The organism is Streptomyces uncialis (genome assembly GCF_036250755.1).
In the GTDB taxonomy this organism is placed as follows: Bacteria; Actinomycetota; Actinomycetes; order Streptomycetales; family Streptomycetaceae; genus Streptomyces; species Streptomyces uncialis.
Genome location: NZ_CP109583.1, coordinates 4,426,209 through 4,483,619 on the forward strand (window position 1 = coordinate 4,426,209; position 57,411 = coordinate 4,483,619).

The window sequence follows — 57,411 nt, forward strand, 5'->3', positions numbered from 1 at the left end:
ACGCAGGCGGGTGCGGCCGTAGCGCTTGCCCAGGCCGGCCGCCTCGATGGCGGTGTCGGTCATGCGGTGTCCCCCTTGAGAAGCCGTCCCTCGTCGGACGGATCGGTCGGTCGTGATGCCGTCGGCCCGGGGCCGGCGGGGTTCCAGTGCTCGTCCAGGACCGAGGTGAGGAGCGCGGCGGCGTCCTCGCGGTCGAGTCCGGCGGCGCGGGCGCGGTCCGCCCAGGCGGAGAGTTCGGCCCGCAGCGGTGAGTCGGCGGCCGTGGCGCCGAGGGTGCGCTGGACGAAGGTGCCGAGGCCCCGGCGGGCCTCGACCAGTCCCTCGCGCTCCAGTTCCCGGTACGCCTTGAGCACGGTGTTCGGGTTGACGGCCGTGACCTGGACAACCTCGCGGGCGGTGGGCAGCCGGTCGCCCGGTTCGAGCAGTCCGAGCCGCAGGGCCTGTTTGGTCTGCTGGACGATCTGGAGGTAGGTGGCGACGCCGCTGCGCCGGTCGATCCGGTACTCGACCACTTCGGACAACCACCCTTTCACTAATTGAGTAGTGAAAGGGTGGTGCAAGGCGGCCCGGTTCGTCAAGCCGAATCCAGGAACACCCACCTGACCTGCGCGAACACCGACCGCCCCGCCCTGCCGACCCACCCCTGCGCCGCGCCCTTATATCGGGCATACGAGGTTCTGTCGGGCTTCTCAGCTCCTCCTCAGCCCGCTCTCATCCGGGCCGGACACGCTCATGGACATGACGGAGAGCCCCCGCCGCGACGGCGGTCACCCCGAGCGCGACGACATCCAGCGGGACGATCTCCCGCGCGACGACTTCTCCCGCGACGACTTCCCCCGGTACGCCGCACCGGCGGGCCACGCCCCGACCGAAGACACCCCGGTGAGCGGCACCCCAGCAGACGGGGTCGCGGCGGGCGGGGTCCCGGCGGGCGAGTTCGCGGCAGGCGGCACCCCAGCAGGCGGGGTCATGGCGGGCGAGTTCGCGGACCCGGGCGGGCAGCCCCCGGCGGCGCACACGCCGGGCGCGCACCACCCGCCGCCCCCGTACGCGCCGCCCGCGCATCCCGCGCCCCCCGTGATCCCTCCGACGGCACACCGCAGGCGCACCAGGCGCCCCGTCGCGCTGCTGGCGGCGGTGGCGATCGTCGCCGCCGCCGTGGGCGGCGGCACCGCGTACGGCATCCAGGAACTGACGACGGAGGCGTCCGCGAGCGCGCCCGCCGCGGTGAGCCCGGTGTCGGCGGGCAACCGGGGCACGGTCGCCGGGGTCGCCGAGGCGGTCACCCCCAGCACCGTCGAGATCAAGGCGGCGACCGGCGCGGGCGCCTCCACCGGCTCGGGGGTGATCCTCACGTCCGACGGCGAGGTCGTCACCAACAGCCATGTGCTCGGCGGCGCGGACACGGTCCAGGTCACGACCAGCGACCGCAAGAAGTACACCGCCGATGTGATCGGCACCGACAGCAAGAAGGACCTCGCGCTGATCAAGCTGCGCGACGCGTCCGGGCTGAAGGCGGCGACGCTCGGCGACTCGGAGCGGGTCCGGGTCGGCCAGGAGGTCGTCGCGATCGGCTCGCCCGGCGGGCTGACCGGCACGGTGACCAGCGGGATCGTCTCCGCGCTCGACCGCGACGTCACGGTCGCCGCCGAACAGGACCAGCAGGGACAGCAGGGCCGCCAGGGCCAGCAGGGGCAGCCCGGTGACTGGCCCTTCGAGTTCGGGGGCCGTGAGTTCAACGGCGACACCGGCCCGTCCACCACCACGTACCAGGCGATCCAGACCGACGCCTCGCTGAACCCGGGCAACTCCGGCGGCGCGCTCATCGATATGAACGGCGCCGTCATCGGCATCAACTCGGCCATGTACAGCGCGAGTTCCGCCGAGGCGGGCAGTGTGGGCCTCGGCTTCGCCATCCCGGTGAACACCCTGAAGGCGGACCTTTCCGCGCTGCGCGCCGGGGCGGACGGCTGACCGGGCCCGTACGGTACCCCCGAAGCCACCCGTCCTCATCCCGGGAGACCCGCCGATGACCACCGCCCCCGACGGCGACCAGCAGCGCATCCTGATCGTCGACGACGAGCCCGCGGTACGTGAGGCCCTCCGTCGCTCACTCGCCTTCGAGGGGTACGCCACCGAGGTCGCCGTCGATGGGGCGGACGCCCTGGAGAAGGCCGCGGCCACCCGCCCCGACCTGATCATCCTGGACATCCAGATGCCCCGGATGGACGGGCTGACGGCGGCCCGCCGGGTCCGCGCCTCCGGCAGCCTGGTGCCGATCCTGATGCTGACCGCCCGGGACACCGTCGGCGACCGTGTCACCGGCCTCGACGCGGGCGCCGACGACTACCTCGTCAAGCCGTTCGAACTGGACGAGCTGTTCGCGCGGCTGCGGGCCCTGCTGCGGCGCAGCTCGTACGCCGCCACCGCCGGACAGGCCGAGGAGGGCGACATCCTCGCCTTCGGGGACCTCCGGATGGACCTGGCCACCCGTGAGGTGCACCGGGGCGCGCGGCCCGTGGAGCTGACGCGCACCGAGTTCACCCTGCTGGAGATGTTCCTCGCGCACCCCCGCCAGGTCCTCACCCGCGAACAGATCCTCAAGGCGGTGTGGGGCTTCGACTTCGAACCCACCTCCAACTCCCTCGACGTGTACGTGATGTACCTGCGCCGCAAGACCGAGGCGGGCGGCGAACCGCGCCTCGTGCACACCGTGCGGGGCGTGGGCTACGTGCTGCGCCCCGGCGGACCGGACGGCACCCCGTGACCGCTCCCGGCCCGGCGGCCCGCGGCGGGCCCCTGGGCCGGCTGCGGGCCCTGCCGCTGCGCTCCCGGCTCGCGCTGCTGGTGGCCGTGGTGGTGGCGGTCGCGGTCGCGGCGGTCGCCACGGCGAGCTGGTTCGTGGTGCGGGGCGCGCTCGTGGACTCCCTGGACGAGTCGCTGAGCGCGAACCGGCTCACCTCCAACCAGGTCGTGGCGCTCCTCAACGAGAACCGGGAATGCGCACCGCGCATCCCCGCCAAGGACAATGTGTGGTTCGGCGTGACCGTACAGCTCATCGAACCCACCGGGCAGAGCTGCGTGATCATCGGCAACGCCCCGATCGCGCTGAGCGGCACCGACAAGGCGGTCGCCGACGGCACCCTGCACAGCGTGTTCCACGACGCGCGGTCCGTGGACGGCAAGGAGTTCCGGGTCCTGACCTACCGGGTCGACAATCTGCCCTGGGCGGTCTCGGTGGCGCGCCCGTTCAGCGACGTCAACAACACGCTCACGGATCTGACCGTGCTGCTGGTCCTCGCGGCCGGTCTCGGCGCGGTCGGCGCGGGGGCGGCGGGCGCGTGGGTCGCCCGTACCGGGCTGCGGCCCGTCGACCAGCTCACCCGGGCGGTGGAGCACGTGGCCCTCACCGAGGACCTGTCGGTGCGTATCCCGGTCGGCGGGGACGACGAGATCGCCCGGCTCTCCCGCTCGTTCAACGCGATGACGGCGGCCCTCGCCTCCTCCCGGGACCTCCAGCAGCAGCTCATCGCCGACGCGGGGCACGAGCTGCGCACCCCGCTGACCTCGCTGCGCACCAATGTCGAGCTGCTCGTCCGCAGCGAGGAGACCGGGCGGGCGCTGCCCGCCGACGACCGGGCGGCACTGCTCAGTTCCGTCACCGCGCAGATGACGGAGCTCGCCGCGCTCATCGGTGACCTCCAGGAGCTGTCCCGTCCCGACAGCGGCAGCCGGGTCCTGGTGCTGCCGCTGCACGAGCTGACCGAGGCGGCGCTGCGGCGGGCGCGGCTGCGGGGCCCCGAGCTGACGTTCCGCACGGACCTCACCCCCTGGTACGTACGGGGGGAGGCGCCCGCGCTGGAACGGGCGCTCGTCAACATCCTCGACAACGCGGTGAAGTTCAGCCCGCCCGGTGAGCGGGTCGAGGTGTCGCTGCGGGGCGGTGAGCTGACCGTCCGGGACCATGGGCCCGGTATCCCGTCCGAGGAACTCCCGCATGTCTTCGACCGGTTCTGGCGGTCGCCCTCCGCGCGGAGTCTGCCCGGGTCGGGGCTGGGGCTGGCGATCGTGGCCCGTACGGTGCAGCAGTCCGGCGGTACGGTTGCGCTGCGCGCGGCCCCAGGTGGCGGTACGTCCGTAACGGTACGCCTCCCCGGCGCCCCGACCCCACCCCCGGCCCCCCCGTCCGACCCCGACCCCTGACACGGCCGTGCCGGGAGGTCCGTCCGGCGGGGCGGACTTCGTTCCTGTGCCGTCGCTCGTGGGGTTCGCGCAGTTCCCCGCGGGTCGCCTTCGCTTGCGCTTCCCAGGTCTGTCCGGCTGGGCGCACTTCGTTCCTGTGCTGTCGCTCGTGGGGTGCGCAGTTCCCCGCGCCCCTTTGGGGCGCACCCGGCCGGTTCTTCGGGTCGGTGCCGGTCGGGATTCTCCGTCCTCGATCCGACACGCTCGGTACGACGTACCCGTACCCGACTGAAGAGCATCGGAGTCTGCGAGCAGAGATTCCCGCCCACCCCCTCCCGCAGCCGGGCGCCTGCGAGAGGAGGATGGTTCAACCCCAAGGACCTGCACCTGACCGACAGCCTCAAGGAGCGCCCCCAAAGGGGCGCGGGGAACTGCGCACCCACCGAACGACGGCACAGGAACAAGTGGGCTCACCCGGACAGACCTAGGAAGCGCAAGCGAAGGCGACCCGCACAGGAAACCCAGGCCCCCCGGAGGGCTCAGCGGCGCGCGGGTCCCTGACCCGCCGCAATCGCGAAGGCGAGGGCCCCGAACGCCAGGCCCACCCCGCCGGAGGCGTAGAACAACGGGTCCACCCACCACGCGTTGGCGCCCGACACCGACCCGTCCCCGGCCACGCACGACACCTCGGGCGGAAAACTCCCCCGCCGGACGTCGGAGCAGAAGCTGGGCAGATCGTCGTTCACCAGATACGCCTTGACCCAGCTCAGCGTCCACGTGACCAGGAAGACCGCGAGCGATGCCGCGCTGATGACCCACACCGGAGCGGGCCGATCGGGCGTCGGGCGCGAGTACGGCACGGGTCGGGTCATGAGGCCGTAGCGTAGCGGCGCCCCCGCCCCGCGGAACCTGCGGCACAGAGCGAAGAGGCCCGCAGATGCGACGCATATTCCTCCATTAGCTTGCACATGCGCTCCCCTCATCCATATCGTGGCGCACATGCCGTCGTACACCATCGGACAGGCCGCCCGTCTCCTCGGCGTCAGCGCGGACACCGCGCGCCGCTGGGCCGACGCCGGGCGGATCGCCACGCACCGCGACGAGGGCGGGCGCCGACTCGTCGACGGCGTGGACCTCGCCGCGTTCTCCGTCGAACTCGCCCAGGGCGAGGGCGAGAACGACGTCTCCTACACCTCCGCGCGCAACGCGTTCCCCGGCATCGTCACCGCCGTGAAGCTCGGCGACGTGGCCGCGCAGGTGGAGATCCAGGCCGGACCGCACCGGCTGGTCTCCCTGCTCACCCGGGAGGCCGTGGAGGAACTCGGCCTGGATGTGGGTGTGCAGGCCACCGCCCGGGTCAAGTCCACCAATGTGCACATCGACCGGAGCTGACGGGGCTCCCCTGTCCGTCCCGCACCCTCGAAGTCCTCCAAGGAGTCCCCGATGTCCCGCTCCCCGGCCCGCACAGCCGCCACCGCCCTCGCCGCCACCGCGCTCCTCATACCGCTGCTCGCCGCCTGCGGCGACGACGAGGAGAAGAAGGACTCCGGCGCCCAGGACTCCGCGAAGCTCACGGTCCTCGCCGCCGCGTCCCTCACCGATGTCTTCGGCACGGTGAAGGGCGCGTACGAGGACGCCCACCCGGGCACCACCCTCACGTTCTCCTTCGCGGGCTCCCAGGAACTGGCCGCCCAGGTCCGCCAGGGCGCCCCCGCCGACGCGATCGTCACCGCCGACACCAGGACCATGGACGGGCTGAAGGCCGACACGGGCACCCCGTCGGTCATCGCCAGGAACCGGCTCGTCATCGCCACCCGCGAGGGCAACCCCGACAAGGTCGACGGACTGAAGGACCTCGCCGACCCGAAGCTGAAGGTCGTGCTCGCCGCGCCCGAGGTCCCCGTCGGCCGCTACAGCCGCCAGGTGCTCGACGCGCAGAAGATCGATGTCGAGCCGGTGTCCGAGGAGCCCAACGTCCGCGCCGTCCTCAGCAAGGTCGAACTCGGCGAGGCGGACGCCGGAATCGTCTACAAGACCGACGCCGCGACCGCGACGGACAAGGTCGACGCGATCACCGTCCCCGACGACCAGAACGCCATCGCCCAGTACCCGGCGGCCGTCATCAAGGGCGGGAAGAACGTGGCGGCGGCCCAGACGTTCGTGGAATGGCTGTCCACGCCCGCCGCCCAGAAGATCCTCCAGGACGCGGGCTTCCAGAAGCCGTGACCCGCCGCACCGGCGGGGGCACCGCCGCCCCCGCCGCGCCGTCCCCGAGGATCACGCCATGAAGACCCGCCCGGCCCGCGCACCCGGCACCACCCCGCCGGCCCGCCCCCCGCTGGCCCTCGCACTGCCCGCGGCGCTCGCCGTCGCGTTCCTGATGCTGCCCCTGCTCGGCATCCTCGCCCGCACCCCGTGGGGCGACCTCGCGGAGCATCTGACCGCGCCCGGGGCGGTCACCGCGCTGCGTCTGTCGCTGGTCGTCTCCGGCTGGGCCCTCGCCCTCGCCCTGCTGCTCGGGGTGCCGCTGGCCTGGCTGCTGGCCCGCGTCCTGTTCCGCGGCAAGGCGTTCGTGCGGACCCTGGTCCTGCTGCCGATGGTCCTGCCGCCGACCGTCGGCGGCGTCGCGCTGCTCCTCGGCTTCGGACGGCGCGGACTGCTCGGCCCCTGGCTGGAGGACTGGTTCGGGATCACCCTCCCCTTCCACACCGCGGGCGCCGTCGTCGCGGCGGCCTTCGTCTCGATGCCGTTCCTGGTCATCAGCCTGGAAGGCACGCTCGCCGCGCTCAGCACCCGCTACGAGGAGGCCGCGGCGTCCCTCGGCGCGAGCCCGTTCCGGGTGTTCCGTACGGTGACGCTGCCGATGGTCGCCCCCGGACTCGCCGCGGGCGCCGCCCTGACCTGGGCCCGCGCGCTGGGTGAGTTCGGCGCGACGATCACCTTCGCGGGCAACCTCCCCGGCACCACCCAGACCCTCCCCCTGCATGTGTACCTGCTGCTCCAGGACGACCCGGAGGCGGCGACCTCGGTCTCCCTGCTGCTGCTCGCCATCGCCATGGCCGTCCTGATCGCCCTCCGCGGCCGCTGGACGACGACCCCGGCCACCGCCGCACCCCGCGCCGACCGCGACCCGGCCCCCGAACCACGAACGGCACCCGAACCCGGCCCCTCCGCACCGGACCCGGCGCAGGACCCCGCACCCCTACCCGACTCCGTACCCGCCGACCGCGCGCCCCGGGCCACCGCCCTCGACGCCCGGCTCACCGGATTCACCGAGCTCGCCCTCACCGCCGAGGGCGGCACCACCCTCGCGGTCGTCGGTCCCAACGGCGCCGGGAAGACGACCCTGCTGCGCGCCCTGCTCGGGCTGCCCACCCGTTCCCACGCCGCCCTCCGGCTCGGCGCCACCGACCTCACCGACGCGCCGCCGCACCGGCGCTCCACCGCCTGGGTCCCCCAGTCACCGGCCCTGTTCCCGCATCTCACCGCCCTCGCCAACACCGCGTACGGGCCGCGCGCCCAGGGCGTCCCGCGCGCCGAGGCGCGGGCCGCGGCCCAGCACTGGCTCGACCGGCTCGAGGTGGGCCATCTCGCCGGACGCCGCCCCGGCCAGCTCTCCGGCGGCCAGGCCGGGCGGGTGGCACTGGCCCGCGCGCTCGCCGCCCGCCCCCGGCTGCTGCTGCTCGACGAACCCCTCGCCGCCCTCGACCAGACGACCCGCGCCCGGGTCCGCACCACCCTGCGCCGCCATCTGGACGACTTCGACGGCGTCTGTCTGATCGTCACCCACGACCCGGTGGAGGCCGTGTCGCTCGCGGACCGGGTCCTCGTCCTGGAGGACGGCCGTACCGTGCAGGACGCCCCGCCCGCCGAGGTGAGCCGCCATCCGCGCTCCCCGTGGGTGGCCCGGATGCTCGGGCACAACGCCTGGGCCGGCACGGCCACCGCCGACGGGCTGCGCACCCCGGACGGCACCCTCGTCATCGCCGCCGAACCCCTGCCCCCCGGCGCCGGGGCCCTCGCGGTGATCGCCCCGGAGGCGGTGTCCCTGCACCGGGACCGCCCCACCGGCAGCCCCCGCAACGTCTGGTCCGGCACGGTCGGCGAACTCACCGCCGTGGGAAGCAGACTGCGGGTCCTCGTCACCTCCGCCACCGCCCCCGACCTGGTCGCGGAGATCACCCCCGGGGCCGCCGCCGATCTCGGGCTGCGCGAGGGCTCGGAGGTCTTCACCAGCGTCAAGGCCACCGAGGTCGTCCTCGTCCTCGTCTGACGGCCCCGCCACCCGCTCGGCGCTCTTCCCCTGCCCAAGGGCCCACAAACCGTGACCCGGGCCGCCTCCCGACGTTGAAGGGGGAGTGCGGACGCCGTCCCTCGGCGCCGCACACGAACCACAGCACAACCAACTGAAGGAGTACGTGATGTCTCGCATCGCGAAGGCAGCCGTCCTGGCCGTCGGCACGGGCGCCGTCATGCTCGGCGGCGCCGGCATGGCCGCCGCCAGCTCGGGCGCGGAGGCCGCGGCCATCGGCTCGCCGGGCGTCCTGTCCGGCAACATCGTCCAGGTCCCGGTGCACATCCCGGTCAACGTCTGCGGCAACACCATCGACGTCGTCGGCATCCTGAACCCCGCGTTCGGCAACGCCTGCGTCAACGGCAGCGCCCCCCAGGCCCAGTCCGGCTACGGCGCCTGATTCCCCCGCGTACGGCACCCCGGTCGTACGAGCGCCCCCGTCAGCGGCCTTCACCTGCTGACGGGGGTTTCGCGTACCGGCTCACCGGTACCGGTAGATGCGGCTGTGGTCATCCATGGCCGCGGGTGTCTCGTCCCACGGCGTCATCCGCTCATGCCGGGCGACCACCCGGCCCCGCTGGACCGACCCGATCCCCGGCGGCTCCGCGGGCTGGTACGCCCCGTCCGGCCGGGACGCCCGCCACCGGGACCACAGCAGATCCACGAACGAGTGGTGCAGCCAGAACACCGGGTCGTTCACCGACGCCCCGCCGAGCATCGTCCCGCCGACCCAGCGGTGCACCCGGTTGTGGTTGCGCCAGCGGTCGTCCCCGGTACGCGCCGAGGTCCAGCCCTCCAGCGTGTTGCGGAACCCGGACGTGACGGTGGAGTTCCACGGCGCCACGTCGTACGCCGACTGCTCCATGGCGTACGCGAGCTCCTCCTTCGACGGCAGCGGGAACGGCCGCGAGGGGCGGCCCAGGTCCCGGGCGAGATGGTCGTCGTCCGTGGTGTTCTCCCGCACCACCCAGCCGTTGGCCCGCGCGAACGGGCCGCTCTCCACCCGCCGGTCGGGCCCGTGCCCGGTCCCGCCGAGCAGGTCGTCGGTCCAGGGGAGCGCGCGGGGCGAACGGTCCTTCGTCCAGTCCCAGTACGGGACGGTGACCCCGGGCACCTCCCGCTGGAGCGCGCGCTCGAACTCCAGCAGGAACCGGCGGTGCCACGGCAGGAACGACGGCGCCATGTGCGCGACCCGGCGGTCGCCCTCGCCGTCGGCGACGTAGTGCTCGATGTGCAGCCGGACGAACTCGTCGTAACGGCCCCGGCGTTTCATCGCGAGGACGGCGTCCACGAAACGTTTGCGCTCCGCGCGGGTGAGCGCGGTGACGTTCTTGCGGGTGTGCGCCATGGGTCCCCTCCCCCGGCTCAGACGTTCCGCGCGCCGGTGCCGGGCGCGAGACGGGCGGGGCCCAGCTCGTCCACGGCGGCGCGGGCCGCGGCGAGGGGGGTCGGGTACGAGACGTAGTGGTCGACCACGCTCAGATAACTGCCGTCGGCCCGGCGCATCAGCGGCAGGGGCCGCCCGTCGATGGTGACCCGCGGCCCGCCGGACCCGTGGTGCCCCACCGGGCGGGTCCGGGCGGCGGTCGGTGTCCCGGGGCCCCGCCCCTCGATCCGGCGGCCCCGGTAGGTCTCCTCGAACAGGAGCTCGGCGGGGGCGCGGGGCGCGCGGGGGCGGTGGGGTTCGCGGGTCGCGGCGAGGAGGGGGGCGAGGGCGGTGGCGGTGGTGGTCGCCACGGCCGCGGTGAACAGGGTGCGCAGCAGGGTCCTGCGGGTGCGGTGTGCGGTGATCGTCCCGGGCACCGGGCACCTCCCTTCCATACGGTCGTACTTTCCCTACCTCAACGTCCGTTCCCCCCAGAGGTCACCCTCCCCCACCCACTCCCCCATCCAGCCCAAACCCCGCCTACGCCCGCGCCCCCGGGTTACCTGTACCTGGCGCTTGTCCCTGTGCGGGTCGCCTCCGCCCGCGCCCCCAAGGTTCCCCACCCGAACGCACTTGTCCCCGTGCAGGTACGTCCGGGGGTGCGCAGTTCCCCGCGCCCCTGGATGCTGCCTCTTGCGGTCGCTCTTCGGCTGCGGGCCGGCCCTCGTCTTCGCGCAGTTCCCCGCGCCCCTTTGGGGCGCCCCTTGCGGTAGCCGTTCGGCCGCGGATGGTCCGTGGTTGCTCGCGCAGTTCCCCGCGCCCCTTTGGGGGCGCCCTTCTGAGGCTGTTCTCTGTCTGCGGGGACGGGGTTGGACCATCCTCCTCGTGCAGTCGCATGGCTGCGGGAGGGGGTGGGCGGGAATCTCTGCCCGCAGACTCCGATGCTCTTCAGTCGGGCAAGAGGGACGTCCGACCGAGCGCGTTGGAGCGAGGACGGAGAATCCCGACCGGCACCGACCCGAAGAACAAGCCGGGAGCGCCCCAAAGGGGCGCGGGGAACTGCGCAAAAGACGAGGGCGGCCCCGCACCCGACGAACGACCGCAAGGGGGCAGCATCCAGGGGCGCGGGGAACTGCGCACCCACCGAGCGACGGCACAGGAACGAGTGCGCCGACCCGGACAGACCTGGGAAGCGCAAGCGAAGGCGACCCGCAGGGAAGAACCGCGCACCCGAACGGAGCTTCAGCTCCGCAGGCTCCGCGCCGGCAGCAGACAGTGCGCGGCAGTCGCCAACACCCCCTCGTCCCCCGCGAAAGCGGACAGCGTCCGCTCCGTCATCTCGACCCCGGGAGTCCCCTCGGGCCAAGGCACCGTCGCGAAGAGGAAGTACGCGTGCCCCCGCTCCTCCACCGCCGCGAGCCACTCCCGCGGCACCACGCACTGCGCGTTCAGATGAGGCATGTTGACGACGGCCTGCCCCGCCTCGACCAGCAGGGTCAGCGGAAAACTGGGCCGGGTCCGCGCGTCGATGACGGGCCCGCCGGGGGGCAGCCCGGTGTTCTCCAGCAGCCGGCGCACCGCGGCCGAGGTGCCCTCCGCGCCACCGGGCCCGTCACCGAGGGAGTAGGCGAGGAGGAAGGCGAGGTCCCCCCGTTCGTCGGGGTGCTCGCCGCTCCAGGCCATGACGGCGAGGGTGCCCAGCTCAGCGGGGTGGAGGGGGCGCTTGTCAGTGGGGGTTGAGGTCACCCCGGCACCGTAGCGACATATGAGGATGACCCGGATATTCGTGTCACTCGTCCGAGGGACACGCGTACGGGGATCACACGTTGGGGGTCGCGCGCGTGGCGTGCGACGAGCGCGGGTGGGGTCCGCGCGCCGGTCCCCTCACGCACCGCCGCGCGCGGACCGCGGTGGCTACTTGCCGACGGGGAGCCCGCCGAGCAGCGGACCGGTCTGGGCGCCGCCCGCGTTCAGCTGGTCGGTGGTCTCGTTGAGGCCGTACAGGAGGGAGCCCTTCCGCTCCGTGTCGATCGCGTTGGAGTGCAGCGGCTGCGCGTCGAGCGTCTGCTGCGTGGTGAGGGTGTCCAGCGCGCCGTTCAGGCTGGTGGGCGTGAGGTCGGAGGCGAACGCCGGTGCGGCGGCACCGGCCAGGGCGAAGGACCCGGCAACGAGAGCGGCGGCCTTGAGGGGCTTCATCGTGTTCCTTTCTTCGGCGGCCCGGGGGCCGCCAGTGGGAATGCGTCCTACCGCGTGGACTAACGACCTCCGGCCGTGCCGGAAACCGCCGGAGAGCGAATTGCACACAACCCCCACCCGAAGGTGTTTCCCCACCATTCACCCGAGGCAGGGCAGGACCCGTTCCGATGGTTTTATATGAAAAATAGAGCGAGAGAAGGACCTTTTCTCACGAATACATGAGCGCAATCCGATCACCCGTACGGAATTCCACCAGGAAGCCCGTCGAAGAGCCCGGAAATCGCCCGCACCGGCCGCCGCCGGAGGAACTCCGGAGCCCTGCAATTGCGCCGCCAGGACATCCGTACAAACGAACGAGCCGCCCGGCCCCGGAAGGGGGCGGGCGGCTCGCGGAAAGGTCGGACCTCAGTCGTTCACGCAGACGTTGCCGAACGCGGGGTTGAGGATGCCGATGACGTCGATGGTGTTGCCGCAGACGTTCACGGGGATGTGGACCGGGACCTGGACGACGTTGCCCGAGAGCACACCGGGGGAGCCCACGGCCGCGCCCTGGGCCCCGGCGTCGGCGGCGGCGACGCCCGCGGCGCCCGCGACAGCGGCGGCGGCGACGGTGGACAGGACGAGAGCCTTCGCGGTACGCGACATGGAAGTAATGCTCCTAGATCGTTGGGTGACGCACCAGGCGAGGATGCCCGGCCCATGGACCAACGTCCGACCCTCCGGCGGGTTCCGCATCCGAAAGGGTGATCTCTCGGCGCTCCCGCTCAACAACACCCGCGAGAGTGCCGAACGAAATCGCGGATACCCATTAATCCGACACACAGACTTCCGCGGTATCAGCAGCAAATAAGCTCGGCGGTTAGAGTGGCTTCCCTCCCCACGGACGGCCGAATCGGCGGTGGGGAGTCCCGCTTCGTCGATGTGTGATGGTCATACTGCCTTCCGACGGGTTCAGGATCTTTACATCCCCGAAAGGGCAATGCCGGTCATGCGCAATTCCTTCGCCCCGGTCCTCAGACGGCTGCTGCCGCCGCGTACCACGGTGTGTGTCCTTTCGCTCTGCGCGGTGGCGGCGGGCGGCTTCGTCCAGGCCCCGCCCGTCCACGGGGCGGACCCCGACGACGGCAGGCCGGGCGGCGTCGTCGCCCCCGCGCTCCCCGCCGGGGTACCCGACGCACGGCCCGCCGCTCCCCCGCGCATCGCGCCGTACGCCTCGGAGGCGGCGAGCGTGCCGTTCGCCCAGCGGTTCCACGCCGTGCAGCACGGCGGCATCACCCGGGCCGCCAACACGTCGATCACCTGCCGCGGACCCGCGCCCACCCCGTCCGCCGTGTCCTGCGCCGACGCGCGGGACGGACGCGCCGCGGCCAACGACGACTTCGACATGTTCTACACCGACGTCGACTCCGACCCGAACACCTACAACTCCAGCCGCGGCGAACTGCGCGCGCCCGCCGGGGCGAAGGTCTCGTACGCGCGGCTGTACTGGGGCGGCAATCTGCTGGTGGGTGAGCAGAAGCCGGCCCGGGACAACGGGCGGGTGCTCGTCGCCGAGCCGGGCGGCTCGTACAAGGAGGTCCTCGCGGACAGTGTCGTCGGGCACCGGATCGCGGGCGGCGCGGACGCCTTCCAGGCCTCCGCGGACGTCACCGGCCTGGTGCGCTCCGGCGGCACGGGACTGTGGACGGTCGCCCAGGTCAATGTGGCCATGGGGCACTCGCAGGCGGGCGCGTGGGGCGGCTGGACGCTGGTCGTGGCGTACGAGCGGGCGAGCGAGCCGCTGCGGCAGCTCAGCCTGTGGGACGGCTTCCAGTACCTGGGCGAGAGCCCGAACGACGCGGCGCTGCGGCTCGACGGCGCCGCCGCCCCGGCGGGGGCCCGCGGCCAGGCCGGGTTCGTCGTCTACAACGGCGACACCGGCACCAGCGGCGACGCGCTGACCCTCTCCGTCGGCAGGCGCGCCGCGGCCACCCTGTCCGGCCCCGGCAACCCGGCCGGTGACCTCTTCAACTCCACCGTCACCGAGCCCGGCACCTCGCAGCCCCGCCGCGACCCCGCCCACACCGGCACCCTCGGGTACGACTCCGACGTGCTGGAGCTCGGCGAGGCGGTCGCCGACGGCGGCGGGCGGCTCGATCTGCGGCTGACCGCCGAACGGGACGCCGCCTGGGCGGGGGTCCTGTTCCTCGCGGTCGAGACCGACACCGATGCCGAGTAACCCGTCCCCGACGGGCCGGCCGGACACCCGCGCCGAAGCGGCGCGGGCCGCGCGGCCGCCACGGCCCGGCCGCGCCCCGGCCGACGCGCCGCCCCGGGTGCTGCACGTCGTGCAGCCCGTGACGGGCGGGGTGCCCCGGGTGGTGCTGGACCTGATCCAGCAGCACCTCACGGCCCCCGACGCGCCGCGCCTCCTCGTCGCCTGCCCCGAACAGGGGCCGCTCGCCGGATGGGTGACCGCCGCGGGCGCCGACTGGCTGCGCTGGGACGCCACCCGCTCCCCCGGCACCGCGCTGCCCTCCGAGATCCGCGCACTGGCCCGGCTGATCGCCCGCACCCGTCCCGGACTCGTCCACGCGCACAGCGCCAAGGCCGGACTCGCCGCCCGGCTCGCGCTGCGGGGCCGGGTACCGACCGTGTTCCAGCCGCACGCCTGGTCGTTCGAGGCCGTCGAGGGGACCGCCGCCCGGCTCGCCCGCCGCTGGGAGGTCGGCGCGGCACGCTGGGCCTCGCGGATCGTGTGCGTCAGCGAGGCGGAACGCGCCACGGGCGAGGCCGCCGGGGTACGCGGCCACTGGACGGTCGTCCCCAACGGCGTGGACACCGACCGGTTCCGGCCGGAGCCCCCCGCGCACGACGTACTGCCCCGCGCGCGCCGCGCCCCCCACGACGCGCCGCCCGCGCTCGCCGGGACCGACCCGCGCGCCCCCCTCGTCGTGTGCGTCGCCCGGCTCTGCCGCCAGAAGGGGCAGGACGTGCTGCTGCGGGCCTGGTCCGAGGTCGTACGACGGGTCCCCGGGGCGCGGCTGGCCCTCGTGGGTGACGGGCCGGACGGGGAACGGCTGCGCGCCGGCTCACCCGAAGGGGTGATCTTCGCCGGGGCCGCCGAGGACCCCGCCCCCTGGTACCGGGCCGCCGACCTCGTCGTCCTCCCGTCCCGGTGGGAGGGGATGGCGCTGGCCCCGCTGGAGGCGATGGCGTGCGGGCGGCCCGTGCTGCTGACCGATGTCGCCGGGGCGCGCGAGAGCCTCGCGCCCGGCCATCGCGCGTACTGTCTCGTGCCTCCCGGGGATCCCGCCGCGCTGGCACGCGCGGCGGCCGGGCTGCTGCTGGACGCCCCCCGGCGGGCGGCACTCGGCGCACAGGGCCGTCGGCACGTCCTCACCACCCACGATGTGCGGCAGTCCGCGCGGGCCGTCGCGGCCGTGTACCGCGACATCCTCGGCGCGGAGCGCCCCAAGTGCAGGGAGTCCACCACCTCGTGACCGCGGAAAGCACCGTTCCTCCGCCCGTGGGACAGCCGCGCGCGGGACGCAGCGGCTCCACCGTTCCCGGGTCCGGGCTGCCCGGCACCCCCCGGCCGGCCGGACCGGCGCGCACCGCGGGCGGGGTCCGCACCGCCACGTCCACGCGCCCCGGCGGCGCCGCGCGCGCCGGGACCCTCCGGCCGTCGCCCACCGTCCGGGCCGCCGGCACCGCCCGGCTCGCCCCGCCGGTGACCGCGCGCCCGTCCGGCGCCCTCTCTCCGCTGCCGCCCCGGCCGCTGTCCGGCGCGGGCGCGCCCCCGGCGGGCCGGACGGCCGCGCCGCGTCCGCGCCGGGACCTGCCGGTGCTCGCGGTGGACGGCACGGCGGGGCTGCTCGCCGTGCTCGCGCTCGGCGCCCCGCAGCGGCATCCGCTGATCCTGGCGGTGCTGACCGTCGGCGTCGGCGGCTGGCACGCGCGGGCCGCGCTGCGCCGCCGTACGGTGACCGCGCCCGACGCGCTGGACGAACTGCCCGCGCTGTGCGGGCGGGTCATGGTGGCGTGGGCGCTGCTCGGCGCGGTCCTGGGGGCGCTCTCCCCGGCCTTCGCGCTGTCTCCGCGCGCGCTCGCCCTGGGGTGCGCGGCGCAGGTGCTCACCTCGTGCGCGGGGCGCGGGATCGTGTACGCGCGCCGCCGCGGACGCCTGACGCGCCGGCCCCACGCCACGCTGGTCGTCGGACCGGCGGGCCCGGCCCGGCTGGTCGCGGCGGCCCTGCTGCGGCATCCCGGCTGCGGGGTCCGCCCGGTCGGCGTCGTCACCGACCCGGACATCCCCGCCGACCCGGCCCCGGCCGCGGACCTCCCCGTCCCGCCCGGCCCGGTGCTGCCGACGCTGACCACCACCGACGAGGTACGGCGCGCCCTTGTGCAGAACGGCGTACGTGAGGTGCTCGTCGTCGGCGCGGACACCTGCCGCGTACAGGCCCCGCTGCTGCGCACCCTCGGCAAACTGGGCTGCGGACTGTGGCGGATCGACCCCGACACCGCCGGGTTCCGCCCGGCGAACGGCTTCCCGGGCGCGGGCGCACCCCGGCTCGCGGGCTTCGCGTACACGGCGCTCCTCGCGCCCCGCACCCGCCGCACCCACCCCGGCAAACGGGCCCTGGACGTGGTCGTGTCGGGTGCCTTGCTGCTGCTCGGCGCCCCGGTGCTGCTGCTGTGCGCGACGGTGATCCGGATCGTCGACGGACCCGGGGTGGTGTTCCGCCAGGAACGCGTCGGCAAGGGCGGACGCCGGTTCACCCTGCTCAAGTTCCGTACCCTGCGCCCCGCCGACCCCCAGGAGGCGGCCACCCTCTGGAGTGTCGCCGACGACAGCCGGGTCAACGCCTTCTGCCGCTTCCTGCGCCGGACCTCGCTGGACGAGCTGCCGCAGCTGTGGAACGTCTTCCGCGGGGACATGTCGCTGGTCGGACCGCGCCCCGAACGCCCGTACTTCGTGGCGCAGTTCAGCCGGACGTACGACGGATACCGGTCACGGCACCGGATGGAGACCGGCATCACCGGGCTCGCGCAGGTCCAGGGGCTGCGCGGCGACACGTCCATCGAGGACCGGGCCCGCTTCGACAACGCGTACATCGACACCTGGTCGCTGTGGCAGGACATCCGCATCCTGCTGCGGACGGCCGCCCTCCTCGTCCGTCCCACAGGAAGCTGACCCGGTGCCCGACTCCCTCCCGGCCACCGGCCGTCCCCCGCGGACGGCCGGTGGCCCGCCCGGGGCACCCGCCGCCACCGGGACCGCGCCGGCGGCCCGACCGCTCGCCGCGGCGGGCCGGTTCGCGCCGGTGCTGCCCGTGGTCGCGCTGATGGCGCTGCTGGCGCTGCCCGTGTCCGGGGACACCGCCCGGTCCGGGGGCGGCACCCCCGCCGATGTGATGTCCGGGGTGCTGGTGCTGCTGGCCGTCGCCGGGGCGGTACGGCGCGCGGAGCGTGCGCTGAGCCGGACCGCGCTCGTGGTGCTGGGGCTGCCGGTCGTCGGGTTCGCGGTCGCGGCGACGGGCGCGGCCGACGCCGCGACCGGCCTCACCGGCCTCGGCCGCTACCTCCAGGTGTTCGTCCTGGTCCCGGCCGCGGTGCTGCTGCTGGTCCGGGACCGCGCCGATCTGCGGGTGCTGGCCTGGGCGTTCGTGGGCCTCGCGCTCGTCCAGGGCGGGATCGGGGCGCACCAGTACGCCACCGGGACCGGCGCCTCGTACATGGGCGCCGACATCCGGGCCGTCGGCACCTTCGGCCCGACCGATGTGATGGGCATGGCGACGGTCGTCTCGTACGGGGTGATCTGCGCGGTCGGCCTCGCGCTCGGCGCGGCACCGGGTACCGGGACGGGTACGGGTACGGGTACGCCCGACGGTTCGGCCACGGGGACGGCCCCGGGTACGGGTGCGGCGGTGCGGCAGCGGGTCGTGGCGCTGGTCTGCGCGCTGCTCCTGCTGGTGCCGCTCGCGCTGTCGTTCAGCCGGGGCGCGTGGATCGCGACGGCCGTGGCGTGCGCGGCGCAACTGCTGCTGGCCGGGGTGCGGCGGGCGGTGGCGGTGGGCGCGGTGCTCGCCGCCGTGCTCGTGGTGCTGGTCGGCGGGGTCGGGGTCGGCACGGCGATGCTCCAGGAACGGGTGGACTCCATCACCAAGGTCACCGACGCGCCCGACCAGTCGGTGCTCGACCGCTACACGATGTGGGCGGCGGCCGTCGGTATGTGGCGGGAGCGGCCCGTCACCGGGGTCGGGCTGAAGAACTTCCCCGCCCACCGGGACGGTCACGCCTCGCTGGCCCTGTCCTCCGGCAGCGACACGGCCGGGGCGGGTTCCGGGTTCGTCCGCCAGCCCCTGCTGTCCCCGCACAACATGTATCTGCTGGTCCTCAGCGAACAGGGGCTCCTCGGGCTGCTCGCCCTCGCCGGGGGCTGGGGCGCGCTGCTGGTGCTCGGCGTCCGGCGCCTCGCGCTCGTCCGCGGGGCCGCCGTACGGGCGCCCGGGGGGCCGTCGGCCCGGGGCGCGGACTGCGGACTGCTCGCCTGCGGGCTGCTGGTGTGGCAGCTGGTGGACTTCGCGTACGCGGACATCGGCGGCCCGTCCACGGTGCTGACCGCGGTCGCGCTGGGCGTCGTGGCGTGGTGGGCACTGGGGGCCGAAGCCCGGTGAACCAGGCATCCGACGCCCCCGGCACCACCGGTACGGCGCCCCCGTCCCGCCCCGGCGCCGCACCCGTCACCGTCCCCCCGCCCGTCACGGCCCCCGCACCCCGCACCGGCCCGCCCGTCACCCTGCCCCGGACCGAGGCACCCCGAACCGGTCCCCCCGCCCCCGCACCCCGTACCGGCCCGGACGACACCCCGCCCCGGACCGAGGCGCCCGGCACCGCGCCCGCACCCCGGCCCACAGACTCGGACCCGGACGACGCGGAACGGGGGGAGGGCGGGGGCTTCCTGGCGCGGGCGGCGCTGCTGACCGGGGTGCTCACCGCCGCGGGCGCGCTGCTCGGGCTGCTGCGGGACCAGACGCTCGCGCACCTCTTCGGCGCGGACCGGGACACCGACGCGTTCCTCGTGGCGTGGACCGTGCCCGAGTTCGCGTCCACGCTGCTCATCGAGGACGGCATGGCGCTGGTCCTCGTCCCCGCGTTCAGCGTCGCGCTGGCGCGGCGGACCCGGGGCAGATCCGGGCCCGACCCCGTACGCGCGCTGGTACGGGCGTCCCTGCCGAGGCTCGGACTGGCGCTGAGCGGGATCGCGCTGCTGCTCGTCGTCATGGCGCCCGCGCTGGTCGGCGCGCTCGCGCCGGGGCTGCCCGACCCGGAACTCGCCGTCGACTGCACCCGGTTGACCGCGACCTGTCTGCTGTCGTTCGGGCTCGCCGGGTACTGCGGCGCGGCCCTGCGCGCCCATCGCAGCTTCCTCGCGCCCGCGACCATCTACGTCGCGTACAACGTCGGCATCATCACCACGATGCTGGTCCTCGGCGGGCGCTGGGGCGTGCGCTCCGCCGCCGCCGGGGTCGCCATCGGCGGACTGCTGATGGTCCTCGCGCAGCTCCCCGCCCTGTGGGTACGGGTGCGGGGGGCGGCACGCCCGGCTCCGGCGACCGGGCCGCGGCGCCCCGAGGACGACGGGACCGGCGGCGACCGGGCGGTACGGCTCGCGGGCGACGGGACCGGGACCGGGGCGGACGACCGGGCGGTACGGCTCGCGGGTGGGGCGCTGATCGCCTCCGTGCTGCTGTTCGGGGTGTGCCGACAGTCGCAGGTGCTCATCGAACGGTTCCTCGGGTCCTCGCTGCCCGCCGGGGCCATCTCGCATCTGAACTACGCCCAGAAGGTGGCGCAGATGCCGATGGTGCTGTCGCTGATGCTGTGCACGGTGACGTTCCCGGTGGTCGCGCGGGCACTCGCCGAGGGGCACACCGAGAAGGCCAGACGCCGCGTCGAACGGGATCTGACGCTGGCCGCCGCGGTCGTGCTGCTCGGTGCCGCCGCGATCGTGGCGTGCGCGCCGCAGCTCGTCCACGTCCTCTTCCAGCGCGGGGCGTTCACCGCCGCCGACACCGCCGCCACCGCCGGGGTGATGCGGGTGTACGCGCTGGGGCTGCTCGGGCACACCCTGGTCGGCGCGCTGGTCCGCACGTACTTCTCCGCCGGGCGCCCCACCTGGTACCCGCTGGCCGCGATGTCCGCCGGGATCGCCGCGACCGCGGTCCTCGGCGCGCTGGCCGTCGGCCCGTTCGGGGTGCGCGGGATCGCCGCCGCGAACGCCACCGGCATCACCCTGGCCGCCGTACTGCTGCTGTGCGGCACCGGCCCGCGCAGCGTGCCGATCCACCGCCGCCGGGTCGCCGCCGAACTCACCAAGACCCTGGTGGCGGCGGGCTGCGCGACCGGCGCGGCGCTGCTGTGCGCCCGCTGGGCGGACGCCGCGCTGCCCGGTGTCCGGGGCGCGGCGGCGGCCGTGGCCGCCGCCGTGCTGGTGGTCGCCGTGGTGTTCCCGCTGGCGCTGTGGCCGCTGCGGGCCGACGCGCTGCCCCGGCGGCCCGCCCGCGCGTCCGGCCCGCCCGATGTGACGTCCCCGCGCTCCTGGACCGACCGAGCACGCGAGGGCGGGCGCCGCACCGCCCGGCCCCCGCGCACCCCCCGTCCCGTCACACGAAAGCGCACCGATGCCCGCTGACACCCCACGCATCCGTCCTTCCTCCGTGCCGGACCGGGAGAACCCCGCACCGGCCCCGGCCTCCTCCCGCCCCCGCACCACCCCCGTCTGCGGGGCCGCCCCGCCCGCCGCCCGGCCCTCCGCCGCGCCCCGGGGCGCCGCGTACCGCACACCCGCCGCGCCCCGCGGCGCCGCCGGACCCCGCGGCGCCGCCGGACCCCGCCCCGCGCCACCGGTACGGGCCGGCGGGTCCGGGTCCGGATCGGCCGAGTGGATCGCGATGTACCACTCCGTCGCCGACCCCACCGACGACCCGTACCGCATCACCGTCTCCCCGCAGCGGCTCGACGACCAGCTCGTCCGGCTGCTGCGCCGGGGACTGCGGGCCGTCAGCGTGCGGGACCTGGTGGCCGCGCGGGCCCGGGGCGACGCGGCCGGACTGGTCGCGCTCAGCTTCGACGACGGGTACGCCGACTTCGTCGACCACGCGCTGCCGGTGCTGCGCCGCCGGGGCTGCGGGGCGACCCTGTTCGTCCTCGCGGGACGGCTCGGCGGCGACAACGCGTGGGACCCGCTGGGCCCCCGCAAGCCCCTCCTCACCGCCGACGGGGTACGGGAGGCCGCCGCCGCCGGGGTTGAGATCGGCTCCCACGGCCTCACCCATGTCGACCTGACCCGTGCGGGCGACGAGATGCTGCGCGCCGAGACCGCCGACAGCCGGGCCCGGCTGCGGGAGCTGACCGGCGCGGACGTGACCGGCTTCTGCTACCCGTACGGCACCGTCGACCCCCGGGCCGTCGCGGCGGTCCGGGCCGCCGGGTACCGCTACGCCTGCGCCATCGCCCCCGGCCCGCTGGCCGGCGAACTCGCCCTGCCCCGGGTGCACATCGGCCAGGAGGACACCGGGATGCGGCTGGAGCTCAAACGCAGACTCAGCCCGCTGCGCCGCCCGATGCCCCCCTACGGCCGGACCCCCCACGACCTGGCGGCACCCCCCGCCCCCGCGAACGGGAACCCGGCGGACCGCGACACCACCGGGCGGAGCGCCAACGGTCGGAGCACCACCGGGCGCGACACCACCGAGCGCGGCAGCGCCGGACGAAGCCCCGCCGACCGGGCCACGAGACCCACGGCGGCCCCGCCCGCCCCGCAGGCCCAGCAGCCCCCGACGCACCCGGCCCACCCCACGCACCCCACGCACCCGGCACCCTCCACGGACGGGCACCGCCCCGGTGGCGGTCCGGCCCGGCCGGAGTCCCCGTGAAGGCCCTGCACATCATCACCGGGCTCGGCATCGGCGGCGCCGAACAGCAGCTCAGGCTGATGATCCGGCATCTCCCCGTGCACAGCGACGTGGTGACCCTCACCAACCCGGGACCCGTCGCCGAGGCGCTCACCGCCGACGGGGTCCGGGTCGTCCACCTCGGGATGACCGGCAACCGGGATCTGCGGGCACTGCCCCGGCTGGTGTCGCTGATCCGCTCCGGCGGCTACGACCTCGTCCACACCCACCTGTACCGGGCCTGTCTGTACGGGCGGCTCGCCGCGCGGCTCGCCGGGGTCCGCGCGGTCGTCGCCACCGAACACTCCCTGGGCGAGTCCCGGATGGAGGGCCGTCCGCTCACCGCCGGGGTACGCGGGCTGTACCTCGCGGGCGAACGGCTCGGGCGCGCCACCGTCGCCGTCTCCCCGACCGTCGCCGAACGGCTGGGCCGCTGGGGCGTGCCCCGCCGCCGTATCCATGTCGTCCCCAACGGCATCGACCCCGGGGCCCTGCGCTTCGACCCCGGGGCCCGCCGGTCCGTCCGGGAGCGGTACGGGGTGCCCGCCGACGCGTATGTCGTCGGCGCGGTCGGACGGCTGGTGCCCGGCAAACGCTTCGACCAGCTCGTCGACGCGCTCTCCGAACTGCCGCCCGGGGTACGGCTGATGATCGTGGGCGGCGGTCCCGAACTGCCCGCGCTGCGCGAGCGGGCCCGGCGCGCCGGGGTCATGGACCGGGTGGTCCTCACCGGCGAGACCCGCCCCGTGCTCCCCCGCCCGGCCGGCCCCGGCGGTCCGCCCGTCGCCCCGGCCGCCCCCGGGCCCCCCGCCCTGTCCGCGCTGCTGTCCGCGATGGACGTCCTCGCCTCCCCCTCCCCGCAGGAGGCGTTCGGGCTCGCGGCCGTCGAGGCGCTGGCCGCCGGACTGCCCGTGCGCTATGTGGACTGCCCGGCCCTGGAGGACCTGCCGCCCGGCGCGGCCGGTGACGCCGAGCGGGTCGCCCCCGGCCCGGCGGCCTTCGCCGACGCCGTACGGCGGCTGCGGGACGCGGGGCCCCGGGAGCGGACCGTCCCGGACGCCGTCCACCACTACGGCATCGCCCGCAGCGCCGAACAGCTCACCCGGGTCTACGCGTCCGTCCTCGACCGCCCGTGAGACCGGCGCCGTCCCGGCCGCGCCACGCCGTGTCCCGGGGCGGACGCGCCCCGCGTCCCGTACCCACCGAAGTCCGAACCTGGAGTGACATCCCATGACCGACAACCCCGGCTCCCTGGGCCGCCCGAAGGCCCGTACGCGGTGGCTGCCCCTGTGGACCGCGCTGCCCCTGTGCGCGCTGGCCGGAGCGCTGGCCGGCGGCGCGTACGGGAAGCTGAAGGCGCCCGAGTACACGGCGACCAGCTATGTCGTCGCCGTCCCGACCGAGAAGGCCGACCCCGCGACCGCGCTCGGCTTCGCGCAGGCGTACGGGCGGGTGGCGACCCAGCTCGCGGTCCTCGGGAACGCCCAGGTCCAGGCGGGTGTACCGGTCGCCGAGCTGCGCCGCAGCGTACGGGCGGCCACCTCGCCGGACGCCCCGATGGTCGCGGTCTCCGCGACCTCGCACCGCGCGGCGCGGGCCGCGTCCATCGCCAACGCCGTGTCCCGGGCGCTGACCATCGACGCCAACCGGACCCAGGACAACACCCATGTCCAGCTCCTCCAGTTCTCCCGGGCGACCACTCCCGCCGCGCCCAGCTCCGCGTCCCCGAGGCTGACCACGCTGGTCGGGGCGAGCGCGGGCGGTCTGCTCGGCGGGCTCGGTCTGCTGGCCCGCCCGCGCCGCCGGGTACCGGCCGCCGCCGACGGGGCGCCCGTGTCCGTGCCCGGTCCGGCCCCGGCGGCGGACCTGAAGCGGTGACGGCCCCGCGACCGGCCGGGGCCACGGCCCCCGCGCCGCTGCCCCCCGCCGCGCCCGTGGCCGCGCCCCGGCCCGCGCTGTCGGCGGAGGTGTGCCGGGACCCGGACGCCTTCGCCGCGCTGGCCCCCGCGTGGCAGCGGCTGTTCGCGCGCTGCTCGGCGGCGACCCCGTTCCAGCACCACGCGTGGCTCGACTCCTGGTGGCGCTCGTACGGGCGGCGGGGGCGGCTGCGGGTGGTGCTGGTGCGCTCGGGCGCGGACCTGGTGGCGGCGGCCCCGCTGGCCCTGGTCCGGCGGCCGGTGCCCGCCCTGGTGCCGCTCGGCGGTTCCCTCGCCGACTACACGGACGTGCTGCTGGACGACGCCGTCCCGGGCGCCGCCGACGCGCTCGCGGCGGGCCTCGCGGACGCCGCCCGGGGGGCCCTGGTCGATCTGCGCGAGGTCCGTCCCGGTGCCGCCGCCGAGCGGGTGTACGCGGTCTGGCCGGGCCCCAAGCGGCTGATCCATGACTCGGTGTGCCTGGAACTCCCGGCCGCGCCGCTCACGGAACTGATCGACCGGCTGCCCCGCCCCCGCGCCCAGCGGGCCCGCGCCAAGCTCCGCAAGCTCGACGCCCTCGGGGTGCGCCAGCGGGTGGTGGACGCCGACGAGGCGGGGGCCGCGCTCGGGAACCTCCTCGAACTGCACCGTCTCCAGTGGCAGGGACGCAAGGTGACGGCGGAGCACCTGCGGCCGAGGTTCCGGGAGCATCTGGCGCGGGCGGTCGTCCCGATGATCCGCTCGGGCCACGCCGCGGTCACCGAGTTCACCCTGGACGGCACGGTGGTCGCCGTCGACCTGACCCTGCTGGCACCCGGGATCACCGGCGGCTACCTCGCCGGGGCCCATCCGGGGCTGCGCTCCCGCAAGGCCGATGTGGCGACGATGCTGCTGCGCTCCGACACCGAGAAGTGCGCGGCGGCGCCCGACGGGGGCGTGGGCCGGGGCGGGGTGCTGAGCATGCTGCGCGGCGACGAACCGTACAAGCACCACTGGCGCCCCGAGACCGTCGTCAACCAGCGGCTGCTGCTGGCCCGCCGCCCGACCGCGCCGCTGCTGGCCGTACCCCTCGCGGACACCTGGGCCCGGGAGCGGCTGCGCCGCGCGCGGCGCGTCCTGCGGGAGCGGGCGGCGGGCGGACCGCCCGGCACGAACGGCGGCTCCGGACCGGCCCGCGACACCGGCACCCGGCACACCGGGACGGGGTACACCGCGACGGGACACACCGCGGCAGCCCAGGACGGGGCGGGGCAGGGGCAGGGGCAGGGGCAGGACGGGGTACGGGAAGCGGGTGGCACGCCGGACGGCGGTGGCGGGCCTTGAGAGGTCCGCCACCGCCGTCCGGTGGGTGCGCCGGGCGCCCGCGCTACGCGCCGCGCGAGGGCCCGGCCGGGGCGCCGGACAGCGCGCCCTGCGTGTCCGGACCGGAACCGGCCCGGTCGGCCCACTCACTCCAGTCGCTCCACTCGCTCCACTCGCTCCACTCGCTCCAGTCGGTCCACTCACCGGGGTCGGCCCAGTCCGGCCACTCGGGCTCCTCACCCGGGTACGCCGGCGGCTCCGGGACGCCCGGGACGCAGACCTCCTCGGTGAGCCACTGCCCGATCCACGGACCGAGGTCCAGCGGCGTGCAGTCGGACGGCTCCGTCGGCTCGGTCGGCTCGGTCGGTTCCGTGGGCTCGGTGGGCTCGGTGGGCTCAGTGGGTTCCGTCGGCTCGGTCGGCTCCGTCGGTTCGGTCGGCTCCGTGGGGGACGCCGTACCGGACAGGAGTTCGCGGTACACGGCAGCCGAGCGCGGGTTGTCGTCGCACTGCCACACACCGTGCGGGCAGTAGTCGGTGATCGTGTGGTAAACCGGCCGCTGACGGTCGATCCACCCGATCATGCGCCGCATGTATTCCGCGTTGTCGCCGTTGCGGAACAGCCCCCACTCGGGAAAGGAAATATCCTTGCCGTGGGCTTTCGCGAAGTCCACATGATGCTGAAGCCCGTACGGCTCACTCACCTGTTCGTCGAAGGTGATGCCCCGCGGCTGGTCGTACGAGTCCATTCCGATGATGTCGACGGTGTCGTCACCCGGATAGCACTCCGTCCAGGCGATGGCGTCCTTCCCGCGACTCGGCGTGAAATCGAAACGGAACTTCTGACCCGGCACCGAGCGCATGGTGGTGACGACCCTGTTCCAGTACTGCTTCCACGACGCCGGGTCCGGCGCACAGCGATGCCCGTACGTCGTCCCGTTCATCTCCCAGCCGAGGACCACCACGGTGTCCTGGAGCCGGAGACCGACCAGCCGCTCCCCCAGCTCCCTGAAGTGCCGGTCGAACGCGCCCGCCGCGCCCCTGCGCAGATCGGCGCGGACCTGGGAGTCCCGGATGCCCTGCTCGTTGCGGTCCGACATCGGGACGTTGAGGACGAACATCCGGTCGCGCTGGGCGTTGCGCCAGCCCGCCCAGTTGGCCAGGAAGTCGACCTGGCCCTCGATACCGGCCCAGGAGTCGCCGGGCAGATAGGTGTGACCGACCTTCAGGTCCGCGCCCCCCAGCCACTCGCTGAGCTCCGCCATCCGCTCCACCCCGCGCGGCCCGTAGTCCAGATAGGCCCCGAAGGGGGGCCGCCCGGACGCGGTGGACGCGGGCGCCGACGGCGGCGCGGCGGGGTCGGCGGACCCCGGGCCGGGCGGCGCGGGATCGGGTGCCGTCGGGTCGGCCGCGGTCGGATCGGTCACCCCGGGGTCCGTGGTCCCCGGGTCCGCCGGACCCGGGTCGGCGGGCCCCGCCGCCGGGGCGGAGGGTTCCGGGGCCCGGACCGCGCCGGTCCCGGCCGCGTACGCCGTACCTGACACGAGGGTGGCCGAGACGACGGCTCCCGCCGCGAGGGAGAGAAGTCGTCGGTGGACTATCCGGCGTTGCTGATGAGCCATTCCGCTGCTCCTGGGGACGTATTCCGTTTCCGTACTCCCGACCCTGTCTGTTGACACCGAGTCATAAGTATTCCTATTGCGCCGAACGGGATTTCAATCCGGCACGGGCGCCCATCCGCCCACTTGGGCGAGTGAATCTGGAGGAAATCACCGTGTCGATACTGGACCCGAGCGTTCCCGCCGTACTCCTCCGGATCGACCGCAACCCCTTCCACCACGGCACGCTCGGCGCGGTGCGGTCCCTCGGACGCGGCGGGGTGGAGGTGCACGTCGTCGCGGAATCCGCGGCGAGCCCGGTGCCGCGCTCCCGCTATCTGTGCCGGATGCACCCCCCGCCCCCGCCCGGGGCGAACCTGTCCGCGGTCGCCGCCGTGCTGCGGCGGGTCGCCGCCCGGGTCGCCCGCCCGGCCGTCCTCGTCCCCATGGACGACGCGGGCGCCATCGCGGTGAGCCGTCTCTACCGGGACCTGACCGAGCTGTACCTGCTGCCCAGCCAGCCCGGCGCGCTGCCCGAGCGGGTCGCCGACAAGGGCGAACTGGCGGAGGTGTGCCGCGCCCTCGACATCCCCCATCCGGTGACCCTGGTCCCCGAGAGCCCCGCGCAGGCCGCCGCCGCGGTGTGGCAGCTCGGGGCGCCGGTGGTCGCCAAATGGAGCCGCCCCTGGCTGGTGCCCACCGGCACCGGACTGCGCTCCACCGTCCTGGTGCGCTCCGCCGCCGAGGCGGAGGCCCTGTACCGCCGCACGGCCGAGGCGGGCAGTCCGCTGCTCCTCCAGGCGTACCTCGCGCCCGGCCCGCGCCGCGACTGGTTCTTCCACGGGTACGCCGACCGCACCGGGGCCGTGCTCGGCGGCGGCTCCGGCTGGAAGCAGCGCGCGTGGCCGCCGGGCGCGGGACTCACCGCCGTCGGCCGCTGGGTGCCCAACCCCCGGCTGCACGCCACCGCCCAGTCGCTGGTCCGGGTGCTCGGCTACCGGGGGGTCCTCGACCTCGACTTCCGGCTGGACCCGGCCACCGACACGTACCACCTCCTCGACTTCAACCCCCGGCCCGGCGCCCAGTTCCGGCTCTTCACGGACGGCCAGGGCCTCGACGTGGTGCGCGCCCTGCATCTGGACCTGACCCACCGTCCGCTGCCCGGCCCGGCCCCGCTGCCGGGCCGCCGCTATGTCGTCGAGAACTACGCGCCGCTCACCGCCCTGGCCGCCCTGACCCGGGGAGACGGCGCCGAACTCGCCTGGTACGCCGCCGACGACCCGGTGCCGGGCCGGGTCATGGCCCGGCTGTGGACCCGGCACGCGGTCCGCCGCCTCACCGCACGCCTACGCGACCGGCTGACCCCCCTCCGCACCGCGCACCGCCCCGCCCGGGGCCCCGACCCGTGCGCCGCCCACCCCGCCGACCTGCGCGGCAACCCTCATGACACGAAAGCGAGCAGCTGCTGATGTACGACCTGTTGGTGGTGGGAGCGGGCCCCTACGGCCTGTCGATCGCGGCACACGCGGCGGCGGCCGGGCTGGACGTCCGGGTCTTCGGCCGCCCGATGGCCGCGTGGCGCGACCATATGCCCGAGGGGATGTTCCTCAAGTCCGAGCCCTGGGCCTCGCACCTCTCCGACCCCGGGCGCCGCTACGGTCTCGACGCGTACGGCGCCGAGCGCGGCGTACCGACCGAGCACGCCGTACCGCTGCCGGTACGGACGTTCGCCGAGTACGGGCTGTGGTTCGCGCAGCGCGCGGTGCCCCGGGTGGACGAGCGGATGATCCGTACCGTCGACACCTGCACGGGCGGCTTCCGCGCGCTCACGGAGGACGGCGAGCCCTTCCACGCCCGGTCCGTGGCCCTGGCCGTCGGCGTGCTGCCGTTCGTCGACGTCCCCGGCCCGCTGCGCGGCCTCGGCCCCGAGTACGTCACCCACAGCAGCCACCACGGCGACCTGACCCGGTTCCGGGACGCGGATGTCACGGTGATCGGCGCGGGCCAGGCCGCCCTGGAGACGGCGGCGCTGCTCGCCGAGCAGGGCACCCGGGTCCGCGTCCTGGCCCGCTCCCACACCCTCAACTGGAACGGTCTGCCGCCCGCCTGGCGGCGCCCCTGGTGGGACTCCGTCCGCGCCCCGCACAGCGGGCTCGGCTGCGGCTGGCGCAACTGGTGCTACGCGGAGCTGCCCGGCGCGTTCCGCCGTCTGCCCGAGAGCGGCCGGACCCGGATCGCGGCGACCGCGCTCGGTCCCGCCGGGGCGTGGTGGCTGCGCGACCGGTTCGAGCCGTCCGTCGAGGTCCTCCCCGGGCACGAGGCGGTGCGCGCGGGCGTCCGGGACGGACGGGTGCGGCTGGAGGTGCGGGGACCGGCCGGGGCGCCGGTGCCGCTGCTCACCGACCATGTGATCGCCGCGACGGGGTTCCGGGCCGGCCGGGACCGGCTGCGGATGCTCTCCCCCGATCTGCGGGCGTCCCTGATGCCGCTCGCGGACGGTTCGCCGGACGTGGGACGGGACTTCGAGTCGTCCTGGCCGGGGCTGTTCCTGGCGGGGCTGGTCACGGCCTCGGGGTTCGGTCCCGCGATGCGGTTCGTGCACGGCGCGTCGTACACCGCGGGCCGTCTCGTACGGGGTGTCCGGCGCCATGTCCGCCACCAGTCCCGCACCCCCGTCCGCCCCCCGCGGCTGCCGTCCCCCGCGTCCCCCGCCCCCGACCGGGCCCGCACCCCCTGATCCCCGGGGGGGCGCGGGCGACCGCGCCCCCGGCGGCCCGGCCGTACCGGGGCACGCCGAGGGCCCCGACCGGAACGGCCGGGGCCCTGGGGCACAGCGGTGCGGGGCGAGTGGTGCCGTGTCAGCGGCGGGCGGCGAGCGTCGCGCGGCGGTACAGCACCCCGCCGCCGACGAGCAGCGCGAGCGAGGCCGCCGCCGCGCCCATGGTCCCGGCGCCCGCGCCGGTGTCGGCGAGGACGGCCCTGCCGGGCGTCGTCTGCACCGCGTGCGCCGGGGGGACCTGTCCGGGCACCCGGACGGCCGGCCGCTCGGGCGAGGGCCGCGGCGGCACCACCCGGGTGTGCTCACGCGGCGGGACGGTGACCCGGGGCGGCGTCACCACGGGCGGCGTCACCGGGGTCACCGGCGTCACGGGCCGTACGGGCTTCGCCGAGTTGCCGCAGAACGTGCCGAACGCGGGGTTCAGCAGCGCGATCACGTTCACCGTGTTGCCGCAGAGGTTGACGGGGACGCTGAGGGGCACCTGGCCCAGGTTCCCGGCGAGCACCCCGGGTGAGCCCACCGCCGCGCCGCGGGCGGCGCTGCCGCCGCCGAGCGTGTCCTGGCCGGGCTTCGCGTGCTTGCCGGAGCGCCCGGTGGCGCCCCGTCCCTGGGTGACCGGCTCAAGGGGCCGTGCGGGCGCCGCGTGCCGGCCGGAGGCCGTCCGCTTCGCGGGTCCACCGGCCTTGGCGGCCGGGGCCTGGTGTCCGGAGGAGGCGGGCGCCGCGTGCTTCGCCGGGCCGCCGGGCCGCGCGGGGGCGTCCTTCTTCGCGGAGGTGCTGGACATCGCGGTCGTACCTGTCCTGGCCGTGTCCGTCTTCGCGGGGGCGCCGGGGCGCGCGGAGCCGCCGGGGGCCGCGTGCTTGGCGGGCGCCGGGGCCGCGTACGGGTCGTGGGGGGAACCGGGCCGGTGGCTCACGGCGCCGGGGTGGGGGCCACCGCGGGAGGCGCCGCCGGTCTCGTTGACCGCGGTGTTCCCGAAGGTGGGGTTCAGCGCGGAGACGCCGTTCACGCTGTTGCCGCTCACGTTCACCGGCACCGTGATGGGGGCGGAGACGGTGTTCCCGGAGAGCACACCGGGCGAGCCGACCGCCGCGGCGTCCGCGTCCGCGGCGAACGCGTGACCTCCTGGCAGGGACAGGATGCTCGTCGCGGCCGCGGCCGTGAGCATGCCCTTGCTGAGGGCCTGTCGCATGGAGGGGTCTCCTGTTCGCTGTGGACGGTGGGGGTTCGCCGTGCGGGGGTGGGGGGGAAAGCGTGCGCGGGAGGCGCGGGGCGTCGGCCCCGGGACCGTCGGGGGACGGTTCCGGGAGCCGACGGTGACGCGGCCGTGGAGGCGGCCCGATGCGTCGGAGCGTCAGCTGTTGACGCAGACGTTGCCGAAGCTGGGGTTCAGCAGCGCGATGATGTTGATGCTGTTGCCACAGACGTTGACCGGGATGTGGATCGGGACCTGGACCACATTGCCGGACAGGACGCCCGGCGAACCGATGGCGGCACCTGTGGCGCCCGCGTCGGCGACCGCCGGGGCGGCGATACCCATGGCCAGGATCACTCCGGCGGCAGCGGCCGCCGTCTTCTTGAGCTTCACGAGATTTTCCCTCTCTCTGCGGTCAGGTCTGGGATGTCGGCGGAACCGAGCGGGTCCATATCGATGACCCGCACCATGACCGGCTGATTGACAAACGACCACGGGCGGACGAGGAAACCCGCGATCCGTGGGCTTTTTCGGTATTCACCCGAACAACCTGAAAGACACGGACCACTCGGTCCGCCGAAGGCATCCGGACAGCACGGGAAACACCGGAAGCGGCGAACGGAACACCATCCGGCGGAAAGGGATCAGCCCGAGCAGGAGGAACGGGAGGAGCGGGGAGAACGGGGCACCGGACGGAATCCGTCCGGGAACGCCCGGGGCTCTCCCGGACGGGCCGTACGGCTGCCGCGTCCGTGCGACGTGTCGCACGGACGGAGCGGAGCCGTACGGCCCGGGTCCGGCCTGGGGCCGGGGTGACGTCAGTTGTTGCCGACGCCGTTGCCCGAGAGGACCGGGATGTCGTCGAGGATGTGCGACAGCGGCTCGTCGCCCTTGACCTGCGACGAGTTCTCCGTGCACTGCTGGTTCTGCGGGGAGGACAGGACGTTGACGTCCTGCACCGTGATCGGGATGAGCCCGATCAGGGAGCCGACGTTCGCCTTCAGGGGGACGCCGAGGCACGGCTTGTTCAGCGTGCCCTGGACGAGCGAGAACTGCGGGCTCAGATCGCCGTGCGTCTTGGAGTTGCCGTACGCCTGGGTGGAACCGTTGCCGTTGACGGTGGTGACGCCACCGTCGTTGCCGATAGCCATCGCGGGAGCGGCGGCGGCAGCGGCGACGCCCACCACGGAGGCGGCGACGCCGGCGGCGGCCATGACCTTCTTGAGCATTTCCGGTGTTCCTTTTCTGAACAAGTTACTGATGCTTGCTGGACAACTCCCCTGAGCCGGTTTGGTTTCGGGTCTTCACCCGGTCGGCTCGCCCAACCCGTGCGGCGCAACGGATCGGGCTTCCGGGGCCGGTGCGGCAGGTTGACGACGGAATGCGGGGATCAGCGCGTCATCTCCTCCGGTCGATGGGCGTCTGATTATCCTTTCGGCCGGTTCTGTTCGGGGCGCCGTACCTGTCGAAGCCCGGCGGAACCGTCGGAATTCCGCCCGTGCACCCGGGGGGAAATCCGTTCCGCACCGGCGCTGAAAGGATTCTGTGAAGCGCGTGATCACCAAGAACGGCAAGTCCGGCGGCAGCGGCGAACGGCGGACCCCCCGGGCCCGCGGCGACCACGGGGAGGACCCGGCGGCCACCGCGCGTACCGAGCGACCGGCGCGCCGTCAGCGCGCCACGCGCGCCGCGCGGACCGAGCGCGTGTGGTCCGAGCGCGAGCTGCGGCTCGTGGACCGGCTCGCGACCGTCCACGGGGAACTGGACGAGCTGCACAAGGAACGGGCCGCGCTCATCGCGTACGTGTCACGGCTGCACGCCGGGTGCGTCAGCGCCCCCGATCCGGCGGGCCGCCGGACCGTCCATGTCGACACCGCCGTGGGGCGGCTGTCCTGGCGGATCGCCGCCGACGACGCGGAGCTGGTGTCGGACCCCGAGTCCGGTGCGGGCGGGCGGACGGCCGGGACCGCGGGGCCCCGGCGGGACACGGTGACACGGCTGGCGTTTCTTCATCTGCACCGGCGCCCCAACCGGCCCGCGAGGCTCGACAGGGGCGCGACCACCGCCACGGGCGCCCCCGTCATCGATTCTGCTTAGCCCATCGGAGTGAACGGCAGCAACCAAGACCTGCGGGGGTAGTTGGGCAGAACGCTCCGGGACGGGCAGAGCGCCACAGGACCGGCGATGGAAGAGCACCCCGCAGAACCACGTGAAGCACGAAAGGAACACCTCGTGATCAAGAAGGTCATGGCCGCCGCTGCCATCTCCGCCTCCGTCATCGGAGCCTCCGCTGCCGCCGCCGCCCCCGCGATGGCGATCGGCAACGACGGTGGCGTCACCACCGTCAACGGCAACGGCGCCGCCCAGGCATACGGCAACTCCGCCACCCACGGCGACATGAGCCCGCAGTTCGCGCTCGTCCAGGGCTCCCTGAACAAGCCCTGTGTCGGCCTGCCGGCCAAGGTCAACGCGGGCTCCCTGATCGGCCTCATCCCGATCACCGTGCAGGACATCAACGTCCTGTCCTCCCCGCAGAACCAGCAGTGCACGGAGAACTCCTCGCAGGTCAAGGGCGACGAGCCGCTGTCGCACCTGCTCAACAACATCCCCGTGCTCTCGGGCAACGGCGCCGGCAACAGCTGATCACCGCACGACCCCTCGGCGCCCCGGCCGGGCGCCGTCACGAACGGGCCGCCGTGGCTTCACGGCGGCCCGTTCCGTGTCACCGCGCCCCGTGACGCCACGACCGCCGGGCACCACTGCCGGGCACTGCCGGTGAACCCACTGCCGGACACCACTTCCGGACACCACCGGCAGACCCGCCGGTGGACCCCCGCACCGCCACGGCACCGCGCCACCGCGATCCGCACCACCGCGGTCCGCACCACCGCGGTCCGCCCCCCGCGCGTACCCGCCGACCGCGCCGCGCCCCAGGGAACGCGCCTGCGCCGGGCGGGGCAGCCGTATGCCCCGGAGGCGCCCGGGGCCCGTCCACCGGTCCCCCGTACCGCGCCACCACCACCACCACCGCCACCGCCACCACCGCCACCACCGCCGCCACCAGCGCCCGTGCGCGGTTCGCGCTCACCGGGGCCAGATCTCCCGCCGCACCACCGACTCCCACTCCGGGTCGGGAAAACCCGGCACCGTACGGCCCTCCCGGCGCCAGGCCTCCGCGAGGCCCGTGTAGAGCGGTTCGGAACCACCAGGGGCCCGCGACATCCCGTACCTCGGGCCGCCCACCGGCCCGACCGGCCGGACCGGCGCCGCCCCGGGTGCCGCCCGCCCGCCCGGCAGCCGCCCCGGTGGCACCCGGCCCGACGGAGGGTGCGCCTGGGGACCACGGCCCGTCGGGAGGTTCCCCGAAGGGGTGTCCCCCCGGCCGATGCGCTCGGGGGCCCGCCGGCTCACCGGGATGATCCCCTGCCTTTTCCAGCCACCTGATGTGTCGCCCATGTCCGGTGCAACGCGTGGATGGGCGTCCCTGACATGGGCTGCGCCCCCACTGCGCCCGAGCGCTGCGCCAATCGGGTCATCACCCGCAACCCCCGGGTCGAACACGCAGTTGATCATCCTGCTGGCTCCGTCCCCAGGAGTCCGCTTGCGAAAGGGAAGAAACCATGAAGAAGCTGTGGGCAGCCGCGGCTGTCGCCGCCTCCGTCGCCGGAGTTTCGGCTGCCGCCGCCCCCGCCATGGCGATCGGCGACGACGCCGGCGTCACCACCGTGAACGGCAACGGCGCCGCTCAGGCGTACGGCAACTCCGCGACGCACGGGGACATGAGCCCGCAGTTCGCGCTCATCCAGGGCTCGCTCAACAAGCCGTGTGTCGGTCTGCCGGCCAAGGTCAACGCGGGCTCCCTGATCGGGCTCATCCCGATCACGGTCCAGGACGTCAACGTCCTGTCCTCCCCGCAGAACCAGCAGTGCACGGAGAACTCCTCGCAGGTCAAGGGCGACGAGCCGCTGTCGCACATCCTCGACGACATCCCGATCCTCTCGGGCAACGGCGCCGGCAACAGCTGATCGCCGTCTGATCGCCGCCCGAAGGGGCCGACCGTCGTGCCGGTCGGCCCCTTCGCGCTGCCCGGCCACTTTCGTGCCAGGTGCACCGGTACGTGAGAATCGCGTATCGGTTCATCAGGAACGGGGGAGGCCGATGACGGACACGACGCACGCCACGGGCGGCACCGGGGCCATGGGCGCCCCGGGCGGGGACATCCCCGCCGCGGTGCTCGGCCTCGACGGATACATCCGCGCGCTGAACGACGTGGCCACGACCGGCCGGCGGCTGACCCGGGACGAACTCCAGGAACGGCGCGCGCTCGGGGAACAGGCCGCGGAGGCGGGCTTCCGCCTCCGGCCGCTGATCGCCGCGCATCTCGCCGTCACCCGCGAGCGGTGGCCCCTGCCCCGCGCCGGGGCGCCGACCGGTTCCCTGGACCGCGTCCTCGCCGCCGTCGAGCAGGCCGTGGACGCGGTCGCCGAGGGCTTCGAGCGCGCGCAGCGGGTCGCCGTACGGCAGGAGGAGGCCGCCCGGCGCGAGTTCATCGACGACCTGCTGTACGGACGCAGCGACGTGGGCCGGCTCGCGGCCCGGGCGGAACGTTTCGGCCTGCGGTTCTCCTCCGCGCACGCCGTCGCCGTCGCGGCGGGCCCCACCGGGTACGCCGAGGGGGACGCCGTACCCCGGCAGGTCGAGCAGGCGCTGATCGCCCGTTTCGGGGACCGCGGCACCCTGCTCACCACCAAGGACGGACTGCTGGTGTGCGTCGCGCCCGGCGACCAGCACGACGTCCTCACCTACTTCGCGAAGCAGGCGTACGCCGCGACCGGGGGCTCCCGGGTCGCGGTGGGGCGTCCCCAGCCGGGCGTCGGCGGGGTCGTCCACTCCTACGAGGAGGCGTTGAACGCCCTCGACCTCGGGGAACGGCTCGGCCTTGAGGGACCGGTGCTGCGCGCGGCGGACCTGCTGGTGTTCCCGGTGCTGACCCGGGACCGGCAGGCGATGGCGGAGCTGGTGCACCACACCCTGGGCCCGCTGGAGCAGGCGCGGGGCGGGGCACAACCCCTGCTGCGGACCCTGACCGTGTACTTCGACTCGGGCTGCGTCACCGCGGAGGCGGCCCGCCGGCTGTCGCTGAGCGTCCGCGCGCTGACGTACCGGCTGGCCCGGGTCCACCGGCTGACCGGCGCCGATCCGGCCGACCCGGTGCAGCGCTACACCCTCCAGACGGCGGTGATCGGCGCACGGCTGCTGGACTGGCCCGCCCGCCCCGCCACCCCGTGAGCGAACCCGCCCCGCCCCGAACGGAGTTCCCGCACACTGACTGTATGGAATTCGTCTTCTTCGCCACCCTGCCGGGTCTGGTCATCCTGCTGACCCTGATAGCGATCGTCGACCAGATCCTCCTGCACGCGGGCCGCGCCGGGGTGCTCCCCTGGCGCAACGGAGGCCGCGCGGGCCAGGTCTCCGCGACCGGCTTCGAACAGCTCCACGGAGCCTTCTCCCCCGGCAAACAGAACGAACTCAAGGAACGCCAGTCGGCCCTCGTCATGCGAGACGACGAGGAGGACGGCGCCCCGCCGAACCACACCCGCGTCGACCTGGACAACGGCACGGCGGTGGTCCGCCTGCCGGGCGGGGTGTCCCGGAAGGCGTAGCCCGCTCCTCCTCGCCCCCGGACCGCCGGGCGCCTTCGGGTGGTGGGTGGGGGTGGGTTGTCCACAGGGGGACGGGGGTGGGGCGGGAGGAGGGTGGGGGCGGGCAGTATGGGGGGATGAGTGAGAGTGGTGGGGTCGTGGGTGCGGGTGTTTCGATGGCCGACTGGGAGAAGCGGTTCCGGGCGGCGCGGGTGTCGTTGCCGGGGTGGGCCGACGACGCTCCGCAGCGGGCGCTGTTCGTGTCGAACGCGACCGGGACGTACGAGCTGTACGCGTGGGACCGGGACTCCGGCGCGCAGCGCAAGGTGACCGAGCGGGCGAACGGCACCACCGACGGGGCGCTGTCGCCGGACGGCGAGTGGATCTGGTGGTTCGACGACAAGGACGGGGACGAGTTCGGGATCTGGCGGCGGCAGCCGTTCGCCGGGTACCCGGGCACCCGGCCCGAGGTGGACGAGCCGGCCGTGCCGGGGCTCGACGCGTCCTATCCGGCGGGGCTCGCGATCGGCCGGGGCGGCGGGCCCGTGGTCGTGGGGCGGTCGACCGACGAGGGGGGCTCGACCATCCATGTGGTGCGCGGGGACGCGGCGCCCGTCGAGGTGTACCGGCACCGGGAGTCCGCGGGCGTCGGGGACCTCTCCCACGACGGATCGCTGATCGCCGTCGAGCACACCGAGCACGGCGACGCGATGCACTCCGCGCTGCGGGTGATCCGGCCCGACGGGACGACCGTCGCCGAGCTGGACGACACCTCGGGCGGCACCGAGGAGCTGGGCCTGGAGGTCCTCGGGTTCGCGCCCGTGGACGGGGACACCCGGCTGCTCGTCGGGCATCAGCGGCGCGGGCGCTGGGAGCCGATGGTGTGGGACGTGTCCTCGGGCGAGGAGCGCGACCTGGCGCTGGACCTGCCGGGTGACGTGTCCGCCGAGTGGTACCCGGACGGTTCCGCGCTGCTCGTCGTGCACAGCTTCGAGGCGCGCAGCGACATGTGGCGCTACGACTTCGTGTCCGGGTCGCTGGAGCGGATCGAGACGCCGCGCGGATCGGTGTCGGGGGCGACCGCGCGGCCGGACGGCAGCGTCGAGTACCTGTGGTCGTCGGCCGCCGAGCCGCCGGTGGTGCGCTCGACGTCCGGTGGGGTCGTCCTCGACCCGCCGGGCCTCGCCGCGCCCGCGTCCGTACCCGTCGAGGACGTGTGGGTGGACGGCCCCGGCGGCCGTATCCACGCGCTGGTGCAGAAGCCCGCCGGGGCCACCGGTCCGCTGCCGACCGTCTTCGACATCCACGGCGGGCCGACCTGGCACGACAGCGACGCGTTCGCGGCCGGGCCCGCCGCCTGGGTCGACCACGGGTTCGCGGTGGTCCGGGTGAACTACCGGGGGTCCACCGGATACGGCCGGGAGTGGACCGACGCGCTGAAGCGGCGGGTCGGGCTGATCGAGCTGGAGGACATCGCGGCGGTACGGGAGTGGGCCGTCACGTCCGGGCTCGCCGACCCCGACCGGCTGGTCCTCACCGGCGGCTCCTGGGGCGGCTATCTGACCCTGCTCGGGCTCGGCACCCAGCCGGACGCCTGGGCCGTCGGGATCGCGGCGGTGCCCGTCGCGGACTACGTCACCGCCTACCACGACGAGATGGAGGCGCTCAAGGCGATGGACCGCACCCTGCTGGGCGGCACCCCCGAGGAGGTGCCGGAACGGTTCGCCGCGTCGTCGCCGCTCACCTACGTCGACGCGGTCAAGGCGCCCGTGTACGTCTCCGCCGGGGTCAACGACCCGCGCTGCCCGATCCGGCAGGTGGAGAACTATGTGGACCGGCTCGCCGCCCGGGACGCCGTCCACGAGGTGTACCGCTACGACGCGGGACACGGCTCCCTCGTCGTGGACGAGCGGGTCAAGCAGGTCTCCCTGGAGCTCGCCTTCGCCCAGGGGCATCTCCCGGGGTGACCGGCCCGGCACCCGCCGGCCGACACGCCCGTATGGGACGACCCCACCGCGCGACCGCCCGGTGGGCACCCGTACCGTGGTCGGCGTGTACCGGTTTCTGCTGACGCCCCGTTGGTGGGGCATCAACATCTTCGTCGTGCTGGCCATCCCCTTCTGCGTCTTCATGGGGTCCTGGCAGCTCGGCCGCTTCGAGGACCGGGTCGAGGACCACCGGGCGGCCCCCGGGCAGTCCGCCGCCGCCCGGGCCTCCGAGGCCCGCCCGCTCGCCGAGCTGCTGCCCGTCACCAAGGACACCTCCGGCAAGCGGGCCGAGGCCACGGGCCGGTACGCCGAGCAGTTCCTCGTCCCCGAACGGAAGCTGGACGGCGAGCGCGGCTTCTATGTGCTGAACCTGCTGCGCACCGACGACGGCCCGGCCCTGCCCGTGGTCCGCGGCTGGCTGCCCGGCGAGCCGGGCCGTACCGAGGTGCCCGCCGCGCCGGACGGCGAGGTCACCGTGACGGGCGCGCTCCAGGCGTCCGAGAGCCCCGGCAGCGACGGCGCGCGGACCGCGGGCGGACTGCCGGCCGGTCAGCTCGGGATGATCAGCGCGGCGACGCTGGTGAACCTCGTACCGCACGACCTCCACAACGCGTGGGTGACCCTCGACCACGCGGACGGCGGGATGACGCCCGTCCCGGCGGCGGCACCGCAGAACACCGGGCTGGACCTGAAGGCGTTCCAGAACCTCGGGTACACCGGCGAGTGGTTCGTCTTCGCCGGGTTCGTGGTCTTCATGTGGTTCCGGCTGCTGCGCCGGGAGACGGAGGCGCTGCGGGACGCCGCCCTCGGCATCCCCGAGGACTCCGCCGCGACCGCGACCGCTCCTGCCGTCGCTCCGGCCGCCGCCGTCGCGGCGGGTCCGGGCGGCCCGCGCCACCCGGAACCCGCGTCGCGGACCGCGGATCAGGACGCGGGCAGCGCGCCCGTGTAGTAGACCGTCCCCGCGCACGCGTCGGGGATCGTCGCGGTGGTGGACGGGGAACCGGGCTCCGCCGTGTGCGAGACGCTGACACTGCCGTCCTGCGGCAGGCCCTCCTGGCCGCCGAGCTGCGGCGACGCGGCACCGCCACCGCTCGTCTCCGCGGTGCCGCCCGTGCCGGAGCTCGCCCCTTCCGACGGGGTGGGGTCGGGGGACGGACCGGTCGTGTTGCCGCCGCCGTCCGTCGGGCACTCCTCGGACGGCACCCAGGCGAACCGCACCTCGTACGACGAGCCGGGTTCGAGGATGATCTGCGACGGCACCGAGGCCGGGGACGGCAGGCCCGTCGCCGCGTCACCGTCGGTGTGGGTGAGGGCGGCGAGCCTGGTGGAGTCCGCCGCGCCCTGCCCGGCGGCGTCGACGCTGCCGCCGCCGTCGACCGTGCAGTCGGCGGAGGAGACATTGGCGACCGTGAACGTGCCGTAGACCTTGCCGTCGGGGCCGGGGTCACCGACGTTCGCGACGGCGCTGCCCAGGTCGGTGGGGCCGCAGCTCGGTGAGGTGGCGTTGGAGGTGCCGGAGCCCGGACCCGAACCGGTGCCGGGGGCCGTGCCGGGCGTGCCGCTGCCCGGACCGGTGTCCGTACCGCCGGTCGTCCGTTCCGCGGGCTTGTCCTTCTCGCCCGGCCCGCCGCCCTTGCCGGGGCTGCTCGCGCTGCCGGACGGCTTGCGCGGGCCCTTGCTCGGCCTGCCCTCGCGCTGTTCGGTGCTGGGGGCCTCGCTGCTGGTGCCGCGGGTCTGCTTGCCGTGCCCGACGTGCGACACCTGGGTCTCGGTGCTGCCCGGGTTGTTCGCGACGCGGACGAGCGCCGGGACGGCCGTCCCGATGAGGAGGGCCGCGGCGGCCGCGCCCACGAGCGCCTGCCGCTTGCGGGCCCGGCGCGCGGGGACCGCCCGGCGGAGGTGGTCCAGGGTGCCGTCGGAGGGCTCCAGGTCCTGGACGGCCTGGTGCAGCAGTCCGCGCAGCTCCAGTCCGTCCTCGTCGTCCTCGTCGGTGTCGAGCCGTACGGCCGGGGTGTTGGGGCGGCCGGGCGGGGTGGACGCGGAACCGGTGGGTGAGCCGGTCGCCGCGGAGTGCTTGTCGGAGTGGGGGACGCCGTTGACGTGGGGGGTGCCCTTGTCGGTGGCGTGGTCGCCCCGGGTGGGGGTCGGGTCGCCGGTACCGCCGTCCGCGCCGCTCAGAAGCTTCTTGAGGGCGTCGATCGGTTCGGTGCCGTGCGGCCCCGAGGGGCTCTCGTTCACAGTTGCGTTCCCAGCGTTTCGCTCTTCTTCGGTCCGGTCCCGGGGCTCCCCGTCGCCCTCGTCGGCCGATGGGCCGTCCTGTTCGTGTGGTCGGTCGCCGCTCATTTCTTGGCCCCCATGGTGACGCGCAGCGCGGCTATGCCACGGGAGCCGTACGCCTTCACCGAGCCCAGGGAGACCCCCAGCGTCTCGGCGACCTGGACCTCGGTCATGTCCGCGAAGTACCGCAGGACGAGCACCTCGCGCTGGCGGCGCTGGAGCCCCTTCATCGCCTGGATCAGGGCGTCACGCTCCAGCAGGTCGTACGCGCCCTCCTCCGCGCTCGCCATGTCCGGCATCGGCTTCGAGAGCAGCTTGAGGCCGAGTATGCGGCGGCGCAGGGCGGACCTGGAGAGGTTCACCACCGTCTGCCGCAGGTACGCGAGCGTCTTCTCCGGCTCACGGACGCGCTTGCGCGCGGAGTGGACGCGGATGAACGCCTCCTGGACGACGTCCTCGCAGGAGGCGGTGTCGTCGAGGAGGAGCGCGGCCAGGCCGAGCAGGGATCGGTAGTGGGCGCGGTACGTCTCGGTGAGGTGGTCGACCGTGGTGCCCTCGGCCTTGACGTCCTCCGCCCCTTTTCGCTGGGGTGTCACCTGGGTGGGTCGCGTCGCGGGCACGGGGGCGATCACCGGCATGCCGCCGGGCGCGGCGACCGCGCGCGGACGCCTGGGCGGACGCAGGACGGTGCCCCGTGCCTGGACCGCTGAGAAATCGAGTACCTCTGCCACGCCAGTTGGACACACATCCCCCCGTGAGGGTTGTACGCGACGGGTGTCACAGTGTTTCCGGGCGTTCTGTCTGACATGGCGTCATCTGCCCACATGCGTACCAGCTCTTCCCTCTACCCCGATTTGTCCGCGCCCCCGCGCCCCCTGGTCGGTCCCGCATGCCCGCGAGGGCGTACGCGAAGACGCGGGCCGCGGTGTGCTTGGTTGCACACCGCGGTGGTGGGTCTTGGACGCCGGGCGAGGCTGGTGGGACTTACGGAGATCCTACAAACGAAACGGCCCTTGGCCAGCAGAGATTCTTTACGGGTCGCCTTCGCTTGCGCTTCTGAGGTCTTTCGGGGTGAGCGCACGTGGCCCCGTGCGGGGCGCTTGGTGGTTGCGCAGTTCCCCTGCGGGTCGCCTTCGCTTGCGCTTCCGAGGTCTGTCCGGCTGGGCGCGCTTGTCCCTGTGCCGTCGCCCGGTGGTTTGCGCGGTTCCTCGCGCCCCTGGGTACTCGGGGCTGGGCGGACTCGTTCCTGTGCCGTCGTTCGGTGGGTGCGCGGTTCCTCGCGCCCCTGGGTACTCGGGGCTGGGCGCACTTGTTCCTGTGCCGTCGTTCGGTGGTTTGCGCGGCTGGGCGCGCTTGTCCCTGTGCCGTCGCCCGGTGGTTTGCGCGGTTCCTCGCGCCCCTGAGTACTCGGGGCTGGGCGTGCTCGTTCCAGTGCTGTCGTTCGTGGGTTTCGCGCGGTTCCTCGCGCCCCTGGGTAGTCGGGGGTGGGCGGACTTCGTTCCTGTGCCGTCGCTCGTCGGGTGCGCAGTTCCCCGCGCCCCTGGGTAGTCGGGGGTGGGCGGACTTCGTTCCTGTGCCGTCGCTCGTGGGGTGCGCAGTTCCTCGCGCCCCTGGGTAGTCGGGGGTGGGCGTACTTCGTTCCTGTGCCGTCGCTCGGTGGTTTGCGCAGTTCCTCGCGCCCCTGGGTAGTCGGGGCTGGGCGGACTTCGTTCCTGTGCCGTCGCTCGTCGGGTGCGCAGTTCCCCGCGCCCCTGGGTTTCTTGTGCCGGGCGTGCTTGTTCCCGTGCGGGCCGTTCGTGGGTGCGCGGTTCCTCGCGCCCCTGGGTGCCCGGGGCCGGGCGTACTTCGTTCCTGTGCCGTCGCTCGGTGGGTGCGCGGTTCCTCGCGCCCCTGGGTGCTGCCACTTCGGGTCTGTTCGTCGGGTGCGGGTCGCCCTCGTCTTCGCGCGGTTCCTCGCGCCCCTTTGGGGCGCGTTCTGTTTGTTCTTCGGGGCGGGGCCGGTCGGGATTCTCCGTCCTCGCTCCAACGCGCTCGGTCGGACGTCCCCCTTGCCCTGCTGAAGAGCATCGGAGTCTGCGGGCAGAGATTCCCGCCCACCCCCTTCGGCAGCCGAGCGGCTGCGCGAGGAGAGGGGTGCCCCTTCAGGGGCGCGGGGAACTGCGCAAAAGACGAGGGCCGGCCCGCAGCCGAAGAGCTACCGCAAGGGGGCAGCATCCAGGGGCGCGGGGAACTGCGCACCCACGAACGACCCGCACGGGACAAGTGCGCCCGGCACGGGAAAGCTCGGGGCGCGGGCGAAGGCGGCCCCGGGCGGGGGAAGCCGGGGGGAAGGGGGCGGCGACGCTCAGCCGCGTAGGCGGTCCGCGGCGATCAGCTCGGCCAGCTGCGTCGCGTTCAGCGCGGCGCCCTTGCGGAGGTTGTCCCCGCAGACGAAGAGTTCGAGCGCGGCGGGATCGTCGAGATTGCGCCGGACCCGGCCCACCCAGGTGGGATCGGTCCCGACCACGTCCGCGGGCGTGGGGAACTCCCCGGACCCGGGATCGTCGAAGAGGACCACACCCGGCGCCGTCGCGAGGATCTCGCGGGCCCGGTCCACGGTGACCTCGTCCTGGAACCTCGCGTGCACCGTCGCCGAATGCGTCGTGACCACCGGCACCCGGATGCATGTCGCCGTGACCTTGAGGTCCGGCAGACCGAGGATCTTGCGGGACTCGTCCCGGACCTTCATCTCCTCCGAGGACCAGCCCTCCTCCCGTACCTCACCTGCCCACGGCACGAGATTCAGGGCGACGGGCTCGGGGAACGGTCCCGTACGGTCACCGACCGCGCGCCGGATGTCGCCGGGCGCCGTGCCCAGCTCCGTACCGGCGACCATCGCGATCTGCGCGCGCAGCGTGTCGACCCCGGCGCGGCCCGCGCCGCTCGCCGCCTGGAACGCGGAGACGATCAGTTCCCGCAGTCCGAACTCCGCGTGCAGCGCCCCGATCGCGACGATCATCGACAGCGTCGTGCAGTTCGGGTTGGCGACGATGCCCCGCGGGCGTACCCGTGCCGCGTGCGGGTTGACCTCGGGGACCACCAGCGGGACGTCCGGGTCCATCCGGAACGCCGCGGAGTTGTCCACGACGACCACGCCCTTGGACGCGGCGATGGGCGCCCACCGCGCGGCGATGTCGTCGGGGGTGTCGAACATCGCGATGTCGACCCCGTCGAACGCCTCCTCGGTGAGCGCCACGACCTCGACCTCCTCCCCGCGCACGGCCAGCTTGCGGCCGGCCGAGCGCGGGGAGGCGATCAGGCGGATCTCGCCCCAGATGTCCGCGTGCTGGGACAGGATCTGGAGCATGACCGAGCCGACGACCCCGGTCGCCCCCACGACCGCGAGGGTCGGGCGCGCGGTCATCGGCGCCGGGCCACGGGGCGTCGGCCCGGGTGAGCGGTCATCGTCCGGTGCCTCCGTAGACCACGGCCTCGTCCGAGTCGGAGTCCAGGCCGAAGGCCGTGTGGACGGCGCGGACGGCTTCCGTCACATCGTCGGCACGGGTGACCACCGAGATCCGGATCTCGGAGGTCGAGATCAGCTCGATGTTCACGCTGGCGTTGCTGAGCGCCTCGAAGAACGCCGCGGTCACGCCCGGGTTGGTCTTCATCCCGGCGCCGACCAGGGAGATCTTCGCGATCTGGTCGTCGTAGCGCAGGGACTCGAAGCCGACGCGCGACTTCAGGGAGTCCAGGGCGTCGATCGCCTTGCGGCCCTCCGCCTTCGGGAGGGTGAAGGAGATGTCGGTGAGACCCGTGGACGCGGCCGACACGTTCTGCACGATCATGTCGATATTGATCTCGGAGTCCGCGATGGTCCGGAAGAGCGCGGCTGCCTCGCCCGGCTTGTCGGGCACACCGACGACGGTGATCTTCGCCTCGGAGGTGTCGTGCGCGACACCCGAGATGATGGCCTGCTCCACCTTGTGCTCTCCCTTCCCAGGGTGTGGTTCGTTGCTGACCCAGGTGCCCTGGAGTCCGGAGAAGGACGAGCGCACATGGATCGGGATGTTGTAGCGGCGGGCGTACTCCACACAGCGGTGGAGCAGCACCTTGGAACCGGAGCTTGCCAGCTCCAGCATGTCCTCGAAGGAGATCGAGTCGATCTTGCGGGCTTTCTTCACGACGCGGGGGTCAGCGGTGAAGACGCCGTCCACATCGGTGTAGATCTCGCAGACCTCCGCGTCCAGGGCCGCGGCGAGGGCCACGGCCGTGGTGTCGGAGCCGCCCCGACCGAGGGTCGTGATGTCCTTCTTGTCCGCGGAGACGCCCTGGAAACCGGCGACGATGGCGATGTTGCCCTCGTCGAGCGCGGTGCGGATACGGCCCGGCGTGACGTCGATGATGCGCGCCTTGTTGTGGACGGAGTCCGTGATGACGCCGGCCTGGCTGCCGGTGAACGACTGCGCCTCGTGGCCCAGGTTTTTGATCGCCATCGCCAGCAGGGCCATGGAGATACGCTCTCCCGCGGTCAGCAGCATGTCGAACTCGCGCCCGGCGGGCATCGGTGACACCTGCTCCGCGAGATCGATCAGCTCGTCCGTCGTGTCGCCCATCGCGGAGACCACGACAACCACCTGGTTGCCGCTCTGCTTGGCCTCGACGATTCGCTTGGCGACGCGCTTGATGCCCTCGGCATCTGCTACGGATGAGCCTCCGTACTTCTGCACGACAAGGCCCACTTGCGTTCGCTCCTCGCTCGGTCCGGTTTGTCCGCCTGTGGGCGGTCGGATCGGTCAGTTGGGGGTCAAGACAGTTTAACTAGCGGCTCCGGAACACCCCGGGGGGATCGCATCGTGAGATACGGGACCACGGGGTGGTCGGTTGTGCGTATGCCCGGGGGCGGGCGGTGGCAAGCGGAAAGTGGGGGGCGTCACAGTTCGCCTTCGCTTGCGCTTCCGAGGTTTCCTGCACTGGGCGTACTTGTTCCCGTGCGGGCCGTTCGTGGGTGCGCGGTTCCCCGCGGGTCGCCTTCGCTTGCGCTTCCGGGTTACCTGTGCCGGGCGTACGTGTCCCTGTGCGGGTCGCTCGTGGGGTGCGCAGTTCCCCGCGCCCCTGGGGTTCCCCACCTGGGCGTACCTGTTCCTGTGCGGGTACGGACGTGGGTGCGCAGTTCCCCGCGCCCCTGGATGCTGCCCCCTTGCGGTCGCTCTTCGGGTGCGGGTGCGCCCTCGTCTTTTGCGCAGTTCCCCGCGCCCCTTGAGGGGCACTCCTCTCCTCGTGCAGTCGCGCTGCTGCGGGAGGGGGTGGGCGGGAATCTCTGCTCGCAGACTCCGATGCTCTTCAGTAGAGCCACTGAACGTCGTACCGAGCGTGTCGGATCGAGGACGGAGAATCCCGACCGGCACCGACCCGAAGAACCGACCGGGTGCGCCCCAAAGGGGCGCGGGGAACTGCGCACCCCACGAGCGACGGCTCGGGGACAAGTGCGCCCAGCTGAACAGACCTGGGGGTCAGGGGGTGTGGAGGCCCAGGGGGTGGGCGATCTCCTGGGTCATGACACGGCCCGCCTCCTCCGCGAGGATCTCATCGCTGAGCTCCTCGTCCGTGTCCAGCCCGTCCAGCTCCTGGAGCGGCTGGTTCAGCCGCACATGGGCGACCACCGACTGGAGGGCCCGCAGCGCGCCCGACGCGGTCGAGCCCCAGTTGGAGAAGTACGAGAACTGCCACCACCACAACGCCTCGGTCGTGCGCCCCGCACGGTAGTGGGCCATCCCGTGCCGCAGATCGGCCATGACGTCGGAGAGGTCGTCGGAGATCCGGCACGGCACGGGCGCCTTGCGGGGCTCGTACGGGTCGAAGACCTCCGAGTACACGTCGACCGGTTCGAGCAGCGCGGCGAGCCGCTCCCGCACGTCGTCGACGTCCGGCTCGGCGCCGAGATCGGGCTCGTACCGCTCATCGGGGACGATGTCCTCGTGCGCGCCGAGCCGGCCGCCGGCCAGCAGCAGCTGGGACACCTCCAGCAGCAGGAACGGCACCGCGGAATCGGGCTCGTCCCCCTTCGCGACCTCCGTGACCGCGACGAGGAAGCTCGCGATCTGGTCGGAGATCTGGACCGCGAAGTCGTCGGGGTCCTGGGTCGTCGAGTGCAGCGTGGCGTCAGACATCTAGGAGTCTTCTCCCCTCAAAGGCGCGGCCCAGGGTCACCTCGTCCGCATATTCCAGGTCTCCGCCCACGGGCAGGCCACTCGCCAGCCGGGTGACCCGCAGGCCCATGGGCTTGATCATCCGCGCGAGGTACGTGGCCGTGGCCTCGCCCTCCAGGTTCGGGTCCGTCGCGAGGATCAGCTCGGTGACCGTGCCGTCCGCGAGGCGGGCGAGGAGCTCCCGGATGCGCAGATCGTCGGGGCCGACGCCCTCGATGGGGCTGATGGCGCCGCCGAGGACGTGGTAGCGGCCCCGGAACTCACGGGTCCGCTCGACCGCGACGACGTCCTTCGGTTCCTCGACCACACAGATGACGGCGAGGTCCCGGCGGGCGTCACGGCAGATGCCGCACAGCTCCTCCTGCGCGACGTTCCCGCAGATCGCGCAGAAGCGGACCTTGGCCTTGACCTCCATCAGGGCCTGGGCGAGCCGGCGGACGTCCGTCGGCTCGGCCTGGAGGATGTGGAAGGCGATCCGCTGCGCGCTCTTGGGACCGACGCCGGGCAGCCTGCCCAGTTCGTCGATGAGGTCCTGGACCACGCCTTCGTACAACGGATTGCCTTTCGGGGTGGCTGGGTGCGGTTCACGGTTATGCCTTCGGTACGTAACCGTAGTTGGCCGTGGGCCGCCTTAGAAGCCGTGTGGCGGCTTCTCTCGGACCTTCTCTCAGAAGGGGAGGCCCGGGATGCCGCCGCCGCCGAGGCCCTGGGCCAGCGGGCCGAGCTTGTCCTGCTGGAGCCGCTGGGCGTTCTCGTTCGCGGCCTGGACCGCCGCGACCACCAGGTCCGCGAGGGTCTCCGTGTCGTCCGCGTCCACCGCCTTCGGGTCGATGACGAGCCCGCGCAGCTCCCCGGAGCCGTTCACCGTCGCCCGGACGAGGCCGCCGCCGGCCTGGCCCTCGACCTCGGTGGCCGCCAGCTCCTCCTGCGCGCGTGCGAGGTCCTGCTGCATCTTCTGGGCCTGCTGGAGCAGCTGCTGCATATTGGGCTGGCCACCACCGGGAATCACGATCAGCTCCTGTTGCCGACACCTGGCGCGTCGGCGGACGACGGTACGACGGGCGGCGGGTTTCCCCGCCTGGCACGAGCCTACGTGCTCCCGGGTCGGCTCGCCCCAGCACTCTTTCGAGTGACGCGGCGGTACCGCCTATATCCGACCAAGCGCCACGTTCAGGCGTATATCTCGCGAACAGGTGCCCATGGCCACCCATTGGGCGGTAGGAAAGGGGCCGCCGGGGGGACCGGACGGGGCGCTCGCGTCACGTACCGTCGCCCTTCCGTGACACAGGGCCGTCCAGCCGCGCGGTGAGCGCCGGACGGCGGCGGGACAGCAGCAGGACGACTGGCGGGACAAAGGGGAGAGTGCCGGGTGAGTCAGCCGGAGATGCAGCCCGAGGGGCAGCCCGAGGGGACGTCCCCGGAGGGCCGGGGCGAGGGCGGCGGGGCGCGGCCGGGCGATCTTTCGGGACGGCGGCTCCCGCTCGGGGACTGGGGCGAGCCCGCGGACCGGCTCGACGAGCTGTACCGGTGGGTGGAGCTCGGTGCGCTGGACACCGTGCGGTGGTACCTCGCGGACCGGGTGTGGAAGCGGAGGTGCGCGCGTGCGCTGCGGGGCGGGGCGGCGGTGCTGGGGGTGGCCGGCGCGGCCCTTCCGGTGGCCGATCCGGCCGGGGCGGGGGGCGGGGTCGCGCGGTGGGGGTATCTGGCGCTGCTGCTCGCGGTGGCGTGTGTGGGGTGCGACCGTTTCTTCGGACTGACGTCCGGGTGGATGCGGGACGTGGCCACCGCGCAGGCGGTGCAGCGCAGGCTCCAGGTGCTTCAGTTCGACTGGGCGTCGGAGTGTGTGCGGGAGGTGCTGGGGCCCGCGGAGGGGACCGCCTCGGAGGCGGTCGACCGGTGTCTGTCGGTGCTGCGCAGGTTCTCCGACGATGTGCTGGAGATGGTGCGGGTGGAGACCACGGACTGGATGGCGGAGTTCCGGGCGGGGCCCGTGCCGCTGGGGCTCCAGGCGGGGGTGGCCGGGGTGCTGCTGGGGCGGGGGGAGACGGGGGGTGGTGGCGGGCGGAGTGCGGTGCCGCAGGTCGGGGGGGCCGGGGGGGCGGGGGGCGCTCGGCCGAACATGCCTCGGCAGCGGCCGCCGGAGCCCCGCTGAGGCCCGTCCGGGGTGGTCCGAGTTTCCTGTGCCGGGCGTACTCCGTTCCCCGCGGGTCGCCTTCGCTTGCGGCCGCCTGGGTTTCTTGTGCTGGGCGTACTTGTTTCCTGTGCCGTCGCTCGGTGGGTTTGCGCAGTTCCCCGCGCCCCTTTGGGGCGCATCCGGCTTGTTCTTCGGGTCGGTGCCGGTCGGGATTCTCCGTCCTCGATCCGACACGCTCGGTACGACGTTCAGTGGATCTACTGAAGAGCATCGGAGTCTGCGAGCAGAGATTCCCGCCCACCCCCTCCCGTAGCCGGGCGAGTGCGGGAGGAGGGGGGTCCGCAAGCGAAGGACCCGCACCCTGACCGACAGCCTGAAGAGGCGCCCCCAAAGGGGCGCGGGGAACTGCGCGAGCAACCAGGGACCACCCGCACCCGAACGGGCAGCGCAAGGGGCGCGACCTCAGGGGCGCGGGGAACTGCGCGAAGACGAGGACCGGCCCGCACCCGAAGAGCTACCGCAAGAGGGCAGCATCCAGGGGCGCGAGGAACTGCGCACCCCACGAGCGACCCGCACAGGGACACATACGCCCAGCACAGGAAACCCCGAAGCGCCAGCGAAGGCGGCCTGCGGGGAACCGCGCGAAGACGAGGACCGGCCCGCACCCGAAGAGCTACCGCAAGGGGGCAGCATCCAGGGGCGCGGGGAACTGCGCACCCACGGACCTACCCGCACAGGAACAGGTACGCCCAGGTGGGGAACCCCAGGGGCGCGAGGAACTGCGCACCCCACGAGCGACCCGCACAGGGACACGTACGCCCAGCACAGACAACCCGGAAGCGCCAGCGAAGGCGGCCTGCGGGGAACCGCGCGAAGACGAGGACCGGCCCGCACCCGAAGAGCTACCGCAAGGGGGCAGCATCCAGGGGCGCGGGGAACTGCGCACCCACGGACCTACCCGCACAGGAACAGGTACGCCCAGGCGGGGAACCCCAGGGGCGCGGGGAACTGCGCACCCACGTCCGGCCCGCACGGGAACAGGTACGTCCACCCGGACAGACCTGGGAAGCGCCAGCGAAGGCGGCCTGCGGACGAACTGCGCACCCCACGAGCGACCCGCACAGGGACACGTACGCCCAGCGCAGGTAGCCCGGGAGCGGCGGGGGCGGGCTGGGTCAGCTGAAGATGATCATGCTGCCCTGGGCGAGGCTACGGGTCGCGGCGGCGTGGAGGCCCAGCCACACGTGCCGTTCCCTGGCGAAGGGGCTGTCGTCGAGGGGGACGGCCGCCGCCGGCTCCTCCAGGGACGTGGGGCCGGGCGGCGGCGAGGGCGCCCCCGGCGGATTCGCGGGGTCGATGCCGATCGACGGCGCCACGAACTCCAGCTCACGGAGCAGCCCGTGCGCGGACCCCAGCGGTCCGCCCCCCGCGAGCAGCTCGTCGTTGGACAGCGGGACGGGGAAGTCCAGCGGGACGTACGCCCCGGCGTGGTCGTAGTGCCACACCAGGTGCGACTGCTTGGCCGAGCCCTCGAACATCTCCAGCAGCTGCTCGTAGTCCCCGCCCAGCTCGTCGACGGGCGACACCGCGAGCCCGGTCAGCTGGAGCAGGTACGCGCGCCGCAGGAAGTGCAGGGCGTCGTAGTCGAACCCGGCGACGGGCGCGACGTCCCCGGACAGCCCCGGCATGTACGCGTACACCGGGACCGGGGGCAGCCCCGCCTCGCCCAGGGTGCGGTCGTAGAGCGCGAGTTCCTCGGCGAAGGGGTTGTCGGGGCTGTGGCAGAGCACGTCGACGAGGGGGACCAGCCAGAGGTCACAGGCCAAGGGTGGGCTCTCCTTGTACGGTCCGGCGGCAGGAGCGCGCCGCATACGGCGAACACGTCGGTCACGGGAAGGGTAATGCGCGGGGGTTGCTTCGGCTGCCCCGTCGGCGGGACCGTTTCAGTTCCGCGGCGGGAGGTCCCACAGCCACACCCCGTCGCGCCACTTCCCGGGATGGCCGAGGAGCTGTTCGAGGGCCTGGCGCAGCGCCCCCGCGCCGGGCTGCGGGACGACGACGACCGCTCCGGCCCGCCAGAAGTCGAGGTCGCGGCGGGCCTGTTCCCGCCAGGCGTCGCCGATCTCCGGGACCTTGCCGCTGTAGCGCACGTCGCGCAGCATGTTGGAGGTCCAGCGGGGCGCCGAGCCGTAGACGCCGATCCGGTCGGGGCCGTAGGGGCCGTTGAAGTAGCCGCCGGGCAGCCGGAAGCCGAGGTCGGCGGTGGTCTGCCAGTGCAGCGGTTCGGCGACGGCCGGGTCGGGCAGCGGTACGGGGACGAGGCTCTCGCCGTTCGCGGTGTCGACGTACTCGCGCCAGTTGCCGTCCGCGATGAAGGCGGGCACGGGGGCGCGGTCCACGGCCTTGAGCGGCAGGGGGAAGAGGGGCAGGAGGGCCGCGACGGCGGCGGCCGGGACGGCGTGGCGCACGGCGCCCTCGGCGGTGCGGGCCGCGTCGAGGGCGAGGGCCAGCAGGATGCCGAGGACGGGGGCGCAGATCATCGCGACCCGGGACTCGATGACGGACTCGAACAGCGGGGCCGAGGCGAGGAGCTTCCAGGGGCCGGGCAGCGCGAGGTCGGTGAAGGGGACGGGGACCCGGATGCCGAGGGACAGCGCGGCGGCGGCGAACGCGGTGAACGCGAGGGCTTTGACGGCGGTGCGCCGCCAGAGCACGATCACGATCGCGGTGGTCAGGGTGAGCAGCGGCCAGCCGTAGAAGGCGTTCTGCTCGGTGGGGTTCGCGGACAGGGCGGCGGCGTTGGCGGCGTCGCCCGCGAGGGAGCGTTCCGCGAAGGAGAGCAGGGCGAGGGGGCTGTTGCCGGTGTTGTCGCCGTGCACGACATGGGTGTAGCTCTGCGGGCCGAAGAACTGCCAGGACAGCGGGAAGGCGACCAGCGGCAGACAGACGGCGAGCGCGATCAGCAGTCCGCGGCCGAGCGGACGCCACACCGCGCGGGCCACGTCACGGCGCGCCAGCCCGTATCCGGCGGCGAACAGCAGCATGCCCATCGCGGCGAGCAGCAGCGGTTCCTCGCCGAGGAAGATCTGGTACGTGGCCATCAGCCCGAGGACGATCCCGTCGCGCACGACGCGGCGGCCCTCGCACAGTCGCAGGGCGCGGTCGACGATCAGCGGCATCATGAACAGCACCACGAAGTTGGGGTGCGCGTTGGCGTGGCTGATCATCGGGGGCGCGAAGGTGGCGAGGGCGGCGCCGGTCGCGGCGGCGCCCCGGTGGCCGGTGAAGCGTCTGACCAGCAGCCAGTACCAGCAGACGGCGGTGGCGGCGAGGCCGAGCGTCATCACGAGGTTGAGGGTGACGGCCGGGCCGAACATCCAGGTGACGGGCGCGAAGGGGATCGACAGTCCCAGCATGGCGGTGTTGGCCATGAGGTTCACGCCGTCGGGATAGCCCTGGAGGGTGGTGTAGAGGGGGTTGTCGAGGCGGGCGACGTTGTCGGCGGTGACCGCGAAGAACCATTCCCACTGGTTCTGGTCCTGCATCGAGTCGACGAGGTAGCGCCCGCCGGGGTCGGCCCAGCGGCCCGCGTACAGCAGGGTCGAGGCGAGCAGGAACAGCGCGGCGACGGCGAGGTCGGCGCCGCGCAGCGCGCGCAGGGCGGCGGCGGGCCGGTGGAAGGGTTTGCGGGCGGTGAGCCGGGAGAGTTCGGCGAGGACGCGGGCGTAGTCGAGGGGCCGGACCTTGGAGCCGGGCTGGTGGGCCCAGCGGACGGGGACCTCGGCGACGGGCCAGCTCCGGCGGCGGAAGTACTGGAGTATCTCGACGTCTATGCCCCAGCCGGTGAGCCGGGAGGCGGCGAACGCGGTCCGGGCGCGTTCGCCGTCGAAGAGCTTGAATCCGCACTGGGTGTCGCGGATGCCGGGGACGGCGACGCCGCGTATCAGGAAGTTTCCGCCGCGGCCGAGGAGTTCGCGTATGCGGTGCTGGTGGCGTTCTATCGTGGCGCCGTCGGTGGCCCGGGACCCTATGGCGGCGCTGTGGCCGTCGGTGAGGGCCTTGGAGAGGCGTTCGAGTTCGGTGATCGGCGCGGCCAGGTCGGCGTCGGTGACGAGGACCCGGCGGCCGTAGGAGGCGAGCACCCCGGCGCGCAGGGCGTGGCCCTTGCCCCGGTTGCGGCCGAGCCGCAGGACACGTATCCGGTGGTCGCGGGCGGCGACGGCGTCGGCGATCTCCCGGGTGCGGTCCGTGGAACCGTCGTCGACGACGATCAGCTCCCAGTCGGTCCAGTGGCTGTCCGGGGCGCTGAGGTACGCGCTGATCGTCTCCAGGGTGGGGCCGAGCCGTCGTTCCTCGTTGTACGCGGGGACCACCACCGTCAGGTCGACGGTGCTCATCCGGTGGCGAGCCCTTCTATCAGTTCCAGTGCGTGGGTGTTGTAGGCGGCGACGACGGCCTGGGAGCCGGTCCGGTCGCGGGCGGACAGCGCGTCGACGAGTTCGGTGTGCGCGGCCCACAGCCGTCCGGCGAGGTCGCGTTCGCCGCGCAGCAGCGGGACGGCGCAGCTCCAGGACTGCACGCGCAGCCGGTGCAGGAAGTCGGTGAGGTACGGGTTGCCGAAGATGGCGCCGAGTTCGCGCCAGAACCGCAGGTCGTAGCCGATGAGGACGTTGAGGTCCCCGGCGAGCGCGGCGCGTTCGGCCTCCTCGCCGCGGCGGCGTACGGCGGCGAGCGCCGTCTGGACGCCGGGGCTCCAGGCGGCGGCGGTGATGCCCTGGAAGAGGGCGTCGGTGACGAGGCTGCGGGCCTCGACCATGCCCCGGAAGTCCGCCAGGGAGTACTCGTGGACCTGGAATCCCCGGTGCTGGACGGCGTCGAGCAGTCCTTGCGCGGAGAGGTCGACGAGTGCCTCGCGGACGGGGGTGGCGGACACCCCGTACTGTTCGGCGATCTCCTTGACGGTGAACTCCTGGCCGGGCTGGAGCCGTCCGGCGAGCACCTCGTCACGCAGGGCGTCCGCGATCTGCTGGCGCAGCGTGCTCCTGGTCACGGCGGCGTTGGTCCCGGTGCCCCCGGAACCCTTGGTGCCGTCGGCGTGGCCGAAGCCGGTCCCGATGCCGGGCATATGGGCGTCCCTCCCCCGCGTTACGGGCGCGAAATCGCTCTGACGAGCGGGGGTAACCCTACGCGGTCGGCGGGGCCGGGCGGCGGCACGGAGCGTCGCGTGCCGTTGTGGGACCGGTGGTGCGGGTGGTGCGGATGGTGTGCGGCAGCCCGTGCCCGGGGGCGGGACACGGCCGGGGGCGGGCCGCCGCGGCGGTCACACCGTGTGTTCGTCGGCGACGGTCAGGGCGGCGTCCAGGGCGGCGAGTCCTTCCTCGGCCTCCTCGTCGGTGAGGTTGCACGGGGGGACGACATGGGTGCGGTTCATGTTGATGAACGGCCACAGCCCGTGCTTCTTCGCGGCGGCGCCGAACGCGGCCATGGGGGCGGCGGCCTCGCCCGTCGCGTTGTACGGGACGAGGGGTTCGCGGGTCTCCCGGTCGCGGACGAGTTCCAGGGCCCAGAAGGCGCCCATACCGCGTACCTCGCCGACGCTGGGGTGGCGGGCGGCGAGGGCGGCGAGACCGGGGCCGAGGACGTCGGTGCCGAGGCGGTCCGCGTTCTCCACGACCTTCTCGTCCGCCATGACCTCGATGGTCGCGACGGCCGCCGCGCAGGCCAGCGGGTGGCCGGAGTAGGTGAGGCCGCCCGGGTAGGGGCGGCGGGCGAAGGTCGCGGCGATCTCCGCGGAGATCGCGACACCGCCGAGGGGTACGTACCCGGAGTTGACGCCCTTGGCGAAGGTCAGCAGATCGGGGACGACGTCGAAGTGCTCGGCGGCGAACCACTTGCCGGTGCGGCCGAAGCCCGCCATCACCTCGTCCAGGATCAGGACGATGCCGTGCAGGTCACACAGTTCGCGCACCCCGGCGAGATAGCCGGGCGGCGGGGTCATGATCCCGGCCGTGCCGGGGACGGTCTCCAGGACGATCGCGGCGATCGTCCCGGGGCCCTCGAACGCGATCGTGTCCGCGAGGTGCTGGAGCGCGCGGTCGCGCTCCTCCTCCTCGGTGCCCGCGTAGAACGGGGAACGGTAGAGGAACGGGGCCCAGAAGTGGACGACACCGGCGGAGCCGTTGTCGGAGGGCCAGCGGCGCGGGTCGCCGGTGAGGTTGATCGCCGTCGCGGTGCCCCCGTGGTACGAGCGGTACGCGGAGAGGACCTTGGGGCGCCCGGTGTGCAGCCGGGCCATCCGGGTGGCGTTCTCGACGGCCTCGGCGCCGCCGTTGGTGAAGAAGATCTTGTCCAGGTCGCCGGGGGTGCGTTCGGCGATCAGCCGGGCCGCCTCGGAGCGGGCCGCCACGGCGAACGCGGGCGCGAAGGTGGTGAGCCTCGCGGCCTGTTCCTGGATCGCGGCGACGACCCGGGGGTGCTGGTAGCCGATGTTGGTGAAGACGAGTCCGCTGGTGAAGTCGAGGTAGCGGTTGCCCTCGTAGTCCCAGAAGTACGCGCCCCCGGCTCCCGCGACGGGCAGCGGGTCGATGAGTTCCTGCGCGGACCAGGAGTGGAACACATGCGCGCGGTCGGCCGCCTTCACGGCGGCGCCCGCCTCGGGGTCCGGCCGGGGGGTGCGCGAGGGCTGCGGGCTCTGCGGGGGCTGCGGGGTCATGTTCCGGAGCGTAGGCGGGGTGAGCGCGGGGGCGGTATCGGCGGCCTGTACGGACCTCCGGGTGCCGGGCGGACAGATTGTCCAGTGCCGGCCGCCCGGTTCCGTGCCCGGTGCTCCCGGACCCCCGCATCATTGACAGTATCCTGTCGACATGACAGCATACTTACATGAGTCGGGGTACGGTCGGTGCCCCTCACCAGGAGGTCGTCATGAGCGGTGTCCCGAGCACGCCCCGCAAGCCCGTCCATCTCGCGGTCTACGACACCTACGCGGACTGGGAGACGGGCCACACCACCGCGTTCCTCGCCCGTGGCGGGTACGAGATCCGCACCGTCGGCCCCACCCGGGACACGGTCACCACCCTCGGCGGACTCCGCGTCGCACCGGACCTCGCGCTGGACGAGCTGAGCCCCGGGGACAGCGCGCTGCTCGTCCTGACCGGCGCCGACCTCTGGGACACCGGCGACGACCTCGCGCCCTTCGCGAAGGCGGCGCGCGCCTTCCTCGACGCGGGGGTGCCGGTCGCCGCGATCTGCGGCGCCACCGCCGGGCTCGCCCGCGAGGGCCTGCTCGACGACCGCGACCACACCAGCGCGGTCTCCTTCTACCTGGCCGCCACGGGCTACGCGGGCGGCGCGCGGTACGTCGACGAGGACGCCGTCACCGACCGCGGCCTCGTCACCGCCGGACCCACCGAACCGGTCGCCTTCGCCCGCGAGGTCCTCGGCCTGACCGGCGTCTTCGAGGGCGAGGTGCTCGACGCGTGGTACCGGCTGTTCCACGACTCGGACACGGCGGCGTACGAGGTGCTGGAGGCGGCCGCGGGTTCCGGTGCGGAGGCGGGTTCCGGTGCGGAGGCGGGTTCCGGTGCGGACCCGGGTTCCGGTGCGGACCCGGGGGCGGATGCCGGTATCTCCGGTACGGGCGCCGGCGGTTCTGCGGACGGTACGGGTGCCGGGGGCGCTGCCGGGCGGGGGCTCGGCGGTGAGTGACGCGGGGGCCGGTTCGGAGCGGGTGCGGCGGGATCTGCTCAGCGCGACCGCGCTCGGGGTGTTCCGGCTGAACGGTCAGTTCCTCGCCGTCTCGGACGAGCTGGCCGCGCCGGCCGGGCTGTCGGCGGCCCGCTGGCAGGTGCTCGGCGCGGTGCTGCGTGAGCCGCTGCCCGTCGCGGGGATCGCCCGGGTCATGGGCATCACCCGGCAGAGCGTGCAGCGGGTCGCGGACGTCCTCGCGGGTCAGGGCCTCGCCGAGTACGTACCGAACCCGGCGCACCGCCGCGCGAAGCTGCTGCGGCCCACCGACGCGGGGCGCGCGGCGGTCGCGCTGATCGGTCCGGGGCACGCCCGGCTCGCGGACCGGCTCGCCGCGGAGCTCGGGGACGAGGGGTTCGCCGCGGCGGTGCTGTGCCTGGAGCGGTTGTCGGATGCGCTGGGACGGATCTCGGGGGAGGACCCGGCCCCGTAACGGGTCGCCTTCGCTTGCGCTTGTGAGGTCTCCCCCTGTGCTGGGCGCACTTCGTTGCTGTGCCGTCGCCCGGTGGTTCGCGGTTCCCCGCGGGTCGCCTTCGCTTGCGCTTCCCAGGTCCGTCCGGCTGGGCGCGATTGTTCCTGTGCCGTCGCTCGGTGGTTTTGCGCAGTTCCCCGCGCCCCTTTGGGGCGCATCCGGCTTGTTCTTCGGGTCGGTGCCGGTCGGGATTCTC

The 57,411-nt window shown here is 74.0% G+C and carries 50 protein-coding genes and 2 pseudogenes (1 of these 52 cut by a window edge); 28 read left to right on the forward strand and 24 right to left on the reverse strand.

The window, feature by feature from the left end; translation table 11 throughout:
- Positions 1-63 carry the 5' portion of an ABC transporter ATP-binding protein gene (locus OG711_RS18255; RefSeq protein WP_329559787.1) on the reverse strand. The gene continues 885 nt to the left of window position 1, outside the view, so 63 of the gene's 948 nt are visible here — the first part of the coding sequence; its start codon is at positions 61-63; its stop codon lies off the left edge, out of view.
- Complete coding sequence (locus tag OG711_RS18260; RefSeq protein WP_079184248.1) at positions 60-512, reverse strand: GntR family transcriptional regulator; 453 nt, start codon at positions 510-512, stop codon at positions 60-62. Before OG711_RS18260 ends, OG711_RS18255 begins: the two co-directional genes overlap by 4 nt.
- Positions 513-738: 226 nt before the next feature.
- On the opposite strand from OG711_RS18260, the gene OG711_RS18265 reads away from it, so the two are divergent.
- From OG711_RS18265 to OG711_RS18275, 3 genes are read left to right on the forward strand one after another with little or no spacing between them, the layout of a single operon-like run.
- Positions 739-1,974, forward strand: a complete 1,236-nt coding sequence (locus OG711_RS18265; protein ID WP_329559788.1) for a S1C family serine protease — start codon at positions 739-741, stop codon at positions 1,972-1,974.
- A gap of 55 nt (positions 1,975-2,029) precedes the next feature.
- Positions 2,030-2,767 (forward strand): response regulator transcription factor, encoded by a 738-nt coding sequence (locus OG711_RS18270; protein ID WP_073783211.1) that lies wholly within the window; start codon positions 2,030-2,032, stop codon positions 2,765-2,767.
- Positions 2,764-4,203 (forward strand): sensor histidine kinase, encoded by a 1,440-nt coding sequence (locus OG711_RS18275; protein WP_073783209.1) that lies wholly within the window; start codon positions 2,764-2,766, stop codon positions 4,201-4,203. The genes OG711_RS18270 and OG711_RS18275 overlap by 4 nt, the downstream gene beginning before the upstream one ends.
- Before the next feature lie 518 nt (positions 4,204-4,721).
- On the opposite strand, the gene OG711_RS18280 is transcribed toward OG711_RS18275, so the two are convergent.
- The gene (locus OG711_RS18280) at positions 4,722-5,054 is read right to left on the reverse strand and encodes a hypothetical protein (RefSeq protein WP_143201165.1); all 333 of its coding nucleotides are present in this window, start codon (positions 5,052-5,054) and stop codon (positions 4,722-4,724) included.
- A 127-nt stretch (positions 5,055-5,181) separates the two neighbouring features.
- Here OG711_RS18280 and OG711_RS18285 point away from each other — a divergent pair, with 127 nt between their 5' ends.
- The 4 genes from OG711_RS18285 (at position 5,182) to OG711_RS18300 (ending at position 8,876) form a co-directional block, all read left to right on the forward strand.
- Positions 5,182-5,574, forward strand: a complete 393-nt coding sequence (locus tag OG711_RS18285) for a TOBE domain-containing protein (protein ID WP_329559789.1) — start codon at positions 5,182-5,184, stop codon at positions 5,572-5,574.
- A gap of 51 nt (positions 5,575-5,625) precedes the next feature.
- Entirely contained in the window at positions 5,626-6,408 is a 783-nt protein-coding gene (modA, locus tag OG711_RS18290; protein WP_329559790.1) for a molybdate ABC transporter substrate-binding protein, read from the forward strand.
- Positions 6,409-6,466: 58 nt separating this feature from the next.
- Entirely contained in the window at positions 6,467-8,455 is a 1,989-nt protein-coding gene (locus OG711_RS18295) for an ABC transporter permease (RefSeq protein WP_329559791.1), read from the forward strand.
- A gap of 148 nt (positions 8,456-8,603) precedes the next feature.
- Complete coding sequence (locus tag OG711_RS18300; protein ID WP_073785303.1) at positions 8,604-8,876, forward strand: chaplin; 273 nt, start codon at positions 8,604-8,606, stop codon at positions 8,874-8,876.
- A gap of 81 nt (positions 8,877-8,957) precedes the next feature.
- On the opposite strand, the gene OG711_RS18305 is transcribed toward OG711_RS18300, so the two are convergent.
- The 5 genes from OG711_RS18305 to OG711_RS18325 all read right to left on the reverse strand — a co-directional run bounded on the left by OG711_RS18305 (position 8,958) and on the right by OG711_RS18325 (position 12,683).
- Positions 8,958-9,824 carry a tyrosinase family protein gene (locus OG711_RS18305; RefSeq protein ID WP_329559792.1) on the reverse strand — a complete coding sequence of 289 codons (867 nt, stop codon included), beginning with the start codon at positions 9,822-9,824 and terminating at the stop codon, positions 8,958-8,960.
- A 17-nt stretch (positions 9,825-9,841) separates the two neighbouring features.
- Positions 9,842-10,279 (reverse strand): tyrosinase cofactor, encoded by a 438-nt coding sequence (locus OG711_RS18310; RefSeq protein ID WP_245876586.1) that lies wholly within the window; start codon positions 10,277-10,279, stop codon positions 9,842-9,844.
- Positions 10,280-11,084: 805 nt separating this feature from the next.
- Positions 11,085-11,588, reverse strand: a complete 504-nt coding sequence (locus tag OG711_RS18315) for a DUF5949 family protein (RefSeq protein ID WP_073783195.1) — start codon at positions 11,586-11,588, stop codon at positions 11,085-11,087.
- Positions 11,589-11,756: 168 nt separating this feature from the next.
- Positions 11,757-12,038 carry a hypothetical protein gene (locus tag OG711_RS18320; protein WP_073783193.1) on the reverse strand — a complete coding sequence of 94 codons (282 nt, stop codon included), beginning with the start codon at positions 12,036-12,038 and terminating at the stop codon, positions 11,757-11,759.
- A gap of 405 nt (positions 12,039-12,443) precedes the next feature.
- Positions 12,444-12,683 carry a chaplin gene (locus OG711_RS18325; protein WP_073783191.1) on the reverse strand — a complete coding sequence of 80 codons (240 nt, stop codon included), beginning with the start codon at positions 12,681-12,683 and terminating at the stop codon, positions 12,444-12,446.
- 343 nt (positions 12,684-13,026) lie between these two features.
- Here OG711_RS18325 and OG711_RS18330 point away from each other — a divergent pair, with 343 nt between their 5' ends.
- The 9 genes and pseudogenes from OG711_RS18330 to OG711_RS18370 all read left to right on the forward strand — a co-directional run bounded on the left by OG711_RS18330 (position 13,027) and on the right by OG711_RS18370 (position 25,218).
- A complete protein-coding gene (locus OG711_RS18330; protein ID WP_329559793.1) occupies positions 13,027-14,256 on the forward strand; it encodes a DUF3344 domain-containing protein in 1,230 nt (409 codons plus the stop codon).
- A complete protein-coding gene (locus OG711_RS18335; protein ID WP_329559794.1) occupies positions 14,246-15,520 on the forward strand; it encodes a glycosyltransferase in 1,275 nt (424 codons plus the stop codon). Before OG711_RS18330 ends, OG711_RS18335 begins: the two co-directional genes overlap by 11 nt.
- A 230-nt stretch (positions 15,521-15,750) precedes the next feature.
- A complete protein-coding gene (locus OG711_RS18340; protein ID WP_079184390.1) occupies positions 15,751-17,217 on the forward strand; it encodes an exopolysaccharide biosynthesis polyprenyl glycosylphosphotransferase in 1,467 nt (488 codons plus the stop codon).
- A gap of 130 nt (positions 17,218-17,347) precedes the next feature.
- Complete coding sequence (locus tag OG711_RS18345) at positions 17,348-18,700, forward strand: O-antigen ligase family protein (protein ID WP_329563894.1); 1,353 nt, start codon at positions 17,348-17,350, stop codon at positions 18,698-18,700.
- On the forward strand, positions 18,697-20,718 hold the full coding sequence (locus OG711_RS18350; RefSeq protein WP_329559795.1) for a murein biosynthesis integral membrane protein MurJ: 2,022 nt from the start codon (positions 18,697-18,699) through the stop codon (positions 20,716-20,718). The genes OG711_RS18345 and OG711_RS18350 overlap by 4 nt, the downstream gene beginning before the upstream one ends.
- A gap of 259 nt (positions 20,719-20,977) precedes the next feature.
- Positions 20,978-21,646, forward strand: a pseudogene (locus tag OG711_RS18355) (polysaccharide deacetylase family protein); the annotation flags it as partial.
- A 311-nt stretch (positions 21,647-21,957) separates the two neighbouring features.
- Positions 21,958-23,115: a glycosyltransferase gene (locus tag OG711_RS18360; protein WP_329559796.1), complete on the forward strand. Its 1,158-nt coding sequence runs from the start codon at positions 21,958-21,960 to the stop codon at positions 23,113-23,115.
- A gap of 94 nt (positions 23,116-23,209) precedes the next feature.
- Positions 23,210-23,857: a YveK family protein gene (locus tag OG711_RS18365; protein WP_073783185.1), complete on the forward strand. Its 648-nt coding sequence runs from the start codon at positions 23,210-23,212 to the stop codon at positions 23,855-23,857.
- Positions 23,854-25,218 carry a GNAT family N-acetyltransferase gene (locus tag OG711_RS18370; RefSeq protein WP_405673716.1) on the forward strand — a complete coding sequence of 455 codons (1,365 nt, stop codon included), beginning with the start codon at positions 23,854-23,856 and terminating at the stop codon, positions 25,216-25,218. The genes OG711_RS18365 and OG711_RS18370 overlap by 4 nt, the downstream gene beginning before the upstream one ends.
- Positions 25,219-25,261: 43 nt before the next feature.
- Here OG711_RS18370 and OG711_RS18375 read toward each other — a convergent pair whose 3' ends face one another.
- Complete coding sequence (locus tag OG711_RS18375) at positions 25,262-26,818, reverse strand: glycoside hydrolase family 26 protein (RefSeq protein ID WP_329559797.1); 1,557 nt, start codon at positions 26,816-26,818, stop codon at positions 25,262-25,264.
- 152 nt (positions 26,819-26,970) lie between these two features.
- Between OG711_RS18375 and OG711_RS18380 the strand changes: the two genes are divergently transcribed.
- Together OG711_RS18380 and OG711_RS18385 are read left to right on the forward strand one after the other, a co-directional pair.
- Positions 26,971-28,263 carry a carboxylate--amine ligase gene (locus tag OG711_RS18380; RefSeq protein ID WP_329559798.1) on the forward strand — a complete coding sequence of 431 codons (1,293 nt, stop codon included), beginning with the start codon at positions 26,971-26,973 and terminating at the stop codon, positions 28,261-28,263.
- Entirely contained in the window at positions 28,263-29,531 is a 1,269-nt protein-coding gene (locus OG711_RS18385) for an NAD(P)-binding domain-containing protein (RefSeq protein ID WP_099281120.1), read from the forward strand. The genes OG711_RS18380 and OG711_RS18385 overlap by 1 nt, the downstream gene beginning before the upstream one ends.
- Positions 29,532-29,652: 121 nt before the next feature.
- On the opposite strand, the gene OG711_RS18390 is transcribed toward OG711_RS18385, so the two are convergent.
- The 3 genes from OG711_RS18390 to OG711_RS18400 form a co-directional block, all read right to left on the reverse strand.
- Positions 29,653-30,765 carry a chaplin gene (locus tag OG711_RS18390; protein WP_329559799.1) on the reverse strand — a complete coding sequence of 371 codons (1,113 nt, stop codon included), beginning with the start codon at positions 30,763-30,765 and terminating at the stop codon, positions 29,653-29,655.
- A gap of 162 nt (positions 30,766-30,927) precedes the next feature.
- Positions 30,928-31,113, reverse strand: a complete 186-nt coding sequence (locus OG711_RS18395) for a chaplin (protein ID WP_107499162.1) — start codon at positions 31,111-31,113, stop codon at positions 30,928-30,930.
- 473 nt (positions 31,114-31,586) lie between these two features.
- Positions 31,587-31,997: a rodlin gene (locus OG711_RS18400; protein ID WP_073783173.1), complete on the reverse strand. Its 411-nt coding sequence runs from the start codon at positions 31,995-31,997 to the stop codon at positions 31,587-31,589.
- A 325-nt stretch (positions 31,998-32,322) separates the two neighbouring features.
- Here OG711_RS18400 and OG711_RS18405 point away from each other — a divergent pair, with 325 nt between their 5' ends.
- Positions 32,323-32,865 carry a hypothetical protein gene (locus OG711_RS18405; RefSeq protein ID WP_202535641.1) on the forward strand — a complete coding sequence of 181 codons (543 nt, stop codon included), beginning with the start codon at positions 32,323-32,325 and terminating at the stop codon, positions 32,863-32,865.
- Positions 32,866-33,000: 135 nt separating this feature from the next.
- Positions 33,001-33,411: a rodlin gene (locus OG711_RS18410; RefSeq protein ID WP_073783171.1), complete on the forward strand. Its 411-nt coding sequence runs from the start codon at positions 33,001-33,003 to the stop codon at positions 33,409-33,411.
- 441 nt (positions 33,412-33,852) lie between these two features.
- Here OG711_RS18410 and OG711_RS18415 read toward each other — a convergent pair whose 3' ends face one another.
- Entirely contained in the window at positions 33,853-33,990 is a 138-nt protein-coding gene (locus OG711_RS18415) for a hypothetical protein (protein ID WP_178390928.1), read from the reverse strand.
- A 398-nt stretch (positions 33,991-34,388) separates the two neighbouring features.
- On the opposite strand from OG711_RS18415, the gene OG711_RS18420 reads away from it, so the two are divergent.
- The 5 genes from OG711_RS18420 (at position 34,389) to OG711_RS18440 (ending at position 39,350) form a co-directional block, all read left to right on the forward strand.
- Positions 34,389-34,793 (forward strand): rodlin, encoded by a 405-nt coding sequence (locus tag OG711_RS18420; RefSeq protein ID WP_073783169.1) that lies wholly within the window; start codon positions 34,389-34,391, stop codon positions 34,791-34,793.
- Positions 34,794-34,965: 172 nt separating this feature from the next.
- A complete protein-coding gene (locus tag OG711_RS18425; protein WP_073785297.1) occupies positions 34,966-36,057 on the forward strand; it encodes a PucR family transcriptional regulator in 1,092 nt (363 codons plus the stop codon).
- A gap of 44 nt (positions 36,058-36,101) precedes the next feature.
- Positions 36,102-36,431 carry a DUF6191 domain-containing protein gene (locus OG711_RS18430; RefSeq protein WP_073783167.1) on the forward strand — a complete coding sequence of 110 codons (330 nt, stop codon included), beginning with the start codon at positions 36,102-36,104 and terminating at the stop codon, positions 36,429-36,431.
- A gap of 116 nt (positions 36,432-36,547) precedes the next feature.
- Positions 36,548-38,377 (forward strand): S9 family peptidase, encoded by a 1,830-nt coding sequence (locus OG711_RS18435; RefSeq protein ID WP_329559800.1) that lies wholly within the window; start codon positions 36,548-36,550, stop codon positions 38,375-38,377.
- An 85-nt stretch (positions 38,378-38,462) separates the two neighbouring features.
- Positions 38,463-39,350, forward strand: coding sequence for an SURF1 family protein (locus OG711_RS18440; RefSeq protein ID WP_266509551.1), 888 nt, complete (start codon positions 38,463-38,465; stop codon positions 39,348-39,350).
- On the opposite strand, the gene OG711_RS18445 is transcribed toward OG711_RS18440, so the two are convergent.
- The 7 genes from OG711_RS18445 to OG711_RS18475 form a co-directional block, all read right to left on the reverse strand.
- Positions 39,323-40,639 (reverse strand): hypothetical protein, encoded by a 1,317-nt coding sequence (locus tag OG711_RS18445; protein WP_329559801.1) that lies wholly within the window; start codon positions 40,637-40,639, stop codon positions 39,323-39,325. The genes OG711_RS18440 and OG711_RS18445 overlap by 28 nt on opposite strands.
- Before the next feature lie 101 nt (positions 40,640-40,740).
- On the reverse strand, positions 40,741-41,409 hold the full coding sequence (locus OG711_RS18450) for a SigE family RNA polymerase sigma factor (RefSeq protein WP_073783161.1): 669 nt from the start codon (positions 41,407-41,409) through the stop codon (positions 40,741-40,743).
- Positions 41,410-43,022: 1,613 nt separating this feature from the next.
- A complete protein-coding gene (locus OG711_RS18455; RefSeq protein WP_073783158.1) occupies positions 43,023-44,081 on the reverse strand; it encodes an aspartate-semialdehyde dehydrogenase in 1,059 nt (352 codons plus the stop codon).
- A 37-nt stretch (positions 44,082-44,118) separates the two neighbouring features.
- Positions 44,119-45,399, reverse strand: a complete 1,281-nt coding sequence (locus OG711_RS18460; RefSeq protein WP_073783156.1) for an aspartate kinase — start codon at positions 45,397-45,399, stop codon at positions 44,119-44,121.
- A 771-nt stretch (positions 45,400-46,170) separates the two neighbouring features.
- Complete coding sequence (locus tag OG711_RS18465; RefSeq protein ID WP_073783154.1) at positions 46,171-46,827, reverse strand: DUF5063 domain-containing protein; 657 nt, start codon at positions 46,825-46,827, stop codon at positions 46,171-46,173.
- The gene (recR, locus tag OG711_RS18470; protein WP_073783152.1) at positions 46,820-47,419 is read right to left on the reverse strand and encodes a recombination mediator RecR; all 600 of its coding nucleotides are present in this window, start codon (positions 47,417-47,419) and stop codon (positions 46,820-46,822) included. Before recR ends, OG711_RS18465 begins: the two co-directional genes overlap by 8 nt.
- A gap of 114 nt (positions 47,420-47,533) precedes the next feature.
- Positions 47,534-47,875, reverse strand: a complete 342-nt coding sequence (locus OG711_RS18475) for a YbaB/EbfC family nucleoid-associated protein (RefSeq protein WP_073783150.1) — start codon at positions 47,873-47,875, stop codon at positions 47,534-47,536.
- Between the two features lie 360 nt (positions 47,876-48,235).
- On the opposite strand from OG711_RS18475, the gene OG711_RS18480 reads away from it, so the two are divergent.
- Entirely contained in the window at positions 48,236-49,018 is a 783-nt protein-coding gene (locus OG711_RS18480) for an SLATT domain-containing protein (RefSeq protein WP_073783148.1), read from the forward strand.
- A gap of 1,157 nt (positions 49,019-50,175) precedes the next feature.
- Here OG711_RS18480 and OG711_RS18485 read toward each other — a convergent pair.
- The 4 genes from OG711_RS18485 to OG711_RS18500 form a co-directional block, all read right to left on the reverse strand.
- Entirely contained in the window at positions 50,176-50,826 is a 651-nt protein-coding gene (locus tag OG711_RS18485) for a hypothetical protein (RefSeq protein ID WP_073783146.1), read from the reverse strand.
- A gap of 117 nt (positions 50,827-50,943) precedes the next feature.
- Entirely contained in the window at positions 50,944-53,397 is a 2,454-nt protein-coding gene (locus OG711_RS18490) for a dolichyl-phosphate beta-glucosyltransferase (protein ID WP_329559802.1), read from the reverse strand.
- A complete protein-coding gene (locus OG711_RS18495; RefSeq protein WP_073783142.1) occupies positions 53,394-54,125 on the reverse strand; it encodes a GntR family transcriptional regulator in 732 nt (243 codons plus the stop codon). The genes OG711_RS18490 and OG711_RS18495 overlap by 4 nt, the downstream gene beginning before the upstream one ends.
- Before the next feature lie 195 nt (positions 54,126-54,320).
- Positions 54,321-55,712, reverse strand: a complete 1,392-nt coding sequence (locus OG711_RS18500) for an aspartate aminotransferase family protein (protein WP_329559803.1) — start codon at positions 55,710-55,712, stop codon at positions 54,321-54,323.
- 209 nt (positions 55,713-55,921) lie between these two features.
- Here OG711_RS18500 and OG711_RS18505 point away from each other — a divergent pair.
- Positions 55,922-56,533, forward strand: a pseudogene (locus OG711_RS18505) (DJ-1/PfpI family protein); the annotation flags it as partial.
- A gap of 163 nt (positions 56,534-56,696) precedes the next feature.
- Positions 56,697-57,176 (forward strand): MarR family winged helix-turn-helix transcriptional regulator, encoded by a 480-nt coding sequence (locus OG711_RS18510; protein WP_329559804.1) that lies wholly within the window; start codon positions 56,697-56,699, stop codon positions 57,174-57,176.
- The last annotated feature ends 235 nt before the right edge of the window (positions 57,177-57,411 follow it).

What these genes read in the sequence shown, in the direction of transcription:
- OG711_RS18265 (WP_329559788.1), top strand. Translation starts at nt 739, where the DNA reads ATGACGGAGAGCCCCCGCCGCGACGGCGGTCACCCCGAGCGCGACGAC.
- OG711_RS18270 (WP_073783211.1), top strand. Translation starts at nt 2,030, where the DNA reads ATGACCACCGCCCCCGACGGCGACCAGCAGCGCATCCTGATCGTCGAC.
- OG711_RS18280 (WP_143201165.1), bottom strand. Translation starts at nt 5,054, where the DNA reads ATGACCCGACCCGTGCCGTACTCGCGCCCGACGCCCGATCGGCCCGCT.
- OG711_RS18285 (WP_329559789.1), top strand. Translation starts at nt 5,182, where the DNA reads ATGCCGTCGTACACCATCGGACAGGCCGCCCGTCTCCTCGGCGTCAGC.
- modA (WP_329559790.1), top strand. Translation starts at nt 5,626, where the DNA reads ATGTCCCGCTCCCCGGCCCGCACAGCCGCCACCGCCCTCGCCGCCACC.
- OG711_RS18295 (WP_329559791.1), top strand. Translation starts at nt 6,467, where the DNA reads ATGAAGACCCGCCCGGCCCGCGCACCCGGCACCACCCCGCCGGCCCGC.
- OG711_RS18300 (WP_073785303.1), top strand. Translation starts at nt 8,604, where the DNA reads ATGTCTCGCATCGCGAAGGCAGCCGTCCTGGCCGTCGGCACGGGCGCC.
- OG711_RS18305 (WP_329559792.1), bottom strand. Translation starts at nt 9,824, where the DNA reads ATGGCGCACACCCGCAAGAACGTCACCGCGCTCACCCGCGCGGAGCGC.
- OG711_RS18320 (WP_073783193.1), bottom strand. Translation starts at nt 12,038, where the DNA reads ATGAAGCCCCTCAAGGCCGCCGCTCTCGTTGCCGGGTCCTTCGCCCTG.
- OG711_RS18325 (WP_073783191.1), bottom strand. Translation starts at nt 12,683, where the DNA reads ATGTCGCGTACCGCGAAGGCTCTCGTCCTGTCCACCGTCGCCGCCGCC.
- OG711_RS18330 (WP_329559793.1), top strand. Translation starts at nt 13,027, where the DNA reads ATGCGCAATTCCTTCGCCCCGGTCCTCAGACGGCTGCTGCCGCCGCGT.
- OG711_RS18335 (WP_329559794.1), top strand. Translation starts at nt 14,246, where the DNA reads ATGCCGAGTAACCCGTCCCCGACGGGCCGGCCGGACACCCGCGCCGAA.
- OG711_RS18365 (WP_073783185.1), top strand. Translation starts at nt 23,210, where the DNA reads ATGACCGACAACCCCGGCTCCCTGGGCCGCCCGAAGGCCCGTACGCGG.
- OG711_RS18375 (WP_329559797.1), bottom strand. Translation starts at nt 26,818, where the DNA reads ATGGCTCATCAGCAACGCCGGATAGTCCACCGACGACTTCTCTCCCTC.
- OG711_RS18385 (WP_099281120.1), top strand. Translation starts at nt 28,263, where the DNA reads ATGTACGACCTGTTGGTGGTGGGAGCGGGCCCCTACGGCCTGTCGATC.
- OG711_RS18390 (WP_329559799.1), bottom strand. Translation starts at nt 30,765, where the DNA reads ATGCGACAGGCCCTCAGCAAGGGCATGCTCACGGCCGCGGCCGCGACG.
- OG711_RS18395 (WP_107499162.1), bottom strand. Translation starts at nt 31,113, where the DNA reads ATGGGTATCGCCGCCCCGGCGGTCGCCGACGCGGGCGCCACAGGTGCC.
- OG711_RS18400 (WP_073783173.1), bottom strand. Translation starts at nt 31,997, where the DNA reads ATGCTCAAGAAGGTCATGGCCGCCGCCGGCGTCGCCGCCTCCGTGGTG.
- OG711_RS18415 (WP_178390928.1), bottom strand. Translation starts at nt 33,990, where the DNA reads ATGTCGCGGGCCCCTGGTGGTTCCGAACCGCTCTACACGGGCCTCGCG.
- OG711_RS18420 (WP_073783169.1), top strand. Translation starts at nt 34,389, where the DNA reads ATGAAGAAGCTGTGGGCAGCCGCGGCTGTCGCCGCCTCCGTCGCCGGA.
- OG711_RS18425 (WP_073785297.1), top strand. Translation starts at nt 34,966, where the DNA reads ATGGGCGCCCCGGGCGGGGACATCCCCGCCGCGGTGCTCGGCCTCGAC.
- OG711_RS18430 (WP_073783167.1), top strand. Translation starts at nt 36,102, where the DNA reads ATGGAATTCGTCTTCTTCGCCACCCTGCCGGGTCTGGTCATCCTGCTG.
- OG711_RS18435 (WP_329559800.1), top strand. Translation starts at nt 36,548, where the DNA reads ATGAGTGAGAGTGGTGGGGTCGTGGGTGCGGGTGTTTCGATGGCCGAC.
- OG711_RS18455 (WP_073783158.1), bottom strand. Translation starts at nt 44,081, where the DNA reads ATGACCGCGCGCCCGACCCTCGCGGTCGTGGGGGCGACCGGGGTCGTC.
- OG711_RS18465 (WP_073783154.1), bottom strand. Translation starts at nt 46,827, where the DNA reads ATGTCTGACGCCACGCTGCACTCGACGACCCAGGACCCCGACGACTTC.
- OG711_RS18490 (WP_329559802.1), bottom strand. Translation starts at nt 53,397, where the DNA reads ATGAGCACCGTCGACCTGACGGTGGTGGTCCCCGCGTACAACGAGGAA.
- OG711_RS18495 (WP_073783142.1), bottom strand. Translation starts at nt 54,125, where the DNA reads ATGCCCGGCATCGGGACCGGCTTCGGCCACGCCGACGGCACCAAGGGT.
- OG711_RS18500 (WP_329559803.1), bottom strand. Translation starts at nt 55,712, where the DNA reads ATGACCCCGCAGCCCCCGCAGAGCCCGCAGCCCTCGCGCACCCCCCGG.